The organism is Micromonospora wenchangensis, from assembly GCF_002210435.1.
Classification (GTDB): domain Bacteria; phylum Actinomycetota; class Actinomycetes; order Mycobacteriales; family Micromonosporaceae; genus Micromonospora; species Micromonospora wenchangensis.
This window is the reverse complement of the sequence record NZ_MZMV01000033.1, coordinates 1-56,982: the sequence shown is the minus strand read 5'-3', so window position 1 is coordinate 56,982 and position 56,982 is coordinate 1. Positions and strand designations below refer to the sequence as shown.

General features: G+C 73.1%; 51 protein-coding genes. 29 read left to right on the top strand and 22 right to left on the bottom strand.

What is annotated here, in order from left to right:
* Positions 1-380 precede the first annotated feature (380 nt).
* Both B5D80_RS19635 and B5D80_RS19630 read left to right on the top strand, forming a co-directional pair.
* A complete protein-coding gene (locus tag B5D80_RS19635; RefSeq protein ID WP_088645356.1) occupies positions 381-2,054 on the top strand; it encodes a hypothetical protein in 1,674 nt (557 codons plus the stop codon).
* A 321-nt stretch (positions 2,055-2,375) separates the two neighbouring features.
* Entirely contained in the window at positions 2,376-3,245 is an 870-nt protein-coding gene (locus B5D80_RS19630) for a hypothetical protein (RefSeq protein ID WP_088645355.1), read from the top strand.
* Between the two features lie 549 nt (positions 3,246-3,794).
* Here B5D80_RS19630 and lexA read toward each other — a convergent pair.
* Together lexA and B5D80_RS19620 are read right to left on the bottom strand one after the other, a co-directional pair.
* Positions 3,795-4,421, bottom strand: a complete 627-nt coding sequence (lexA, locus tag B5D80_RS19625; RefSeq protein WP_088645376.1) for a transcriptional repressor LexA — start codon at positions 4,419-4,421, stop codon at positions 3,795-3,797.
* A 523-nt stretch (positions 4,422-4,944) separates the two neighbouring features.
* Positions 4,945-6,849 carry a hypothetical protein gene (locus B5D80_RS19620; protein ID WP_144081712.1) on the bottom strand — a complete coding sequence of 635 codons (1,905 nt, stop codon included), beginning with the start codon at positions 6,847-6,849 and terminating at the stop codon, positions 4,945-4,947.
* A gap of 595 nt (positions 6,850-7,444) precedes the next feature.
* Here B5D80_RS19620 and B5D80_RS19615 point away from each other — a divergent pair.
* The 4 genes from B5D80_RS19615 to B5D80_RS19600 all read left to right on the top strand — a co-directional run bounded on the left by B5D80_RS19615 (position 7,445) and on the right by B5D80_RS19600 (position 12,229).
* Positions 7,445-8,140 carry a TnsA-like heteromeric transposase endonuclease subunit gene (locus B5D80_RS19615; RefSeq protein WP_245854781.1) on the top strand — a complete coding sequence of 232 codons (696 nt, stop codon included), beginning with the start codon at positions 7,445-7,447 and terminating at the stop codon, positions 8,138-8,140.
* 80 nt (positions 8,141-8,220) lie between these two features.
* Positions 8,221-10,227: a Mu transposase C-terminal domain-containing protein gene (locus B5D80_RS19610; protein WP_245854779.1), complete on the top strand. Its 2,007-nt coding sequence runs from the start codon at positions 8,221-8,223 to the stop codon at positions 10,225-10,227.
* Positions 10,215-11,237 carry a TniB family NTP-binding protein gene (locus B5D80_RS19605; protein ID WP_088645352.1) on the top strand — a complete coding sequence of 341 codons (1,023 nt, stop codon included), beginning with the start codon at positions 10,215-10,217 and terminating at the stop codon, positions 11,235-11,237. Before B5D80_RS19610 ends, B5D80_RS19605 begins: the two co-directional genes overlap by 13 nt.
* The gene (locus tag B5D80_RS19600; protein ID WP_088645351.1) at positions 11,234-12,229 is read left to right on the top strand and encodes a TniQ family protein; all 996 of its coding nucleotides are present in this window, start codon (positions 11,234-11,236) and stop codon (positions 12,227-12,229) included. Before B5D80_RS19605 ends, B5D80_RS19600 begins: the two co-directional genes overlap by 4 nt.
* Before the next feature lie 237 nt (positions 12,230-12,466).
* On the opposite strand, the gene B5D80_RS19595 is transcribed toward B5D80_RS19600, so the two are convergent.
* A complete protein-coding gene (locus B5D80_RS19595; protein ID WP_144081711.1) occupies positions 12,467-13,435 on the bottom strand; it encodes a helix-turn-helix domain-containing protein in 969 nt (322 codons plus the stop codon).
* Between the two features lie 510 nt (positions 13,436-13,945).
* Between B5D80_RS19595 and B5D80_RS19590 the strand changes: the two genes are divergently transcribed.
* Together B5D80_RS19590 and B5D80_RS34835 are read left to right on the top strand one after the other, a co-directional pair.
* A complete protein-coding gene (locus B5D80_RS19590) occupies positions 13,946-15,355 on the top strand; it encodes an OFA family MFS transporter (protein WP_088645349.1) in 1,410 nt (469 codons plus the stop codon).
* A complete protein-coding gene (locus tag B5D80_RS34835; protein ID WP_281253477.1) occupies positions 15,352-15,477 on the top strand; it encodes an MFS transporter small subunit in 126 nt (41 codons plus the stop codon). The genes B5D80_RS19590 and B5D80_RS34835 overlap by 4 nt, the downstream gene beginning before the upstream one ends.
* 19 nt (positions 15,478-15,496) lie before the next feature.
* Here the strand turns inward: B5D80_RS34835 and B5D80_RS19585 are convergent, their stop codons facing one another.
* The gene (locus B5D80_RS19585; RefSeq protein ID WP_088645348.1) at positions 15,497-16,225 is read right to left on the bottom strand and encodes an SDR family oxidoreductase; all 729 of its coding nucleotides are present in this window, start codon (positions 16,223-16,225) and stop codon (positions 15,497-15,499) included.
* A 164-nt stretch (positions 16,226-16,389) separates the two neighbouring features.
* Between B5D80_RS19585 and B5D80_RS19580 the strand changes: the two genes are divergently transcribed.
* Together B5D80_RS19580 and B5D80_RS19575 are read left to right on the top strand one after the other, a co-directional pair.
* On the top strand, positions 16,390-16,851 hold the full coding sequence (locus tag B5D80_RS19580; RefSeq protein WP_088645347.1) for a peroxiredoxin: 462 nt from the start codon (positions 16,390-16,392) through the stop codon (positions 16,849-16,851).
* A gap of 67 nt (positions 16,852-16,918) precedes the next feature.
* A complete protein-coding gene (locus tag B5D80_RS19575) occupies positions 16,919-17,620 on the top strand; it encodes a hypothetical protein (protein ID WP_088645374.1) in 702 nt (233 codons plus the stop codon).
* 84 nt (positions 17,621-17,704) lie between these two features.
* Here the strand turns inward: B5D80_RS19575 and B5D80_RS19570 are convergent, their stop codons facing one another.
* From B5D80_RS19570 to B5D80_RS19560, 3 genes are all read right to left on the bottom strand, one after another.
* Positions 17,705-18,907 carry a GNAT family N-acetyltransferase gene (locus tag B5D80_RS19570; RefSeq protein ID WP_088645346.1) on the bottom strand — a complete coding sequence of 401 codons (1,203 nt, stop codon included), beginning with the start codon at positions 18,905-18,907 and terminating at the stop codon, positions 17,705-17,707.
* A gap of 115 nt (positions 18,908-19,022) precedes the next feature.
* Positions 19,023-20,021: a cytochrome d ubiquinol oxidase subunit II gene (gene cydB, locus B5D80_RS19565; RefSeq protein WP_088645345.1), complete on the bottom strand. Its 999-nt coding sequence runs from the start codon at positions 20,019-20,021 to the stop codon at positions 19,023-19,025.
* A gap of 14 nt (positions 20,022-20,035) precedes the next feature.
* Positions 20,036-21,442, bottom strand: coding sequence for a cytochrome ubiquinol oxidase subunit I (locus tag B5D80_RS19560; RefSeq protein WP_088645344.1), 1,407 nt, complete (start codon positions 21,440-21,442; stop codon positions 20,036-20,038).
* Between the two features lie 172 nt (positions 21,443-21,614).
* Between B5D80_RS19560 and B5D80_RS19555 the strand changes: the two genes are divergently transcribed.
* The 5 genes from B5D80_RS19555 (at position 21,615) to B5D80_RS19535 (ending at position 26,303) form a co-directional block, all read left to right on the top strand.
* The gene (locus tag B5D80_RS19555) at positions 21,615-22,436 is read left to right on the top strand and encodes a lysophospholipid acyltransferase family protein (protein ID WP_088645343.1); all 822 of its coding nucleotides are present in this window, start codon (positions 21,615-21,617) and stop codon (positions 22,434-22,436) included.
* Entirely contained in the window at positions 22,433-23,275 is an 843-nt protein-coding gene (locus tag B5D80_RS19550; RefSeq protein ID WP_088645342.1) for an SDR family NAD(P)-dependent oxidoreductase, read from the top strand. The genes B5D80_RS19555 and B5D80_RS19550 overlap by 4 nt, the downstream gene beginning before the upstream one ends.
* An 88-nt stretch (positions 23,276-23,363) precedes the next feature.
* On the top strand, positions 23,364-24,131 hold the full coding sequence (locus tag B5D80_RS19545; RefSeq protein ID WP_088645341.1) for a glycerophosphodiester phosphodiesterase family protein: 768 nt from the start codon (positions 23,364-23,366) through the stop codon (positions 24,129-24,131).
* 15 nt (positions 24,132-24,146) lie between these two features.
* Entirely contained in the window at positions 24,147-25,541 is a 1,395-nt protein-coding gene (locus B5D80_RS19540) for an MFS transporter (RefSeq protein ID WP_088645340.1), read from the top strand.
* Positions 25,542-25,586: 45 nt separating this feature from the next.
* Positions 25,587-26,303, top strand: a complete 717-nt coding sequence (locus B5D80_RS19535) for a thymidine kinase (RefSeq protein ID WP_088645339.1) — start codon at positions 25,587-25,589, stop codon at positions 26,301-26,303.
* A 13-nt stretch (positions 26,304-26,316) separates the two neighbouring features.
* Here the strand turns inward: B5D80_RS19535 and B5D80_RS19530 are convergent, their stop codons facing one another.
* Entirely contained in the window at positions 26,317-26,775 is a 459-nt protein-coding gene (locus B5D80_RS19530; protein ID WP_088645338.1) for an Rv0361 family membrane protein, read from the bottom strand.
* Between the two features lie 111 nt (positions 26,776-26,886).
* Between B5D80_RS19530 and B5D80_RS19525 the strand changes: the two genes are divergently transcribed.
* Positions 26,887-28,593 (top strand): acyl-CoA dehydrogenase family protein, encoded by a 1,707-nt coding sequence (locus B5D80_RS19525; RefSeq protein ID WP_088645337.1) that lies wholly within the window; start codon positions 26,887-26,889, stop codon positions 28,591-28,593.
* Here the strand turns inward: B5D80_RS19525 and B5D80_RS19520 are convergent.
* The 4 genes from B5D80_RS19520 to B5D80_RS19505 all read right to left on the bottom strand — a co-directional run bounded on the left by B5D80_RS19520 (position 28,586) and on the right by B5D80_RS19505 (position 32,193).
* The gene (locus B5D80_RS19520; RefSeq protein WP_211291583.1) at positions 28,586-29,173 is read right to left on the bottom strand and encodes a TetR/AcrR family transcriptional regulator; all 588 of its coding nucleotides are present in this window, start codon (positions 29,171-29,173) and stop codon (positions 28,586-28,588) included. The two genes, B5D80_RS19525 and B5D80_RS19520, sit on opposite strands and share 8 nt — an antisense overlap.
* A gap of 46 nt (positions 29,174-29,219) precedes the next feature.
* Complete coding sequence (locus B5D80_RS19515) at positions 29,220-30,218, bottom strand: tyrosine-type recombinase/integrase (protein WP_088645335.1); 999 nt, start codon at positions 30,216-30,218, stop codon at positions 29,220-29,222.
* A 127-nt stretch (positions 30,219-30,345) separates the two neighbouring features.
* Positions 30,346-30,768, bottom strand: coding sequence for an Hsp20/alpha crystallin family protein (locus tag B5D80_RS19510; protein ID WP_088645334.1), 423 nt, complete (start codon positions 30,766-30,768; stop codon positions 30,346-30,348).
* A gap of 312 nt (positions 30,769-31,080) precedes the next feature.
* The gene (locus B5D80_RS19505) at positions 31,081-32,193 is read right to left on the bottom strand and encodes an FAD-dependent oxidoreductase (RefSeq protein ID WP_088645333.1); all 1,113 of its coding nucleotides are present in this window, start codon (positions 32,191-32,193) and stop codon (positions 31,081-31,083) included.
* A 54-nt stretch (positions 32,194-32,247) separates the two neighbouring features.
* Here B5D80_RS19505 and B5D80_RS19500 point away from each other — a divergent pair, with 54 nt between their 5' ends.
* Complete coding sequence (locus tag B5D80_RS19500; protein WP_088645332.1) at positions 32,248-32,940, top strand: TetR/AcrR family transcriptional regulator; 693 nt, start codon at positions 32,248-32,250, stop codon at positions 32,938-32,940.
* Positions 32,941-33,150: 210 nt separating this feature from the next.
* The gene (locus B5D80_RS19495; RefSeq protein ID WP_211291582.1) at positions 33,151-33,486 is read left to right on the top strand and encodes an endonuclease VII domain-containing protein; all 336 of its coding nucleotides are present in this window, start codon (positions 33,151-33,153) and stop codon (positions 33,484-33,486) included.
* A gap of 411 nt (positions 33,487-33,897) precedes the next feature.
* Here B5D80_RS19495 and B5D80_RS19490 read toward each other — a convergent pair whose 3' ends face one another.
* Genes B5D80_RS19490 through B5D80_RS19480 form a run of 3 tightly spaced genes read right to left on the bottom strand, consistent with a single transcriptional unit; the run spans position 33,898 to position 35,446 of the window.
* A complete protein-coding gene (locus B5D80_RS19490; protein ID WP_088645330.1) occupies positions 33,898-34,386 on the bottom strand; it encodes a DinB family protein in 489 nt (162 codons plus the stop codon).
* Entirely contained in the window at positions 34,386-35,024 is a 639-nt protein-coding gene (locus B5D80_RS19485; protein WP_088645329.1) for a class I SAM-dependent methyltransferase, read from the bottom strand. Before B5D80_RS19485 ends, B5D80_RS19490 begins: the two co-directional genes overlap by 1 nt.
* On the bottom strand, positions 35,021-35,446 hold the full coding sequence (locus B5D80_RS19480) for an alpha/beta fold hydrolase (RefSeq protein WP_211291581.1): 426 nt from the start codon (positions 35,444-35,446) through the stop codon (positions 35,021-35,023). The genes B5D80_RS19485 and B5D80_RS19480 overlap by 4 nt, the downstream gene beginning before the upstream one ends.
* 162 nt (positions 35,447-35,608) lie before the next feature.
* Between B5D80_RS19480 and B5D80_RS19475 the strand changes: the two genes are divergently transcribed.
* Positions 35,609-36,196, top strand: coding sequence for a helix-turn-helix domain-containing protein (locus B5D80_RS19475; protein ID WP_245854777.1), 588 nt, complete (start codon positions 35,609-35,611; stop codon positions 36,194-36,196).
* Positions 36,197-36,213: 17 nt separating this feature from the next.
* Here B5D80_RS19475 and B5D80_RS19470 read toward each other — a convergent pair whose 3' ends face one another.
* Complete coding sequence (locus B5D80_RS19470) at positions 36,214-37,119, bottom strand: alpha/beta fold hydrolase (protein WP_088645328.1); 906 nt, start codon at positions 37,117-37,119, stop codon at positions 36,214-36,216.
* A 145-nt stretch (positions 37,120-37,264) separates the two neighbouring features.
* Here B5D80_RS19470 and B5D80_RS19465 point away from each other — a divergent pair, with 145 nt between their 5' ends.
* Positions 37,265-37,969 carry a hypothetical protein gene (locus B5D80_RS19465; RefSeq protein WP_088645327.1) on the top strand — a complete coding sequence of 235 codons (705 nt, stop codon included), beginning with the start codon at positions 37,265-37,267 and terminating at the stop codon, positions 37,967-37,969.
* Positions 37,970-38,036: 67 nt separating this feature from the next.
* On the opposite strand, the gene B5D80_RS19460 is transcribed toward B5D80_RS19465, so the two are convergent.
* Positions 38,037-38,765 carry a TetR/AcrR family transcriptional regulator gene (locus B5D80_RS19460; protein WP_245854774.1) on the bottom strand — a complete coding sequence of 243 codons (729 nt, stop codon included), beginning with the start codon at positions 38,763-38,765 and terminating at the stop codon, positions 38,037-38,039.
* An 88-nt stretch (positions 38,766-38,853) separates the two neighbouring features.
* On the opposite strand from B5D80_RS19460, the gene B5D80_RS19455 reads away from it, so the two are divergent.
* On the top strand, positions 38,854-39,750 hold the full coding sequence (locus tag B5D80_RS19455; protein ID WP_088645326.1) for an NAD(P)H-binding protein: 897 nt from the start codon (positions 38,854-38,856) through the stop codon (positions 39,748-39,750).
* 47 nt (positions 39,751-39,797) lie between these two features.
* Entirely contained in the window at positions 39,798-40,382 is a 585-nt protein-coding gene (locus B5D80_RS19450; RefSeq protein ID WP_088645325.1) for a maleylpyruvate isomerase N-terminal domain-containing protein, read from the top strand.
* A 9-nt stretch (positions 40,383-40,391) separates the two neighbouring features.
* Here the strand turns inward: B5D80_RS19450 and B5D80_RS19445 are convergent, their stop codons facing one another.
* Both B5D80_RS19445 and B5D80_RS19440 read right to left on the bottom strand, forming a co-directional pair.
* Positions 40,392-40,868: a DnaJ family domain-containing protein gene (locus tag B5D80_RS19445; RefSeq protein WP_088645324.1), complete on the bottom strand. Its 477-nt coding sequence runs from the start codon at positions 40,866-40,868 to the stop codon at positions 40,392-40,394.
* 81 nt (positions 40,869-40,949) lie between these two features.
* A complete protein-coding gene (locus B5D80_RS19440) occupies positions 40,950-41,498 on the bottom strand; it encodes a GNAT family N-acetyltransferase (RefSeq protein WP_088645323.1) in 549 nt (182 codons plus the stop codon).
* Positions 41,499-41,620: 122 nt separating this feature from the next.
* Here B5D80_RS19440 and B5D80_RS19435 point away from each other — a divergent pair, with 122 nt between their 5' ends.
* Positions 41,621-42,271 (top strand): LysE family translocator, encoded by a 651-nt coding sequence (locus B5D80_RS19435; RefSeq protein WP_088645322.1) that lies wholly within the window; start codon positions 41,621-41,623, stop codon positions 42,269-42,271.
* Positions 42,272-42,276: 5 nt separating this feature from the next.
* Here B5D80_RS19435 and B5D80_RS19430 read toward each other — a convergent pair whose 3' ends face one another.
* On the bottom strand, positions 42,277-43,563 hold the full coding sequence (locus tag B5D80_RS19430; protein ID WP_245854773.1) for an O-antigen ligase family protein: 1,287 nt from the start codon (positions 43,561-43,563) through the stop codon (positions 42,277-42,279).
* 10 nt (positions 43,564-43,573) lie between these two features.
* Positions 43,574-45,667, bottom strand: coding sequence for a beta-galactosidase (locus B5D80_RS19425; RefSeq protein WP_088645321.1), 2,094 nt, complete (start codon positions 45,665-45,667; stop codon positions 43,574-43,576).
* Between the two features lie 156 nt (positions 45,668-45,823).
* Here B5D80_RS19425 and B5D80_RS19420 point away from each other — a divergent pair, with 156 nt between their 5' ends.
* The 5 genes from B5D80_RS19420 (at position 45,824) to B5D80_RS19400 (ending at position 55,554) form a co-directional block, all read left to right on the top strand.
* Entirely contained in the window at positions 45,824-48,160 is a 2,337-nt protein-coding gene (locus tag B5D80_RS19420) for a TIM-barrel domain-containing protein (protein WP_088645320.1), read from the top strand.
* A 207-nt stretch (positions 48,161-48,367) separates the two neighbouring features.
* Positions 48,368-49,588, top strand: coding sequence for an ROK family transcriptional regulator (locus tag B5D80_RS19415; protein ID WP_088645319.1), 1,221 nt, complete (start codon positions 48,368-48,370; stop codon positions 49,586-49,588).
* Positions 49,589-49,823: 235 nt separating this feature from the next.
* Entirely contained in the window at positions 49,824-52,298 is a 2,475-nt protein-coding gene (locus B5D80_RS19410) for a beta-glucosidase family protein (protein WP_088645318.1), read from the top strand.
* On the top strand, positions 52,295-53,353 hold the full coding sequence (locus B5D80_RS19405) for a LacI family DNA-binding transcriptional regulator (protein WP_088645317.1): 1,059 nt from the start codon (positions 52,295-52,297) through the stop codon (positions 53,351-53,353). The genes B5D80_RS19410 and B5D80_RS19405 overlap by 4 nt, the downstream gene beginning before the upstream one ends.
* Positions 53,350-55,554 carry a glycosyl hydrolase family 95 catalytic domain-containing protein gene (locus tag B5D80_RS19400; RefSeq protein WP_088645316.1) on the top strand — a complete coding sequence of 735 codons (2,205 nt, stop codon included), beginning with the start codon at positions 53,350-53,352 and terminating at the stop codon, positions 55,552-55,554. Before B5D80_RS19405 ends, B5D80_RS19400 begins: the two co-directional genes overlap by 4 nt.
* Before the next feature lie 9 nt (positions 55,555-55,563).
* On the opposite strand, the gene B5D80_RS19395 is transcribed toward B5D80_RS19400, so the two are convergent.
* Positions 55,564-56,073, bottom strand: coding sequence for an NUDIX hydrolase (locus tag B5D80_RS19395; RefSeq protein ID WP_088645315.1), 510 nt, complete (start codon positions 56,071-56,073; stop codon positions 55,564-55,566).
* Between the two features lie 81 nt (positions 56,074-56,154).
* On the opposite strand from B5D80_RS19395, the gene B5D80_RS19390 reads away from it, so the two are divergent.
* Positions 56,155-56,982, top strand: an 828-nt coding sequence (locus B5D80_RS19390) for a hypothetical protein (RefSeq protein ID WP_144081710.1), incomplete at its 3' end; no start/stop codon positions are given.

The following is a 56,982-nucleotide window of genomic DNA, read 5'->3' as shown; positions in this document are numbered from 1 at the left end:
ACGAGCCAGCCCCTCAAGGTCAGCTGGCAACGACTCACCATATCCAGGATGACGCCGGCACCGCTGGTCTGGGTGCGGCCTCACCGCTGCACACCCCCGTGCGGATGCGCCCAGCACCTGGGGCTAAAACCCGGCCTGCCGTCTGCAACACGGCCCTAACCTGCGCCGGATTTCTGTGAGCGCCGTGATGACCGGTAGCCAGGCGTACCAACCGGACACGGGTCGTCCCTCGGGGCTGCTGCGGGGGATCTGATCCGTGCCCTGCGACGCTGTCCGTCCTGGCTCGCACTGCGGACCCACATCCTTGGGGCGGGTGTCGTCGCGGTGCTCGCGTAGGCGTCGGGCTACGGTGACAGCCGGATGACGTGTGAGGTGTTTTCGTGATCAACTGGACGTCCGCTGCGCGGGATCCGGCGCGGTTTGAGCGCGCGATGAAGATGCTCATCAAGAAGACCGATCCGCGAGCCCAGGGCGTCGATGGCGCCGGGGGCGACGGTGGTCGCGACAGCTACGTCCCCACCCGCTTCGTCTCAGGCGATGGCATGCGGGTGTACGAGGTGAAGTCTTTCACCGGCCGGCTGACCGGTTCGCGGCGCTCGCAGGTCAAGAAGTCGCTGGCGATGGCCGTCAAGGAACACTCGCCGTCGGAGTGGGTCCTGATCATTCCACTTGAGTTCTCGCCAGCGGAGATCGTGTGGTGGGAGAGCCTGGAAGCGCAGTACCCGGACGTCACGCTGGACCGGCGGTGCACCGACTGGCTCGACGAGCAGTTCCGCCAGGACGAGGGACTGCGCCGCTTCCTCGAAGGTGACGAGTACTACGTCAGCCAACGTCTGGCCGAGCTCAATCTGGAGCAGGCCGGAATGGTCGGCGGGGTGCCTGACTTGTTCCACCGACAACGAACTCTGCACGCCCGGGCCACAGAGATGGCGCCTCGGCGGTGGGACTGGACGATCTCGGCTGGCGAGAATTATCAGAAGGTTGAGATCAGGCCCCGCCCCGGCACCGACGCGACCGTCAGCGTGCGCGGCAGGTTCGCGTTCCCAGCCGATGATGCCGAAGCCGCCACCGTTGTGCAGAGGTGGCGTGACGCGCTTGCCTTCGGAGGCGCGGCGACCGTCGAGCAGCGCTTCGTTGAAGACGTGACGATGGTGCTACCGGAGGACCTGCGGGAGGTGTTTCCGCCCAGCTCCGGGCCCGGGACGGTGCAATTCAGCTCACCGCAGGCCGAGCTGACGACGCCGGTGCTGTTGCACCTGGTTGCCGAGGACTGCGACGGCAACCAGGTGAGCCGCCTTCCGATCAGCTTCACCACACGCCTTGCCGGCAGCATGGGCGCGACGATTGTTGGCACCGACGTGTCCCGGACGGTGACAGCTCAGCTGCAGATGACCTACGAGATGCCACCCGCCGAAGAGGCCGAGGACGGCTGGCAGGCTCTGGTCGGGCAGTTGAAGCTGAGCTGGGCCAGTCCGATCGGACATCTGCCCTCGACGTTGCGCCCGATGGCCGAGCTGATCAAGGCATGTGTCGGCGACGGGGCGTCGCTGTATGTCTGGCTCGGCCGGCAGCGCGTAGCGAGACTGCCGACCGCCATGACGGCCGACCTAGCCGAAGACGCCGACCTCGTTCTGCTGCTCGACGACCTGCAGGAACACCTCGGGTTGTCGGAGCCGGTACCGGATGATCTCACCGAATCGGACGTTTCGGCGCTCACGATGGCCTGGGCGGTTCTGTCGACGGGTCAAGGTAGCTGGCCGGACGCGGTCATCGACTTCCATGTGGCCGCCGACGGCGTGAACGCCTTCATGACACACCGGCTCTGGTCCAGCGAGCCCGGCGAGCTTGTGCTCACACATCCCCGCCTGGTGATCAGCAGCGCCGGACTGCAGCTGGACCTCGGCCCCGTGGAGATCCGACTCCCTCGCGTCGCGGTGCAGAATCGAGCTGATATCGAGGATGCGGCCCGCGCTGGCACCTCGGTCATCGCACGATTCGCTGCGTGTGACGGTGCGACGCCATTAGTCACGTCGCTGCCTGCGCAACCAGGCTGAGCACGCCGGCCAGCGCAACCGCACTGTGCTCTATCAGTGCCCACGTGTGACCTGCGCCACGGTGCCGGTGTCTGGTTAGCGCTCGCGTCGACAGCGGAACGTCAGGGGGACAGGGATGGTGTGGTCGTGCCGGACGAGGTGACGCAGTCCCCACGCTGTCAGACAGGCTGCCATGACGAGCCCGAGACGGCACCGTGAGCGCTCAGGCCGGGTCCGCCACTGCGGGCGGACGAGAAGGGCGATGGGGCCCACCCAGGTGTCGGCCGGCGGCCGTAGGGTGCACGAGCCACCCGACCTGCCCACCCCACCGACGGAGACCTCATGCTGACCATCGAGCTCGGCAATGACGATCGGCTGTACATCGAGCCCGACCGCACCCTGCTCAGCCTGTATCCCGCCGTCGCAGGCGCGCACCTGAGCATGCGGTGCCAGGTCAGCCGCCAAGCGGACGCCCCGGACGCCTCCCCGTTTCAGGTGTCGGGGCTGCTGTACGTGTGCCGCCGGCCGGGGCAGGAGCTGCGGCTGTTGGGTCCGCTGCACGGGAGCCACCCGATCAGTCCCGCCGTGCGGTCCGGCGCGTTCGAGATGGCCGGTTTCGTCAGTGATGAGCAGCTGCGCGTCATCGAGGAGCTGCGTCGCGGTGACGAGCTGTGGTTCCACATTGCCATCACTGTCGCGTCCGTGGAGGGCCTGACCCCCAAGCTGATGATGCGCCATGGCAGCGGCAGCTTCCACGTCGGCGCCGGCGAGTGGTCCACGCAGGTGCAGCGCGTCGATGCTGGCGCCTTCATCGAGGTGTTGGTGCCGATGGTCGCCGGCGCCGACTACAGCCTCGCGTGGCAGGACCTGCGGGAGGCACGGACGCTTCTGCACAACAACGAGATCAAACCGGCGCTGATCGCCGCGCGCCGGGCGCTGGAGCTTGTCCGCAAGTCCGAGAAGACCCTCGCGACCGTCAAGGCGGTCCGCAGGCGGGAGGCGGCCGACCCCACCCCCCGCGTCGAGGAGAAGCGGACGGTGGCCGAGCGGTTCGCGTTCATCGCCGAGGCGCTGTTCGCCGCGCAGTCCGGTGCGGCGCATCGCGGCGAGTTGGGCCGCCAGTTCGAGTACAGCCGCGCGGAGGCGACGGCTTTGATCGCCGGCACCGCGGGCATGCTGGCTCGGTTGGCCGAGCAGCGGCGCCGGGCCTGACGCCAGCACAACGCGCACCGTGTTGACCCGCCGGCCCTGGGTCGGAGCAGGGCCGTCGGTCAACCCCTCGTCGCCGTGCCGGCGGTGCCGCCCGCCGCGTTCGGCAGCCGCCTCGCTGCTGCCGCGGCGGCTACAGCGGGTTTCGAGATGCGCCAAGGTGGACTGGGTAAGTGTCGAAGGCAACGGCGGCGTCTCTGATGGTGTCGGTGCCTTTGACGGCCGGCATCTCTCTCCCCCCGACCGGGATGAACCGTGCGGTCCCCCCGGCGCCGCAGATCCGCTCTAGGCGGAAGGACCCGAGGTCGACGACGGTCCGTGCCCGCGCCGCAGGCGACCTGCACCGATTTGGCGGGAACGAGGTCGGTCTCAGCCCACGTCCACGTCGCGCGGGCGGGCGTCTCGCCCGGTCGTCAACCCCTGATCACCCCTGCCACCGCCGGCGGGCCACCGAGCGCGGCGCTGTCACCCCGGCGACTCACGGCCATGCGGGACCGCCCGGGGCGCTGATACGTCCTGCCGCCTGTCGGTGAGACCGGCGTGTGCCCAGGGTCAGCTTCGGCGCAGCACGCAGACCACCTTGCCGAGAATCCGCGCCTGGTCACCGGGGATGACGGGGAACAGCGGATTGCGGGGCACCAGCTCGACGACACCGTCGCGAACCCGGTAGACCTTGACGGTGGCCTCGTCGTCGATCAACGCGGCCACGATGTCGCCGTTGTCGGCCACAGCCTGCTGCCGCACCACGATGACATCAGCGTCGGAGATGCCAGCTTCGATCATCGACTCGCCCCGCACGTGCAGGGCGAACAGCGTTCCGCGGCCGACGAGCGCGGCCGGCAGCGTCAGCATCTCCTCCACGTGCTCTTCGGCCAGGATGGGCACGCCGGCGGCGATGGCGCCGAGCAGCGGGACCCGGACGCCGCGACGGGGCTGAGCGACGCGGTCGTGGCGCGGGCGGGCGTCGACGGCACGAGCCCCGTGGGCGGCCCGGCGCACGAGGCCGTGGCTCTGCAGAACCCTCAGATGGTACGCCACCGAGGACGGAGACCCGAGCCCGACAGCGGCGCCGATCTCCCGCACCGACGGTGGGTAGCCGTGACGCCCGACCCATTCGCGGATCATCGCCAGGATCTGCCGCTGTCGGTCACTGAGCTCAGCACCATCCGACGAGGTCATGCCCGCACCATACCCTGCGCGTTCGATCACGTGTACTAATCGTCGGCGGGTCGCGTAGGTTCGGATGTGGCGCCACTCTGACACGACCGCCGGCGGGGCGGGTGGCAGGTGCGTTGCTGCCTACCTTGCGGCCCTTCGCGGGTGGGCGTCGGCCCGCGCGGTTGTCTGCGTTGTCGTAACGGCGAGGACTCGGCGTTGCCATCGAGGCGATCAGGGCCGGTTCGCTGTTGCGCACCGAGCGATGCGGTGCACGTGTCGCGACCTTCGTCCCTGAGCAGCCTTGACCCGGTGTCCGCGTCGGCGCCGAGGACGCCCGCCCGGTCGGCGCCTCCGCGATCGGGCGAGCCCTGCGGACCACGACGCGGGGGCCCTGTCACGGCGCGCCAGCGCACGACGTCACCGTCCGGGGGTTGCCCGGACGGCGCTGATGGTCTCGCCGACCGGGGCAGCCCCTGTGCGGCGTGTGCGGTGCCGAAGGGGCTGGGCGGGCGGCCTCGATCTCGGGAGGTCCGGGGCCGTGACGTCACCGAGGTGATCGACGGTGCTGGAGCAGGGCCTGCTGATCCTCGTGGGCCCACTGCTGGACGTCGGCCCACGACAGGCGCAGCGCGTTCTGGCTGGTCGTGATCTGCTGCCAGAGCCGGCTGTGCGGGTGGCGGGTGTCCTGCGGCCGGGCGGACAGTTGCTGCACCCAGCTTTCCTGGGCTGCGGCGTCCCACTCGCGCAGCGCGCACCGCACTAGGGCCTGATAGAGGGCGGCCGGGGAGTTGCCGTCGTAGCCGAAGGTGAACCGTGGTTCGTCGCCGGGATTCGGCACGGGTTGCGGAGGTAGTAGCGCACCGTCGGGACCGGGTGTGAGGGCGAACAGCCCGGTCGCCGAGTAGGTCTTGTCCGCGGCGATGACGGTCTGCGCGGTCCATCCGTCCGGGGGCATGCTCGTCGGCCACTCGATCAGCAGCTCGTCGGCGATTTCGGCGGCGCCGGAGGCCAGGTGCGCCACGAGACGACCGTCGGGGTCGCGGTAGAGGCCGATCAGACGCCGGCGGGCCCGGTCGAGCAGCTGGTGGCGGGCGATGACGGTGTCGGTGGCGTCCTCGGTGAGCAGACGGACGAGGCGGCGGGTGGGGTGCGTCGGGTCGCCGTGACGGTCGGCGGGCGCCAGGGCGGTGAGGTGGCGGCGGTACTCCTCGCAGATCGACCCGTGGGCGTCGGGCCAGCTGTAGGTGACGGGGAAGGTGTAGACCGTCTCGGGGTCGGTGGCGGCGAGCTGGCCGCGCAGCATCAGGATTGCCTCGCGCAGCGCCGCGCCGTACGGGTCGTCGGGCTGCCACAGCAGGTTGGCCTCGACCTCAGCGAGTCGGGCGAGCTCAGCGCCCGCGGCGTCCGGGTCGAAGGTCCGGCCGGCGGCGACGGCGGCGCGCTGTTCGGCCACGGCCGGCCACGTCGGCGGCGTGGGCGCGGCAGCGATATACCAGCCGTCCCCGGTCGTGGGGTGGGTCAGAGTGGCGACCACGTCCTGATGCACGGCGCGGGTCTCGCGGGCGAGCAGCGCGAAAGCCTGCGGGTGGGTGGTGTGCAGGCTGTGCTCGAGCGCGGCGCTGAGTCGGCTAATGGCGGCGGGCCAGTCGGTGACGGTGTCGGGGATTGGTAGGGGCCTCGGCTGGTCCAACAGGCGCACGGTGCGCACGATCTCAGGGGTGACGGTGCCCGCCCACCACAGGGGCACGGGTCGGCCGAGCAGCCGGGCGGCCTCGGACGCCCACACGGAACCGGCGTACTCCGGTGCGTCCGGCCGGCGCTGCCGACCCAGGACCAGCGGCGGCGGCGTCGTGGTCGTGGTGGTGGTGGCCGGCGCGCGGGCCGGCAGCAGGCGGCGCAGGAAACCGGGCAGCGGGTCCGGTGCGACATGCGCCGGCGGTTCGGCCTGTTCGGGCATCCGCCACAGCTCGAGATGGGGATGCGGGCCGTCGGGTCGGGGATCGAGCAGGAACGGCTGCACGACGACGGCGCCGGGACGGCGGTCCGGGTCCAGTTGGGCGATGGCGGCCTCGGCGATGGTGTCGCGGCTGACGTCCTGGCCGGTGTAACCGACGGCGTAGACGACGGGCTGACCGGCCGCGTCGAAGATCGTGACCGCCGCGGCGTGGCCGCGGGGCAGGGTGATGTCACCGGACCAGATGACCTCGGCGGGTTCGGTCGCGTCGGGCCACCCGAATGGCCACACCGCATCTGCGGGCACCGGCCGGCCAGTGGCCCGCAGCCACCTGTCGATGGTGGCGGTGAACCACACATGGTGCCCGTCGGCGTCGACGGCGTCCGGGTCCGGAAGCCTACGCTCACCCTGCAGCACGCGCAGCCGCTGGGCGCTCATCCGTGCCCGACGGGCGAACTGCGCGAGGGTGTGCGGACGAGAACGATCCACTGCCATACCTGCACCTTCCTGTTGCGGAAAAGGTAACAGTCGATTGAGGACTGAGCAACGCACGCAGGAGCGCGGCGGCGGATTTGCGCTCGCTCAGGTGTGCTCAGATGCGCCGCGCCCGGGGACCCGAGGCTCTGGTGCGCCCCGTGGGTAGCCTTCGCCCGAAGGTTGGCCACTGCGGCGGCAGCCGTGCCGAGCCCGAACGCGCCCTGTCAGGTGGGGGCTGGCGCCGAGTCCGGCGGCCGTAGTGCGCGACGTGGTGGTGACGGGGCTGGCGCCTACTCGCGGCCGCAGCGCACGCCACGCCGCGATGGTGACAGGCGCCTGGCTCAGTGGTTACGGTGAGCTTCCCGCAGGCGGGAGGTCAGCCGATGGCCACACGTGGTTCCTGTCCGGTGCTCGGCGATAGGGTCGGCGTCGCGCTTTTCGTGTCTCGTGCGCCCCTGCGGGCCGCGGCCGCATCGGGTTCCACATCCCTGCGGCCGTTGGTGCGGCAGGGCCGGCCGGCGGCTCGGGGCGCGGCGCCGACCAGGGCCTGCCCGTGATAGCCCGGTTGTCCCCCGCGCTCGCACGTTCACGGAGCGCCGAGCGGCATATCGAGGTGAGCTTCACCGGCACGGACGGACAGGAGCACACGGAATTCCTGGATCGATGTTGGATGCAGCCGTTCGAGTCCCTGAAGCCGGTCCGCCCGTTGTCGCCGGCGCACGGCAGGCGCGGCTTCGTCGGGTTGTGGTGGTTCGCCACGACGGGCGATCACGTCGGCTACCAGTCGTGGCGGGAGCGCGATCATGTCATGGGCTGGGATTTCGACCTCGAAGTCGTGCGGCTGGCCTCACGGCCGTTGCGTTTCGCGTGGCAGTCCGAGCGAGGGGTGCTCACGCACACGCCGGCCTTCTTCGCGCGCCTGCACGATGGGACGGCGATGGTGGCCGATGTGCTGCCGGGGCGTGCGGTCGATGACGAGGACGCGACGGCGCCGGGTGTTGTCGAGCAGGCATGCGCGGCGGTCGGCTGGGGGTTTCGCCGCGTCGCGGGCATGAGCGAGGCGCGGACGGCGAACCTGCGGTGGCTGTCGGGGTACCGGCATCCCCGATGCCTGCACCCTGCTCGCGCGGCTGACCTGGTGCGGGTGTTCGCCGGCGGCGCTGAGCTGATGGAGGGCGTGCGGCGGGTGGGGGATCCGATCGCGGTGCTGCCCACGGTGTTTCATCTGCTCTGGCGGCAGGTGCTGCGCACGGACCTGGACGCGGCGCCGCTGGGGGCGGGGTCGCTGGTTCGCGGGGGCGGTGAGTGACGGTGGGGGTGTCTCGACCGCGGATGCTGCGGGCCGGTGACGAGGTCCGCTTGCGCGGCGCCCGGTGGGTAGTGGCGGCCGTGACGGGCAGCGGCGTGCGGCTGGAGGATGTCGTCGGCGCCGAGAGCGTGATACCGCTGAGCCAGGTGTTCACCAGCGGTGATCTGGAGTGGGTGTCCACACCGCGAGGCGCCGCTCCGCTGCCACCGGCTGGCATGCTCGAGGTGCTGCCCGAGGCCGCGGTGACCAGGGCGCGCTGGTGGGAGGGGCACCTCATCGAGGTGCTGACCGGCGTGGCCCCGGACGCCGCGCCCGCCTCGGCGCCCCGGCCGCAATACGATCCGAGCCGGCACACGCTGCGTCAGCGTGAGCTTGCCAAACTCGCCGAGTTACAGGCGGCAGGGCACACGGTCAGCTTCGCCACGCTCAAGCGGCGGCGCGCCGCCTACGAGCAGCGGGGCCTGTGGGGGCTGATCGACCAGCGCCTGGCGCGGGTATCCGGTCCGACCGGCAGAACCGATGAACGGGTCGTGGCCGCGACGGTGCGGGCGATCGAGGAGGAGACCGACCGTTCGACGGGCACGGTGGACAGGCTGCGGTGGCGGGTCACGCAGATCCTGGCCGCCGAGCACGGGGCGGCGGCTCCGAGCCTGCCGTCGCAGGCGACGTTCTATCGTCTGGTCCGCCGGCTGGCGCGCAGCAAGCACACCTTTGGTTCGGCGGCGACCCGACGCTCGCGGGCGCACGCCCCGCCAGGCCCCTTCGGGTCGGTGACGGCGGTGCGGCCGGGCCAGTGGGTGCAGATCGACTCCACACCGATCGACGTGCGGGTGGTGTTGGACAACGGGGTCGTGGACCGGGCGGAACTGACCTGGATGGTGGACCTGGCCACCCGCAGCATCCCGGCGGCGGTGCTGCGGCCCACGACGAAGGCCGCTGACGCGGCGGTGCTGCTGGCGCGGGCGCTGACCCCGGAGCCGATGCGTCCGGGGTGGGCCGACGCGCTGCGCATGTCCCGGTCGGTGCTGCCGCACCGTCGTCTGACCGCCGTGGACCAGCGGCTGGCGCACGCCGCGTGCCGGCCGGTGATCGTGCCGGAGACGATCGTCTGCGATCACGGCAAGGCGTACGTGTCGCAGACGTTCCGCACGGCCTGCCGGGCGATGGGCATCAATTTCCAGCCCACCCACCGCGGCTCACCGTGGGAGAAGGGCGTGGTCGAACGCAGCTTCGCATCGATGAACACCCTGTTCGCGCAGTACGTCGCCGGCTACGTCGGGCGGGGTGTGGAGCACCGCGGCGCCCGCGCCGGGCAGGACGCGGTGTGGTCCCTGGTGGAGTTGCAGGCGCTGCTGGACGAGTGGATCGTGACGGTCTGGCAGAACCGGCCCCACGAGGGGCTGCGGGATCCGCTGACCCCGGACCTGGCGTTGACGCCCAACGAGCAGTACGCCGCGCTCGTCGAGGTCGCCGGGTACGTGCCGGTGGCGCTCAGCGCGTCAGACTACGTGGAGCTGCTGCCGGTGTCCTGGAACGCCATCACCCGGTCCGGGATCCGGCTGCACCGGCGCACCTACGACGACCGGGCGCTCAACGACTACCGCGGTGAGCACTCCGGGATCACCGCGAAGAAGGGCCTGTGGGAGGTGCACTTCGACCCCTACGACGTCACCCGGATCTGGGTGCGGGACCACCGCCGTAGCGGCTGGATCACCGTCGGGTGGACGCATCTGCGCGCCAGCCCCGCCCCGTTCGGCGAGTTGGCCTGGCAGCACGCCCGCGACGTGCTGCGTCACCGGGGCCAGGACCAGGCCACCGAAGCCGACATCGCCGACGCGGCGGCGCAGCTGCTGCAGCGCGCTGAACGCGGTCCCGCGTCGCAGCCCGAAGGGGCCGCCGCGACCAGCAGGGATCGGCGGGTGGCCGGGCGAACCCGGGTCACGAACACCCCGTCGGGTCCCCGACCTGAACCCGCCCCGCCCGCCGAGGACGACCAGAGCTCGTACGACACCGCCGAAGCGCTGGCGCCGGTGATCCCGCTGCCGGTGTTCGACGCGCGGGAGGAGGCGAAGAAGTGGCGATTCTGATTGACGCCGGTCAACTGCAGGACCGTCTGCAGCCCACCACGACGGTCGACGGCTGGCAGCGGTTCGTCGACGCCGATCCGGTCGACTTCCCGCTGCTGGCCGAGGACCAGTGGTCGGCGCTGAGCAGTCCGCAGCGGCTGCGCTACGACGAGGCGCGCATCGCCCATCACGCCGAACTCGTCGTGGTCACCACCTCCGCCATCCGGGAGATCAACCACGAGGGGAGGCTGCTGGCTTTGATGAACCAGCGGGAGAAGGGCGCCCGCCGGGGGCTGATCGTTTCCGGCGCTGCGGCGACCGGTAAGACCACCGCGATCAAACAGCTGGGCCGGTTGCACGAACTGCGGGTGCGGGCCCGCTATCCCGGCGGCGGCGACCGGATCCCCGTCGTCTACGTCACCGCCCCGCCGAAAGGCTCACCCCGAAAGATGGCAATGGAGTTCGCCCGGTTCCTCGGCCTGCCCGCGTCCTCGCGGGCGAACGCCACCGACATCGCCGACGCCGTCTGCCAGCTGCTGATCGATGTGCGATGCGAACTGGTCATCGTCGACGAGCTGCATAACATCAACATGGCGACGTCGGCCGGTGAGGATCACTCCGACCACATGAAGTACCTCACCGAGCACCTGCCCGCCACGTTCATCTACGCCGGCATCGACATCGAGCGCACCGGCATGTTCACCGGCGTGCGAGGCCGGCAACTCGCCGGACGCTGCGTCCTCGTGGCCACCGGCCCGTTCCCCTACCACGACGAGTGGCGGCAGCTGGTCGCCGGCATGGAAAGCGCGCTGCGGTTGCACCGTCACGAGCCCGGCTCCCTGGCGGCGCTCGCCCAGTACCTGCACCACCGCACCGGCGGCATGATCGGCAGCCTGTCCCATCTGATCCGCGCCGCCGCGATCCGCGCGATCCTTGACGGCACCGAGGCGCTCACCCAAGCCGCGATGGACGCGGTGCGCATCGACCACGCCGCCGAGTCCGCGTCCCGCCGCGTCAGCTCCCGACGATGACCCCCGCCGCCGGCGGCGGGCCGAGGCTTCGGCGGCTGCCCTGTCGCGTCGCCCCTGTGCCCGATGAGACGCTGGAGTCCTACCTGTGCCGGCTCGCGGTCGGCAACCACCTGGCCCGCGACCTGCTCGTCGAACATCTCAGCACGACCGGCCGCCGCGGCCGCCGACGCCTGCACCTGATCCCGCTGCAAGCCCTCGCCGCGGTCACCGGATTCACCGAAACGCGTCTGGCGCACGCGCTGCCCGAGGTGCGCCAGCACGAGCCGCACCTCCGGACGCGTACACTGATCGGGCGGGTGCTGCCCGTGCATCCGAACCAGCAACGCCCGTGGTGCCGGCGGTGCGCGGCCGGCCGAGGCATCACCGGACCAGTGACGATCTGGGCCCGCTGCGACTACGCCGTCTGCCTACGCCACCGGCTGTGGGTCGGCCGCGGCGTGCACCACGGCGACGACCAACTCGGCATCGCCGACTTTCCCGATATCACCCACGCGCAGGTGCGGCTGCGGCGGCTGATCCGCCGGCACGGCTACCCGCGGGTGCGCCACCACTTCCTCAACGCCTACGACATACAACACGAGCTGTCCCGCAACCCGTTCGCGATGACCCCCGCCAACGACCGGCTGCGGCGTCTGCACGCCCGCGAACACACCCAGTTCCTGCCGTGGGCCTACGTGTACGCGGCGCAGTTCCCCGAGGTCGTCACCGTGCTGGCCGTGATCTCCTCACCGTTCTGGCGCCGCGCGGCGATCTCACTCGATGGCGCCGAGCGGGAGCGCTTCTTCGACGAAATGTCCCGCAGGACCGAGCCACATCCGGTGGGACACACCCGCGCCCTGCACTCGTGGATCTACCATCAGCGGCGCCCTCCGCTGCCCGACGACCCGGACGGCGAACGGCTCCTGCGACCCCGGTATATCGGCGCCACGGGCGTGATCCCCCCGCCCGAACCCTCCGCCGAGGCCCGCGCCGCCGACCACGCGCGGCAGTGACCGAACCGGGCGGCCGGGGTCCGCCGGGTTCCGTGACATGCAAACCGACAGCACGACCGCCCGGCTCAACGCTCGAATCCAAAGGCACCGACCCGACAGGCGGCCCGAACCCGCCATGGCCGCCAGTCCTCCAACAGCGACATGCCATGTTCCCGCCGCGGCGCCGCTGGCTGAGCTGCGCGGCACGCTGCCTGCCAGCCCAGGTCGCCGCCGCCCTTGCTCGACGAGCACAACGTGCTACCAGCCGATGCGCTCGAGCGCCTCCCTCTCCCGTGCCTCCTTCTCCTCGTCGGACAGCCTGGCGTAGTCGAGGGAGGACTGGCACCGCTCCTGCAGGTCGTCACGGTCGAACCAGCGCAGCGGGTGGCGTGGGTCGGAGACGTCGTAAATGCCTTGGCCGTGCATCTCTAGGACGAGGAGGTCGTGGCGCCGATAGTCGTGAGCCTCCTCTGGAGGCAGGAGCGCGCCGAGCATACGATCACGCCAGTCCACGACGAGTTCGTGTCCGTCCTCGTCCTCCCAGTAGCGCGGCGCCAAATGCTCACGGTCGTGCAGACCCGGATACATGTGGAGCACGTCGCCGACGCTGGGTGGATCGGTGTTCATGATGACGATGGAGAGGGCGTACTCGTCGGCGAGGCACACGGCACGGGGAACTCGGCCTTCGCCCAGCAGGCCGCCCACGCGCATGATGCGTTCACCCATCCGAACCAGCCAGTGGTTGTTCACCTGTGTGAGCGCCAGCTCGGGAAGGTCGCGCAGGAGATCCACCTCTCTGATGGAGGCCTCTCCTTTGAGGAATGCGGGGAAGCCGCACCCGAGGGCGTGCTCCACCCCGAACCGCTTGCTGTTCATCGGGGCGAAGTCGGAGAACGCGACCGTGCTGTGCAGCGCCATCGCGTCGGCCGCGGTGATCGGGTCACCAGTGAAGGACGCATTGAAGAACCGCACCAGGTCGCCGCTCTCCTGGTCGACCTCGTCCACCTCGTCGGAGCCCATGAGCCGGTGGAACTCGGCCATTCCGAGGCGCAGCGCTCGGGCGAAGCCTCTGACGTTGTCGGCCTTGAACCCGTCCAGCCCGCTGGCGGCTTCTAGACGGCGCCAAGTGGCGACGGAGACCTCGGCGCGTCTGGCGGCTTCCTGTTGGGTGAGCGCGAGCTCGATGCGACGCTGCCGCACCGGGTTGGTGGTTCGCTGCGGGGACATGGCAACCTCCAGTGAGCGCCCGCCGAGTACTCACAGCATATTAGCGCTCAGCGAGCGCTCGACCGAGCGACGGCGACGGCGGTCTGGATGGCGACAGGACAGTGCCGTACGAGTGCAGGCTTCTCATGGTGGGTCGGCCGTATGTGAGCAAGCAGCTCGTCGTCGACAGCCCGGCCATCGCGGCGCAGCCCACCGCTGGTTCAAATCCGGTCCGGTAGCGGGCCCTCAATGATGCTGCTGGCCGGATCGCTTGTAGCAGTTTCCCGGAGGGTGCTTCCGGTATCGAGGCTGCGCTGCTGGCTTGCATCAAGCACAAGTTGGCTCAAGATAATGAGAGGTACGCTTCCGCGCTGATTCTCACTATCTTGAGCCAGTGCAGCTCAGGCGCTACGCCGCTGGCTCAGGTCAAGTGAGACGCGACAGCTGGGCGCGGCACCGGTTTGCCCGCCGTGGGCGGCGGGGGCATGTGACGGGAGCACGTCACCGCGATGTTCCGGAGAGGAAGCACCGATGCTGTCCGCACTCGACCGTCGGCACACCGTCGCGCCGCCCGGGTACAGCCGCTGGCTGATCCCCCCGGCGGCGCTGGCGATCCACCTCTGCATCGGCCAGGTCTACGCGACCAGCGTCTACAAGAACTCCCTGATCGCGCACTTCGACGCGAGCCAGACGGCGATCGGGGTGATCTTCAGCATCGCGATCGTGATGCTGGGGTTGTCGGCGGCGGTCGCCGGCACCTGGGTCGAGGCGAACGGGCCGCGTAAGGCGATGTTCGTCGCGGCGTGTTTCTGGGCGGCCGGGTTCGGCGTCGGCGCGCTGGGCATCGCCACCGGGCAGTTGTGGCTGCTGTACGTCGGGTACGGGCTGCTGGGCGGGATCGGGCTGGGAATCGGCTACATCTCCCCCGTGTCCACGTTGATCAAGTGGTTCCCGGACCGGCCGGGGCTGGCCACCGGTCTGGCGATCATGGGGTTCGGTGGTGGGGCGATGGTGGCCGCTCCCCTGTCGCGTCAGCTGCTGTCGTTGTACGACTCCGGGTACGACCCGGCGGATGCCGGATCGACGGCCTCGGGGTCGGCGCTGGTCTGGTTGTTCGTCACGCTGGGTGCCGGCTACTTCGTGATCATGATGTTCGGAGTGGTCAACGTGCGGGTGCCGGCGGCGCACTGGCGGCCGGACGGGTTCGATCCGGCGGCGGTGGCGGCGAAGCCGCTGGTGACCACGGCGAACGTGTCGGCGGCGAACGCGGTGCGGACCCGGGCGTTCTGGCTGCTGTGGGTGGTGTTGTTCTGCAACGTGACCGCCGGGATCGGGATCCTGGAGCAGGCCAGCCCGATGATCCAGGACTTCTTCCGCGACGGGGGCGGCTCGGCGGTGTCGGTGGCCGCGGCGGGCGGGTTCGTGGGCCTGTTGTCGTTGTTCAACATGGCCGGCCGGTTCGTCTGGTCGTCGACGTCGGACGTGCTCGGCCGCAAGCCGATCTACCTGGTGTACCTGGGTGTGGGGATGGTGCTGTACGCGGCGCTGGCCCTGGTGGGGCAGACGGCGACGGCGCTGTTCGTGCTGCTGGCCTGCGTCATCCTGTCGTTCTACGGCGGTGGGTTCGCGACCGTGCCGGCGTACCTGCGGGACCTGTTCGGCACGGTCGAGGTGGGGGCGATCCACGGCCGGTTGCTGACGGCGTGGTCGGCGGCGGGGGTGGCCGGGCCGTTGATCGTCAACGCGTTCCTGGACGCGCAGGGTGAGCCGGGGACGTTGACGGCGTCGGCGTACCGGCCGGCGTTGTTCACGATGGTCGGGGTGCTGGCAGTGGGGTTCGTGGCGAACCTGCTGGTGCGTCCGGTGCCGCAGCGGTACCACGAGCCGACCGGCGGGCGGGACACGGACGTGGTGACGACGCAAAGGGGTGGCGCGCGATGAACGAGGACGGTTCCCGGGGGCAGCGGGTCCGGTTGTGGGTTTCCTGGTCGGTGGTGTCGGTGCTGCTGAGTTACGGGGTGGTGCAGACGGTGCTGACGGCGGCGAAGCTGTTCACCGGGTGAGAGGGTGTGGCGCTGGCGGTCAGAGGCCGCCGGCGACGCGCAGCACCGCGCCGGTGGTGTAGGTGGCGTCGGGTCCGAGCAGCCAGGCGACGGCGCCGGCGACCTCGTCGGGTTCGCCGGCGCGGCCGAGGGGGATGCGGCCGGCGGCGGTGTCGGCGCGGTCGGGTACGCCGGAGTCGGTGTGGATGTCGGTGCGGATGATGCCGGGGGCGACGGCGTTGACCCGGATGCCGCGGGGGGCGAGTTCTTTGGCCAGGCCGATGGTGAGGGTGTCGGTGGCGGCTTTGACGGCGGCGTAGTGGATGTACTCCCCCGGGCTGCCGAGGGTGGCGGCGGCGGAGGAGATGTTGACGATGGCGCCGCCGCGGGTGAGCCGGTGGGCGGCCTGTTGGGCGCAGAGGACGTAGCCGATGAGGTTGACGTCGACGACGCGGCGCAGGTCGTCGGGGCGTAGTGCGGTGAAGGGGCCGATGGGGCTGGTGACGCCGGCGTTGTTGACCAGGGCGGTGAGGGGGCCGAGGTCGGCGGCGGCGGTGAAGAGGCGGTCGATCTGGGTGGGGTCGGTGGTGTCGGCGGGGACGGCGACGGCGCGGCGGCCGAGGCGGTGGATGTCGGCGACGACGGCGGCTGCGGCGGCGTCGTCGCGGTGGTAGCCGATGGCGAGGTGGTGGCCGGCGGCGGCGAGCCGTCGGGCGGTGGCGGCGCCGATGCCTCGGCTGCCGCCGGTGATGACGGTGACCGCGGTCATTGCCCCCTGCTCCTCTGCCGGTGCGGTGTGCGCTTATGTGACGGTACCGTCCGCGCCGGTGGGTGGGCAGGGTGTGGGTGCTCACGTGGCGCGGTGGCGCGGTGGTGGGTGGGGTGATCGCTTACGCTCACCGCGTTTCGGACGGATCGGATCGGTGGAGGTGTGTGGTGGGTGTGAGTGTCGGTGATCTGGTGGAGGATTTCGTGCTGCCGGATCAGACGGGTGCGCCGCGGCGGTTGTCGGAGTTGTTGGCGGCGGGGCCGGTGGTGTTGTTCTTCTATCCGGCGGCGATGACCCGTGGGTGTACGGCGGAGAGTTGTCATTTCCGGGATCTGGCGGCGGAGTTCGCGGCGGTGGGGGCGCAGCGGGTGGGGATCAGTCGGGATCCGGTGGAGAAGCAGGCGGAGTTCTCCCGGATGCACGGGTTCGACTATCCGTTGTTGTCGGATGTCGACGGTGTGGTGGCGCAGGCGTTCGGGGTGCGGCGGCGGTTGCCGTTGGGGCCGTTGAGTACGCGGCGGATGACGTTCGTGATCGGTCAGGACCGGCGGGTGCTGGCGGTGGTGCACAGCGAGTTGGGGATGAACGAGCACGCGGATGAGGCGTTGCGGGTGCTGGGGGGTTGATTGTCCGGGTGTCGCAGTCGGCTGGTATCAAGGCAGGAATAAAACACGTGTACGAAAGAGGGCTGTGATGGCGGGCCAGGGTTTGTCCGATGACGAGGTGCGGGGTATCCGGGAGGCGTTGGCGGCGGGGCGGAAGCCGAAGGTGGTGTTCACCGCGTCGGCGGGGCAGATCGCCGGGCAGGTGGGGCAGGTGGTGGAGGTGACCGATCCGGCGGTGTCGGACGAGTTCGTGGTGGTGCGGTTCGGGCGCGACGAGTTGCCCTTCTCCCCCGCCGATCTGGCGGTGGCGCCGCGGGGTGCGGGTCGTCGGGTGGTGGAGGCGAAGCCGGAGCCGGCGGTGGAGCCGGTGGAGCCGACGGCGAAGGTGGAGCCGGAGTTCGTGTTGGACACGCCCCGGGTGCCGGTGCAGAGGCGGGAGGAGTCGCGGGTGGAGCAGCAGCCGGTGCCGGTGGAGAAGCCGGCGGCGCGTCGGCCGGTGAAGGTGGCGAAGCCGAAGGGGCCGGCGGGGTTGACGGTGACGTTGGCGTATGCCGACGGTGAGTGGACGGTGGCGGCGCAGCAGGGGGCGAAGGCGTTGGCGAAGCCGTACGTGGTGAAGCCGGCGGAGGCGTTGCGGATGGTGGCGTTGGTGGATGTGCCGGGGGTGCAGGAGGCGGTGGAGCAGATCCTGTCGGCGGAGCGGTCGGAGGCGGAGCAGCAGGCGGAGAAGTTGCGGGCGGAGTTGGCGGAGATCGAGGCGCGGTTGGCGGAGTTGCGCGAGGCGCGGTGAGGTCGGGCCGGTGACGGCTGTGGTGGGGGCCGGTCGGGGGCGGTGGGCGGGGGCATCCTGGTCGGTTGCCCCCGCCGGGGTGGGTCAGAAGTAGTCGCCGAGTTGGGCGGGGCCGGGGGCGGCGAGCAGGTCGAGGGGGGTGGGGTCGGTGCCGGTGGGGTGGTGCAGCAGGCCGGCCTGGGCGACGGTGCGGGCGGTGGCGGCGCCGGTGTAGAGCAGGGCGAAGCCGCGGACGGTCAGGTGCAGTTCGGCGGGGGCGGTGGTGCGGCGCAGGTCGGCGTGGCCGTCGGTGATCTCCAGGTGCCAGGTGCCGGTGTTCCAGTCGGCGAGGGGGTCGTCGAGGGTGAAGGTGGCGGTGCCGTGCAGGTGTGTCGGCCAGCCCCGGTCGCGGATGGCGCGGGTGACGTCGACGGGGCGGTGCATCCAGGTGTCCTGTTCGTGTTCGCGGGCCTTCTCCACGGGCAGGTGGGGGGTGAGGGGGTCGCCGGGGAGCAGGGTGAGGCGCAGGGTGGGGGCGACGCTGTGCCAGCTGGCGAGGATGCCGACGAGTTCGCGGGCGGCGTCGGCGGTGGTGGCGGCGAGGTCTTCGACGGTGATGGTGCCGTCGTGGCCGTAGTGGTTGCGGCGGTCCCAGCCGGCGTAGCCGACGAGGTGGCCGTGGTGTTCGACGAGGGTGAGGCCGTCGTAGGGCAGGGTGTTGTCGGTGGTGTGGCGGGTGCGGTGGTGTTGGTGCAGGGGGCCGCTGCGGGCGAGTAGGCCGCGGCGGTGGCGGACGGTGTGGGTGTGCAGTTCGTCGACGGCGGTGAGGTCGGCGGGGGTGCCGGGGCGGACGGTGAGGTGTGGGCTGGGGTGGTGGCGGGTGAGCAGGGCGGTGGGGAGGTTGACGGTGCGTAGGGTGCCGGCGGTTTCCCAGCCGCAGGCGCGGTAGGGGGCGGCGACGGTGGGGAACAGTGCGCTGACGGCGGCGCCCCGGTCGTGTGCGCCGCGCAGGAGGGTGGTGAGCAGGGCGCGGGCGACGCCGCGGCCGCGGGCTTCGGGGCTGACGGCGACGCCGGCGATGTCGGCGGCGGCGACGGTGTGGCCGTCCCACCATTGGTGGTGGTGCAGGTCGATGGCTTTGCCGATGAGGCGGCCGGTGTGGTCGAACGCGCCGTAGCGGGTGGTGCCGGGGGTGGTGGTGGGTGGTGGTGCGGGTTGCGGGTCGGAGCCGAAGGCGGTGCGGCCGAGGTGCCAGGCGGCGGCGTGGTCGTCGGCGGTGAGTTCCCGGACGTGGGGGTCGTGCGGCATGCGGCGACGATAGCGGCGGGTGGGTGGGGTGGCGACGGGTTTGTGGTGGACGCGTTGCGGGGCCGGTGCGACCCCCTCGCTCCGGCCCCGCGTCCCCGCGCCCCTCGCGCGTCTTTCAGTGTTGCGGGATGTTCTGTACCCCGATTCGCTTGCGGAACACCCAGTAGGTCCAACTTTGGTAGGCGAGGACGATCGGGGTGAAGACGACGGCCACCCAGGTCATGATTTTCAGCGTGTAGGGGGTGGAGGCGGCGTTGGTGGCGGTGAGGGTGCCGGCGGGGTCGCCGGTGGAGGGCATGACGTTGGGGAACAGGGCGGTGAAGAGGGTGGCGACGGCGAGGGCGATGGCCAGGGCGGTGCCGGTGAAGGCCCAGCCTTCGCGGCGTACCCGGGCGGCGGCGAGCGCGCCGAGCAGGGCGAGGGCGGCGCCGGCGGCGAGGACGACGGCGGCGGGGTTGGCGCGGATGGTGAGGGTCCAGGTGAGGAAGGCGACGGCGGCGACGGCGGTGCCGGCGCCGAGGGTGACGGCGAGGGTGCCGGCGCGGTGGCGGATGTCGCCTGTGGTCTTGAGGGCGAGGAAGACCGCGCCGTGGGTGAGGAAGAGGCCGAGGGTGGTCAGGCCGCCGAGCAGGGCGTAGGGGTTGAGCAGGTCGACCAGGCCGCCGACGTATTCGTGGTCGGCGTCGAGTGGTACGCCGCGGAAGATGTTGGCGAAGGCGACGCCCCAGAGTAGGGCGGGGATGGCGGAGCCCCAGAAGATGGCGTGGTCCCAGCGGCGTTTCCAGGTGGCTTCGGGGCGCTTGTGGCGGTATTCGAAGGCGACGCCGCGGGCGATGAGGGCGAGCAGGATGAGCAGCAGGGGCAGGTAGAAGCCGGAGAAGAGGGTGGCGTACCACTCGGGGAAGGCGGCGAACATGGCGCCGCCGGCGGTGATGAGCCAGACCTCGTTGCCGTCCCAGACGGGGCCGATGGTGTTGATGAGGACGCGGCGTTGCCGGTCGTCGCGGCCGAGGAGGGGTAGGAGCATGCCGACGCCGAAGTCGAAGCCTTCGAGGATGAAGTAGCCGGTGAAGAGCACGGCGACGAGGAGAAACCAGATGGTGGTGAGTTCCACGGTGGGGCTCCGGGTCAGTAGGCGAAGGCGAGCGGGCGCTCGGCGTCGTCGGTGTCGTCGGGGGTGGGGGTGATGTCGGGTACGCCGGCGCGGGCGTAGCGCAGGAGGAGTTTGAGTTCGATGACGGCGAGGACGGCGTAGATGAGGGTGAAGGCGGTGAAGGAGGTGAGGACTTCGGTGAGGGAGACGCTGCGGGAGACGCCGTCGCGGGTGAGCATCTCGCCGAAGACGATCCAGGGTTGGCGGCCCATCTCGGTGAAGATCCAGCCGAAGGAGTTGGCGAGCAGTGGGAGCACCGGCATGATCAGGCCGGCGCGTAGCAGCCACCTGTTGGTGGGGGTGCGGCCCTTGCGTTGGCTCCAGAGGACGAGCAGGGCGATGGCGGCGGCGGCGAGCCCGAAGCCGATCATGAAGCGGAAACTCCAGTAGGTGACCGGGATGATCGGGGTGTAGCTGCCGGGGCCGTACTGGCTGGCGTACTGGGCCTGGAGGTCGTTGATGCCGTGGACGGTGCCGTTGGGGTCGCCGGTGCCGAGGTAGGACAGCAGGTGGGGGATCTTGAGGGCAAAGATCTCGCGGCTGCCGTCGAGGCTGCCGACGGTGAGTACGGAGAACGAGGCGGGGCTCTCGGTGGTGTAGAGGCCTTCGGCGGCGGCCATCTTCATGGGCTGCACCTGGGTCATGATCTTGCCTTGGATGTCGCCGGTGAGGACGACGAGGGTGGCGGAGACGAGGACCACCCAGGCGCCGAAGCGGGTGGCGTGTCGGTAGGCGTCGGTGTCGGGGCTGTCGCGGCGGCGCATGACGTGCCAGAGGCCGACGGTGGTGACGAGGGCGCCGGCGACGAGGAACGCGCCGGCGAGGGTGTGCGGGAAGGTGATGAGGGCGACCTTGTTGGTGAGGACGGCGACGAAGTCGGTGAGTTCGGCGCGTCCGGTGTCGGGGTTGAAGCGGTAGCCGACGGGGTTCTGCATGAACGAGTTGGCGGCGAGGATGAAGTAGGCGGACAGGTTGGTGCCGATGGCGGCGGCCCAGATGCTGGCGAGGTGCAGGCGTTTGGGGAGCCGGTCCCAGCCGAAGATCCACAGGCCGATGAAGGTGGATTCGAGGAAGAAGGCGACGAGGGCTTCGATGGCCAGGGGTGCGCCGAAGATGTCGCCGACGAAGCGGGAGTAGTCGGACCAGTTCATGCCGAACTGGAATTCCTGCACGATGCCGGTGACGACGCCCATGGCGAAGTTGATCAGGAAGAGTTTGCCGTAGAACTTGGTGAGTTTGAGGTATTTCTCGTCGCCGGTGCGGTGCCAGCGGGTCTGGAGGATGGCGACCAGGACGGACAGTCCGATGGTCAGTGGTACGAAGAGAAAGTGGTAGACGGTGGTGACACCGAACTGCCAGCGGGCGACGTCCAACGCGTCCACCGGGATCCCCCTGCCGTTGATACTACGAGACGTAGTAGATACTACCGCGCGTCGTAGTTCGTCGGGCAGGGCCGGGGGTCCCGACCCGGCCCGGGACCAATGACCCTGATCACCACGGGCCGCACGACCCGGCTCCGGTCCTCCCCCACCCCCGTGCGACCATCGGCGACTGATGGACACCCCGCGCCCCGGCTGGCAGCCACCACGGTTCTGGCGTGCCGCCCAACTGCTCGCCCGGCTGGTCGTCGCCCTGTTCGCCCGACTGGAGGTCAGCGGGGACGTCCCCGCGCACCTGCGCCGGGGGCCGCTGATCCTGGCCGCCAACCACATCAGCCCCTTCGACCCCATCGTGCTCGGCGCGGCCTGCCGGGCCCGGGGCGTGTCGCCCCGCTTCATGGCCACCGGTGGGCTGTTCCGCACCCCGGGGCTCGGCGCGCTGATGCGCCACGCCGGGCACCTGCGCGTCGACCGGGGCAGCAGCGCCGTACGCCGGGCGCTCGACGACGCCGCCGCGGCGGTCACCGCGGGGTCGGTGGTGCTGGTCTACCCGGAGGGACGCATCGGCCTGGACCCCGGCATGTGGCCCGAACGCGGCAAGACCGGCACGGCCCGCCTCGCCATGGCCTGCGACGCCCCGGTGGTGCCCGTCGCCCAGTGGGGGTCGCACGAGGTGCTGCCCTACCGGGCGCCCCGGGGGATGCTGCGCGCACTGGGCCGGGCGCTGGTGCGCCGCCCGGTGATCCGGGTCCGCTTCGGCGCGCCGCTGCACCTGGCCGACCTCTCCCCCGCCGCGTCCGGCGCGGCCCGTCGGGGCACCGACCGGATCATCGACGCGATCACCGACACCCTGGCGCCGCTGCGTCCCGACGAACCGGACCGGCCCCGGCACGTCGACCCGGGGCGTCCCGTCGACACCAGCCGGGTCCACCGCCGCGCGTCGTCGACCGGGGCGGCACCGGCGGACCGTCGCCCCACGGAAGAAGGTCAGGGATGAGTGAACCGACCGTACTGATCACCGGCACCTCCAGCGGCATCGGGCTGGAGGTCGCTCTGGGCTGCGCGCGGGCCGGCTGGCGGACCGTGGCGACCATGCGCGACGTGTCCCGCGCCGCGCGGCTGCGGGCCGCCGTCACCGCCGCCGACCTGGCCGACCTGGTCGACGTCCGGCAGCTCGACGTGGTCGACCCGGCGTCGGTCGCCGCCGCCGTCGCCGGTGTCGTCGACAGGTACGGGCGGCTCGACGCGGTCGTCAACAACGCCGGCGCCGGTCACCTGGGCACCCTGGAACAGGAGGGCGTCGACGCGGTCCGCGCCGTCATGGAGGTCAACTTCTTCGGGGTGCTGCACGTCAGCCGGGCCGCCCTGCCGCACCTGCGGGCCAGCGGCGGCCGGTTGGTGACCGTCAGCAGCGTCGGCGGGGTGGTCGGGCAGCCGTTCAACGAGGCGTACTGCGCGGCGAAGTTCGCCGTCGAGGGGTTCATGGAGTCCCTCACCCCGGTCGCCGCCACCGTCGGGGTGGCCGTCACCGTGGTCGAGCCGGGGGCGGTGGCCAGCGAGTTCGTCACCAATGTCGGTCTCGACCGGGACGCCGCGGTGGCCGCCGCCGGGGCGTACGGGCCGGGGCTGCGGGCGTACCTGCGGCGGACCGCCGACGCGTTCGCCGCCGCGCAGTCCCCCGCCGACGCCGCGGCGACGGTGGTCGCGGCGGTCACCGGCCCCACCCCGCCGCCGCGGATGCAGACGTCGACGACGGCCCGGCAGTTCGTCGGGGTGAAACTCGCCGACCCCGACGGCACGGCGGTCACCGCGCTGACCGGGGCGTGGATCGACTGACCCGCCCGGCCGGCCGGGCCCGCCACCGTCAGGCGACAGCCACCGGTCGATCATCCACCGGCCACCGGGGGCGGGCATACTGCGCTGCGTGTCGACCCGACCCGGCTACCTGGACGCCCCCACCCCGCTGGCCTTCGCGCACCGCGGCGGCGCCGCCGACGGCGACGAGAACACCGTCGCCGCGTTCGCCCGGGCCGTCGACCTGGGCTACCGGTACGTGGAGACCGACGTGCACGCCACCGCCGACGGGGTGTGCGTGGTCTTCCACGACGCCACCCTGCGCCGGGTCACCGGGGAACGGGGCCGCCTGGCCGACCTGCGCTGGGCCGACCTGGCGACGGTGCGGGTCGGCGGCGCGGCGGTCGTGCCCCGGCTCGACGAGGTGCTGGCCGCCTGGCCGCAGATCCGGTTCAACATCGACGTGAAGGCCGACGCCGGCGTCACCCCGACCGTCGAGGCGGTCACCCGGGCCGGCGCGGCCGACCGGGTGCTGCTGGCGTCGTTCAGCGACGCCCGGCTGGACCGGCTGCGCGCGGCCACCGGCGGCCGGGTCGCCACCGGCCTGGGCATGCGCGGGGTGGCCCGGCTGTGGCTGGCGTCGCGGCACGGCCGGCCGGTGCGGTTGCCGCCGTCGGTGGTGGCCGCGCAGGTGCCGCCCCGCTACGCCGGGGTGCCGGTGGTCGACCGCCGGTTCCTGGCCTACTGCCGCCGGCTGGGGGTGCACGTGCACGTCTGGACGATCGACGAACCTGCCCGGATGCACGACTTACTGGATCGTGGTGTGGATGGCATCATGACCGATCACGTCGGCGTGCTGCGCGACGTCTACCGCAGCCGCGGCCTCTGGGCCGCCTGAGCCCCGAGGACCCCGATGGCCGACCCGGTCACCACCACCCCCACCACCGTCGACACCCCGGCGGGCCTGCGCCGGGAGCGGCGCGGCTGGTACCTGTACGACTGGGCCAACTCGGCCTTCCAGACCACGGTCATCACGGTGTTCCTCGGCCCGTTCCTCACCACCGTCACCGAACTGGCCGCCGGCTGCGAGTTGGGCGCGGACACCTGCGACGGGTACGTGCACCCGCTGGGCGTCCGGGTCGCCGCCGGCTCCTACTACCCGTACCTGATCTCGCTGTCGGTGCTGTTGACCGTGTTCGTGCTGCCGGTGGTCGGGGCGATCGCCGACCGGACGGTGCACAAGAAGCGGCTGCTGGCCGGGGCGGCGTTCACCGGCGCCGGGGCGACCATCGCGATGGCGCTGGTGACCGGCGACCGGTACCTGCTCGGCGGGGCGTTGTTCCTGGTCGCCAACATCGCCTTCGGCGCGGCGGTGGTGGTGTACAACTCGTTCCTGCCGCAGCTGGCCGGCCCGGACGAACGCGACGCGGTGTCCAGTCGCGGCTGGGCCATCGGCTACCTCGGCGGTGGCCTGCTGCTGGCGTTGAACCTGGTGGCGGTGACCCTGCTCAGCGAGGACGACAACCCGCAGCGCACCCTGGACCTGGCCCGCTGGTCGATCGTGTCGGCCGGGGTGTGGTGGGCGGTGTTCACCCTGGTGCCGCTGCGGTGGCTACGGGAGCACCCCACCACCGAGGCGTTGCGCGGGGCGGGCCGCAACGTGGTAACCGACGGGTTCCGGCAGCTCGGCCGGACCCTGCGGGAGATCAAGGCGTACCCGTTGACGCTGTTCTTCCTGCTGGCGTTCCTGGTCTACAACGACGGCATCCAGACGGTGATCACCCTGGCCAGCCAGTACGGCACCGAGGAGCTGCGGCTGGGGCAGAGCACGCTGATCGTGACGATCCTGCTGGTGCAGTTCCTAGCCTTCGGCGGGGCGTTGGCGTTGGGGGCGTTGGCCCGGCGCATCGGCGCGTGGAAGACGGTGCTGCTGTCGCTGGTGCTGTGGACCGGGGTGATCATCGGGGCGTTCCGGTTGCCCGCCGAGGCCCCGCTGCCGTTCATGATCCTCGGTGGGGCGATCGGTCTGGTCCTCGGCGGCAGCCAGGCGTTGAGCCGGTCGCTGTTCAGCCAGCTCATCCCCGCCGGCAAGGAGGGCGAGTACTACGGGTTCTACGAGATCAGCGACAAGGGCACCAGTTGGCTCGGCCCGCTGGCGTTCGGCCTGGTCTTCCAGCTCACCTCCTCCTACCGGGTTGGTCTGGTCTCCCTGCTGATCTTCTTTGTGGTGGGGTTCGCGTTGCTGGCCGCGGTGCCGATCCGCCGGGCCATCGTCGCCGCCGGCAACACCCCGCCCCGGGTGCTCTGACCATCGGCCCGATCCACCCGCACCGATGGGCTAGGCTGCCCCGACGTGACCGACGACGCCGCTGCCACCCCCACCTGCCTGGCCCGTCCCCTGCCCGGCCCCGACGACGGGGGGACCGGCTGCGCCGCCGCGCGGGGCGTCGACGGCCGCCCGTTGCACGCCGCCGCGTTGAAGTTCTTCTGGGGTCCGATGGACTGCGGCAAGTCGACGATGGCGTTGCAGATGAACTACAACCACGCCCGGCAGGGCCGTCGGGGGCTGGTCACCACCCGCATCGACAGGTCGTTGGGGCCGCGGGTCACCACCCGCATCGGGCTGGCCCACACGGCGGTGGAGGTGACCGACGAGCTGGACCTGCGGGCCCTGGTCCGCGACACCTGGGCCGAGGGGGTCCGCATCGACTACCTGATCTGCGACGAGGCGTCGTTCTACGACGTGGCGCACGTCGAGCAGATGGCCGAACTGGTCGACGGCTACGACGTCGACGTGTACGCCTTCGGACTCGCCACCGACTTCCGGTCCTGCCTGTTCCCGGCCGCCCGGCGGCTGTTCGAGCTGGCCGACGAGGTGGCCCGCATCCAGGTGGAGGTGCTGTGCTGGTGCGGGCGGGAGGGGCTGCTCAACGCCCGCGTCGTGGACGGGCGGGTGGTCCGCGAGGGCGCGCAGGTCGTCATCGGGGACACCGTCGACACCGCCGACGTGCGCTACCAGGTGCTGTGCCGGCGGCACTACCGCTCCGGCGACCTGGGTCCGCGCGCCTGACCGGGCCGGCGGGTCAGTACGGGTCGCCGCAGATCCGCCACTTCCCGTCCTCCTTCACCACCGGCAGCCGGCGCTGCTCGGCGGCCCCACCGTCGCGGGTGACCCGCACCGCCACCTCCCCGGCCGGCCGGCCCCCCTTGGTGCGGACCGACACGTCGAGGATCTCGTAGCCGGTGACCACCGGCGGGGTGCGGACCCAGCCGGCGAACCCGACCTCGCTCCACCGGCCGCGGGTCGGCGCGCACAACCGCTGGTACGCCTGCTCCACCTCACCGGCGGACAACTCCCGGAGGAACCCGTCGGCGGTCTCCCGCACCGGGCCGGTGGCGCCCGCCACCACCTGCACGTTCCACAGCCCCAGCCCGGCCACCCCGACCAGGCACAGGCCGACGGCGAGACCACCCAGGAACAGGCCGGTGCGCACCGGGCGACGCCGCCGCGTTGGTCGGGTCCACGCCTGCTGCACGCTCATCACCTGCGACGGTAGGCGGGCGGGCCGGGCCCGCGCAGGCGGTTCGCCCCCTGTCGCGCGGCCGGGGCGATCGTCTACCGTCGGCGCACACCCCTGGTGAAGGAGCGACGGATGAGCCGCTACGTGCAGCCGGTGCCGGACATCGACGACCCGTACGCCGGTGACCGGCTGCTGCGGTCGTGGCTGACCCGGCAGCTCGGCGCGGACGGGCACACCGCCGCCCGGGACCGGCTGACCGCGCTGGCCGCCGACGTCGCCGGGCCGCTGCGCGCCGCGCACGCCGACGCCGAGGCCCACCCGCCGACGCTGGTCCGCTACGACCCGTGGGGGGCGCGCGTCGACCGGATCGCCACCAGCGCCGGCTGGCAGGCGCAGCGGGCCGCCGCCGCCCGGCACGCCGTGGTCGCCCTGCCCTACCTGGATTCGGCGCGCGGCACGTGGGGGGCCGCCGCCCGCGTCGTCCAGCACGCCCTGCTGCACCTGTACGGGCCGGAGTCGGCGACGTTCTCCTGCCCGGTGGCGATGGCCGACGGGGCCGCCGCCCTGCTGAGCAGCCCCGACGTCGACGCGCAGGTCCGGGATGCGTGGCTGCCCCGGCTGGTCGCCACCGACCCGGACACGGCGATCGTCAGCGGGCAGTGGATGACCGAGTCGCAGGGCGGCTCCGACCTGTCCGGCACCGGCACCCTCGGCCGGCCCGCCGCCGACGGGTCGTGGCGGTTGACCGGGGAGAAGTGGTTCTGCTCGGCCGCCGACGCGGCGATGGCGGTGGCGTTGGCACGGCCGGAGGGTGCCGGGCGGGGCAGCCGGGTCCTCGCCCCGTTCCTGGTGCCCCGCTACGCGGCCGACTCGCCGTTGGCCGGTGCCACCGCCGCGCCGGACGGCCCCGCCCCCGGGGTGGTGGTGCGGCGGCTCAAGGACAAGCTGGGCACCCGGGCGTTGCCGACCGCCGAGATCGGGTTGCGGGACGCGTACGCGCTGCCGTTGGGTGACCCGGCGGTGCCGGGGCTGGTGCGGGCGATGACCCTGGTGGTGGTGACCCGGGTGCACAACGCGTCGGCCGCCGCGTCGGGGATGCGCCGGGGCCTGTCCTACGCGCTGGCGTACGCGCGCACCCGGCGGGTGGCCGGTGGGTTGCTGGCCGACAATCCGCTGCACCGGGCCACCCTCGGCGCGTTGGCGGTCGACGCGGCGGGCGCGTTCGCGCTGGCCGGGCACGCGTTCGCGTTGCTCGGCCGGGTCGAGGTCGGCGGCGACCCGCAGGCCGCCGCGGAGCTGCGGGTGGTCGCGCCGCTGGCGAAGCTGGCCACCGGCCGGCTGGCGGTGTCGTCCGCCGCCGAGTACGTGGAGGCGTTCGGTGGGGCCGGCTACGTCGAGGACACCGGCGTGCCCCGGCTGCTGCGTGACGCGCAGGTCCTGCCGATCTGGGAGGGCACCACCAACGTGCTGGCGGTGGACGTGCTGCGCGCGGTCACCCGGGAGGACGCGGCCGGCCCGCTGCTGGCGCGGCTCACCGCCGCCGCCGACGTTGCCCGCCCGTTGTCCCCTACCCTGGCCGACACCCTCGCCACGGTGGCCGCAGAACTGCGGGCCACCCTCGGTGAGGTCACCGCCGACCCGACGTCGGCGACGGTCCTGGCCGGCGCGCGTGGCCTGGCCCTGCGGATGGCGCACGCGTTGGCGGCGGCGCTGCTGGTGGAGCACGCCGCGTGGGGTGACGGGCAGGCCGAGGTGGCCGCCCGGTTGTGGGCGCGGCGGTGGCTGCGGCACGAGGACGTCTGCGCCGACGCCCACCACCACCTCGACCTGCTCACCTGACCCGGGTCAGCACGCCATGCAGGAACAGGTCGACCAGTTCGGTGGTGGACGGCGTCGTGGTGGCCAGCGGACCCGGCGGGGACAGCAGGCCGAGGAACAGGTCGGCGAGCTGGTCGGGCGGCAGCCGTAGCCGGTCGGCGTCGGGGGTGAACAGGGCGGCGACCGCCGAGCGGACCGCCGTCGCCGCCGCGCGGGCCGGTGGCGGGTCGGGGCGGGCCCGGCCGGCGGCGTGCAGGGCGCCGAGCACCGCGCCCAACCGGGCCAGGTGGGTGTGGACCGCCGTGGCGGCCTCGGCGAGCCGGTCGGTGAGGGGCTGGCACCTGTCGATGCGGGTCAACCGGTCGAGCAGCGGGTCGGGGCGCAGCACCTCGGCCACGCAGGCGTCGAGCAGCGCCTGCTTGTCGGCGAAGGCGCGGAACACGGTCGCCTCGCCGATCCCGGCGGCGCGTGCCACCTCGGCCGTGGTGAGGGTGGTGCCCCGGCGGGTCAGCAGGGGCAGGGCGGTCTGCACGATCATGGCGCGACGGCGGTCGGCGGTCATGGCCGGCGCGCGTCGTCGGCGTCCCCCGGGTGCCGTCATGGCACCACCCTCGGGAGTGAGCGCTCACTCCGTCAACCGGTTTTCCTCAGCCGCGCCGCCGGGCCCGCGCCGCCCAGATGACGTACGCCGGGTCCCGGTCGAGGTTGTGCCGGTCCCGGTCGTAGCGGCGGGTGGTCCGCGGGTCGGCGTGCCCCATCGCGTCCTGCACGTCCTCCAACGGCACCCCCTCCTCGCGGGCGGTGGTGGCGAAGGCGTGCCGCAGCGAGTGCGGGGACAGTTTCGCCGCCGCGGCGATGCCCGCCGTGGCGGCCAGCCGGCGCACCAGCCGGAACACCGAGTGCCGGTCGAGTCGGCCGCCGGTGGTGGTGGCCAACAGCGGGCCGGTCAACTCCGCCACGGACACCCCGGCCGTCGCCGCCCGTTCGGTCAGGTAGGCGTCGAGGGCGTACGCGGTGCCCGGGGTGAGCGCCCGGCGGCGGGACTTGCCGCCCTTGCCGACGAACCGGACGCTGCGGTGTCCGCGTTCCGCGCCGAGGTCGGCCAGGTCGAGGGAGACCAGTTCGCCGACCCGCAGGCCGAGGTCGGCCAGCAGGGCGACGGCGGCCCGGTTGCGGGCGGCCGTCGGTCCGGTGTCGGCGTCGGCGGCGGCGAGCAGCGCGTCGACCTCCTGCGGGGTGAGGCCGACGGTGGCCGAATGGTCCCGGTCGATGCGTGGCCGGTCGGCCCCGGAGACCGGGTTGGTGTCCACCGCCCGCAGCTTGAGGAGGAACTCGTACCAGCTGGACAGGGCGGACAGTTTCCGGGCGACGGTGGCGGGGGTCAGCGGCCGGCCGCTGCGCGCCGCCGGGGTGGCCTCCAGTTGCCGGGCGTAGGCGTTGACGTCGAGGAAGGTGGCCCGCAACGGGTCCAGGTCGACGCCGGCGCACCAGGTGAGCCAGCCGGCGATGTCGCGGCGGTAGGCGTCGCGGGTGTGTGCGGACAGTCGACGGTTGCGCAGCCACGCCTCGGTGAAGTCGACCGGTGTGCCGGTCAACGCCGGGCGGGTCGGGGTGCGGGGCAGGACGGGGCCGTCGGGACGCAGCATGCGAGAAAGACTCTCAGCCCCGGTCGGTAATCACGGTGAGGCGCGCCCGAGCGGATTGCCCGACGCCCGGGCGCGACGGTGTTCGGCCCGGTGGGGGCCGGTGCGGCCCCCACCGTGGGCGTGGCGGTCAGGCGGTGATCTGCCGGCGTCCGTTACCGGCGGTGACCGGGACCCGACGCGGCTTGGCCCGCTCGGCGATCGGGATGCGCAGCGTCAGCACCCCGTGCTCGTAGGCGGCCTCCAGCCGGTCGGTGTCGAGGGTGTCGCCGAGGAACAGCTGGCGGGAGAAGCTGCCCATCGGCCGCTCGGCGGCGACCAGTTCGACGGTGTCGGAGGTGGGACGGCGGCGCTGCGCGCGGACGGTCAGCACGTTGCGTTCCACCGTGCAGTCGATGCTGTCGGGGTCCACCCCGGGCAGGTCGAACGCGGCGTGGAAGTGGTCGCCGTCGCGCCAGGCGTCCAGGTGCATCACCGCGGGGCGGCTGGTGGTGCCGAAGAGCTGCTCGGCGAGCCGGTCGATCTCACGGAAGGGGTCGGTACGCATCAGCATTGTCGTGCCTCCTCGGTTTCCTCGGGCCGAAGGTTTCCAGTCGAGTTGAGTCGGGGCGACTCAACCTGTACTTCAGTATTTACCTCGTCCCGGCGCGCCCGTCAACCCACCCGTGCCCCCGCCGTCGCTCACGGCCCGGTACGCCAGTAGACCCCCTGGTCACGGGCCAGCAGGGCCTCGCCCGCGCGCTCCGGGTAGCGGCGTGCCTCGTCGGCGAGCGCCGGTGCCGTCATGCCGGTCACCCTGCCAGCCGGTCGGCGCGTGCCGCCAGACGTTTACCGCACCGGCCGGGGCGGGTTCGGCGCACGGCGGTCAGGAGGACTGGACCTCGTCGAAGAGGGCGAGGGCCGTGGCCGGGTCCGGGCCGACCAGGCGTTCCAGGCCGGCCGTGGTGATCGCCGCCCACCTGCCGGCCCGCGCCCACATCCGTTCCTCCCAGGCGCGCACCACCGCGTCCAGGTCGTCCGGGTCGGCGGCGACGGACTCCGCAAGCTCGGCACCGTCGAGCATCGCCAGGTTCGCCCCCGCCCCCAACGGCGGCATCAGGTGCGCGGCGTCACCCAGCAGCGTCACCCCACGCACGTGGGTCCAGCTGTGGGCCACGGGAAGGACGTGGATCGGGCGGTGGACGAACGCGGTGCCCCGGCCGACCAGGTCGCGCACCGGCTGCGCCCACCCGTCGAACAGGGCGAGCAGGGCCGACCGCGCCGCCTCCACGTCGGTCAGGTCCAGCCCTGCGTGCCAGTCCAGCGGCGCGCGGAGCTGTACGTACACCTTGACGTGGCCGCCGCTGTTGCGTTGGGCGACGATCCCGCGGTTCACCCCGTACACGGCGACCGCGCCGTCGCCGATCAGCTCGGCCAGGTCCGGGTGGCGGGTGTCGACGTCGTCGAGGGAGGTCTCGACCGCGGTGACGCCGGTGTACCGCGGGGTCACCGGTGACACCGCGGGCCGCACCCGCGACCACGCTCCGTCCGCGCCGACCACGAGGTCGAACGGCTCCTGCCGGCCGTCGGCGAAATGCACGAGCGCGTCGTCCCCGGGCACCACCCGGGTCACCTCGCGGCCCCACCGCACGTCGAGCGGGCCGAGCAGCAGGTCACGCAGTTGTCCACGGTCGATCTCCGGATTGGCCCGCTCGTCCGGCCGGGGTCGCCAGTCCCGCAGTACGGTCCCCGCCGGGTCGAGGATGCGCATGGCCTGCCCCTCGGGACGCGACAGTTCGCGGAACCGTGCCAGTAGCCCCGCCTTCTCCAGTGCCAGTTGGCCCAGCCCCTCGTGCAGGTCGAGGGTGCCTCCCGGGGGACGGGAGTCAGGCCCGCGATCGCCTTCCAGGACGGTGACAGGATGGCCGAGGTGGTGCAGGACCCGGGCGAGGGTGAGGCCACCGGGGCCGGCGCCCACCACCGCGATACGATGTCTCATAGCGATACACTGTATCGACCCCGACCGTGCCGTCGCCAGCAGCCGGAGGTGACCATGACCGTGTGGGACCGGCCGGAACCGCCGCCTCCCCCGGTGCCGCTCGACCGGGAGCGGATCGTCGCCGCCGCGGTCGCGCTGGCCGACGAGGGCGGCCTGACGGCGGTGTCGTTGCGTAAGGTCGCCGCCCGCCTGAACGCCGGCCCCATGCGGCTGTACGGGCACCTCTCCACCAAGGACGAGCTGTTCGACCTGATGGTGGACGCCGTCCAGGCCGAGATCCTCCCCGACACCCAGCCCGGCGACTGGCGGGAGACGCTGCGGGTCGTCGCCCACCGCACCCGGCGGACCGTGCTGCGGCACGAGTGGCTGGCCGACCTGCTCGGCGGCCGACCCACCCTGGGGCCGAACGGCCTCGCCGTCACCGAGACCCAACTGGCCGCCCTCGACGGGCTGGCCGACACCGACACCGTCCTGCGCGCCGTGGAGACCGTCGGCGCGTACGTCATCGGCGCGCTGCGGCGGGAGGTCGCCAACCTGCGGGCGGAACGCGCCACGGGCCTGTCCAAACGCGACTGGCAGCGCGCCCACGGCCCGCACGTGACGAGGATGCTGGCCACCGGCCGCTTCCCGGCGCTGGCCCGGGCCGTGCACGACGGCACCGAGGTGGACGCCGAGACGTCCTTCACCACCGGCCTGGACTGGGTCCTCGACGCGGTGGCCACCCGACTGCCCCGACCACCCGCGTGACCCGGCGGAAGGAGCGGTGTCACAGCCTGGCGCTACGGTGCGCACGTGTCACAGAGCAGGGTGTGCAAGAGGTGCCGGAAGCTGCGGAGCGTGGACGCCTTCGTCGGAGCGTCGGGACGTCCGACCCTCTGCTGCTCGTCCTGCCTGGAGCGGGGTCGGGCCGTCAACCGTGCGATGCGCCAGAGGATGGGCCCGTCGGCGGTGAGGGCGATGAACCTCCGCACCAAGTACGGCATCACCGAGCAGGAGTACGACGCACGGCGTGCCGCCCAGCAGTACCGCTGCGCCATCTGTGGCACTCATGAGCGTGACATGCCCTCCCACCCCGTCGGCCGCCCCCGACTCGACGGCACACCCACAGCCGACGCGGTGCGCCTGGTGGTGGATCACTGCCACGAGAGCAGAAGGGTGCGCGGGCTGCTCTGCGTGAGCTGCAACGCCGCCCTCGGCCACTTCAAGGACTCCCCCCGCGCCCTGCGCGCCGCTGTGCGTTACCTGGAACAGGCGCACCCGCCGGCGCTCCGAGGGGTGGAAGGCCCGGTGTGACGTCCGCCCGGTGAACGTCGGGTGGTGGGGACCGCCGGGCGGGCCCTTCCAGTGCGTGCCGCCCTGTCGGCGTCTCGGCAGGGACCAGGCCGGAATGGCCGCTGCTTTCTGCCCTGCGCCGGTCGACGTTCCAACGGCGACGCGGCCCCTCGGTGGGCCACAGGGGCCGACGACACAGCCAATTCCTACACGCAGGTAGGAAAATAACAGAACAGACATTATGGTGCTACACCATTATGGCCCGTTTTGGGCGCACTGATTATCGTATTGCAGTTACCGGTAATACGGTAATTAGAGCGGCATGATCGGTCGGCTGTCGAAGCAGTCCCCGCATCCGCCCTTCAGGGGTGGGCACGCCACCGCGCCGCCGGCGGTGGACGAGCCGCACCACACCGACGGCTGCGGTGGCGGTCAGCGGCCGGTGGCACCGTCGATCCTCTCGCGGATGATGTCCGCGTGCCCCGCGTGGCGTCCGATCTCCTCGATCATGTGGACCAGCACCCACCGCTGCGACGGTGGCAGGGCGCGGCCGGGCGGCCGGGGTGCCGGCCGGGTCAGATCGGTCCAGGTGTCGATGACCTGGTTCGCCTGGGCGATCGTCGCCCGATACCCGGCGAGCAGGCCGTCGACGGTGTCGTCACGGGTGGGCTGGAAGGTGCGGCGCATGTCGGTGATCGGTTCTTCGAGGAAGTAGAACCTCTCGACGGCGGTCACGTGTTTGATCAGCCCGAGGAGGTTGGTGCCGGAGGGCACGCCGGCGGTGCGGACCTCCGGTTCCGGCACGTCGGCGACCTTGTCCACGATCGCGTTGCGGAGGTAGTCGAGGAAGCCGACCAGGGTGTCCTTCTCCCCGGGGGCGGTCCACGCGGGCCCGGTGTCCCTGCGTTTCCTGGGCGGCATCAGCTCGTCCGATCATGTCGTCGGACGAGCAGGACGTTGTCGGTGACGGTGGCGCGCTGGCCTCCCGGTCCGGTGGCCCGGCGGTGCGGCGTGTCGGCGCGTACGACCGACCACCGGGTCGGGTCGAGGGCGAGCTCGGCCGCGGTCGCGCCGGGTGAGGGGTGACGCGTGTCGGGATCCTTGTTCCACGACCAGGGTGCGGTCGAGCCGTGGTCGACGATCAGGAGATGACCGCCGGGGCGCAGGGCGTGCGCCGCGGTACGCAGGACCCGCGCGCGGTCCAGCGCGAAGGGGGTGTGCAGGTACTGCGCGGAGATCAGGTCGAACTGCCCGTCGGGGAAGCTCCGGGCCAGATCGTGCTGTTCGCCGTTCACCAGGTGGTCGATGCCGAGTTGCCGGGAGTGGGCACGTACCCGTTCGACGGCGGCGTTGGAGATGTCGACAGCGGTGACCTGCCAGCCGTGTCGGGCGAGCCAGATGGTGTCGCCGCCGGCGCCGCATCCCAGGTCGAGGGCGTCGCCGGGAGGCAGTGTCCCGGCTGTCTGCGTCAACACCGGGTTGGGGTGCCCGGGGCCGGCGTCGCGCCGGGCGCGGTGGTGCTGTTCCCAGAACGACTCGGCAGTGGGTGCATCGGTCATCGGTCCGCCCCCTGCGCGAGGAATTCCACCAGCTCGGTGGTGACGAATTCGGGGTTCTCCGCGATCAGCCCGTGCCCGGCCCTGGGCACCTGGACGGCGCGGGTGATGCCGGACATGAGGGGCTGGACCGTCGAACGGGTGAAGTCGGGTGTGCCTTCGGCCGTCAGCAGCAGCGTCGGCATGCTGATCGGCTTCGCCGCCCTGTTGTCCCGCTCGTCCTGGTCCAGGGTGCGGTAGAGCTCGAATCCACCGGTCAGCACCTGCGGGCGCTGGTAGGTGCGGGCGTACTCGTCGATCTGCTGCGCGGTGAAGGGAGCCTTCGCGCCGAGGGCGGGGCCGGGCGTCGGGTAGTCGAGGTGGGCGTACCTGACGGGCGGCGCGCCCTCGCTGTCGCCGGGTCCCGGCAGGTCAAGCGCATACACGGTGTGTTTCTCGGCGAGGACGGCTGCGCCGGTGCGCGACCGCCGGGCCGCCGGTCTCGAAGCTACTGCTGATGTGGGCATCGGTTGTCTACCTCCGCCACCAGCATGACCAGCAGCGTTGCCCACTTGCGAGAGATGTTGCGGATCCGCATCATGGGGCCCGTGAACGTCACGTCAGACGACGTCCTTGCGAGCGTCGGCCCGCGGCTGCGCGCACTACGCCAGGCCCGGAACATCTCGCTGGCCGCCCTGGCGGCGGAGACCGGCCTGACCGCAAGCACGCTGTCGCGTCTCGAGAACGGGAAGCTGCGCCCGACACTGGAGCAACTGCTGCCGCTGGCCCGGGCGCACGGCGTCCCGCTCGACGAACTGGTCGCGGCCCCGCCCACCGGTGATCCCCGTATCCACCTGCGGCCGGTACGGCGCTCCGGCTTCACCGTCGTGCCGCTGACCAGACGTCCCGGCGGCATCCAGGCGTACAAGGTGATCTACCCACCGGCCGGGAGATCGGCCACGACGACCCCGCAGACCCACGAGGGGTACGAGTGGTTCTACGTACTCAACGGACAGGTCAGGCTCGTCCTCGGTGACCAGGAGTACCAACTGGGCCCCGGGGAGGCCGCAGAGTTCGACACCCGCGTCCCGCACCAGATCGGCAGCGCCGGCCCTCAGGCCGCGGAACTGCTCACGCTCTTCAGCGCCCAGGGCGAACGCGCCCACCTTTCGCCCTCCCCGACCTCGCCCACCTGAACGCACCGCCCGCAGGATCAGGTCGTGTGGCTGATGATCGAGCCGGCGATCCGCTCGGTGAGCCCGGGGGCGAAGAACGGGTGGTGGCCCATGCCGGGCACGATCTCCAACCGCGCCGTGGGGATCTGCGCCGCGAGCGCCTCACCGTGTGCCGGCGGGAACAGCGGATCGTCGCTGCCGTGCAGGACCAACGTCGCGGCCGCGATGCCGGACAGCGACGCCCGCCGGTCGTCGTCCCAGCGCCGGCCGGCCAGATCGTGGTTCGCCGCGGCGGCGAGGTTGCCGGCCCGGTCGTGGCACTGTTCGACGAACCGCCGCGCGGCCGGCTCGTCGAAGGGCAGCACGTCACCGTTGAGCACCCGCCAGGTCCGCACGTCGGCGTCGACCCGTTGCCGGGCCGTCGCGCGGGGCGCCCTCGCCGCGTCCACCAGGTGGTCGAGGAACCGCGCCGTCGGGGGCGGGAGTTCGCCCGCCGCAGCCGGTTGGCCCGCCAGCGCCCGCGCCCACGCCGGACCGGGGTTGTTCCCCATCGGGGAGGAGGCCATGGCCGTCAGCGTGCGGACCCGGGCCGGCCGGTGCACGGCGAGCCACTGCCCGATCGCCGCCCCCAGCGACGTCCCCACGACGTGCGCGGCGGCGACACCGTGCGCGTCCAGGACGGCGACCGCGTCCGTGGCCAGGTCGGCGAGCGCGTAGGGGTGCGCCGTGAAGTCGACGGAGTCGGAACGGCCGGTGTCCCGGTGATCGAAGCGGATCACCTGCCGGCCGCTGTCCACCAGGGCTTCTACCAGCTCGTCGGGCCAACCGATGCCCTGGGTGGACGTGCCCATGACCAACAGGACGGTGGGGTCGTCCGGGTGGCCGAAACGCTCGGTCCACAACCGGACGGGCCCGCGAACGAACTTCTCCTCGCCGGTAAGCATGGCGGCACGGTAACGGTCACCGGTTCACACCTAGGCAACTACCCGTTGTAGTGAGAAAACGGGCCCGTGAGATAATAGAGGGGCAGGAGGGGGCCTGCGGCGAGCCGCACCGTGGTCGCCGGTCCGCCGGCCCGAGAATCGACCGATGGCGACGGCTCTGCGCTTCCACACGGCTCTGCACTACTACGTGGTCCACGACGGTGCCGGCGAGCCGGAGGGGTTGCTGGCCGAGGAGTTCCTTTTCGCGGTGGACCACTCCTGCGTCGGGCTGGTGGGTGGCGGCTGGAGCCGCGCGGAGGGCCGGTGGTCCGACGCGTCGGCCACCAGCAGGCGGCTGCGCGTCGATCCCGCGCTGCGGGCCCGGGTGACGCCGGTCAGCCGGGACCGGGCGGCGACGCTCTACCGGGAGTTCTGCGGCGCCACCCTGCCGGACGAGGCCACGCTGCGGACGTGCTTCGGTGCGCCTCCCGCGCCGCCGTCGCCGCCCTTGCCGCTGCATCGGCCCGAGGCCACACCGGGGTTCCGCGAGACGCGCACCTACCGCATCCTGTTCGCCGGCACGCTGACCCCTGGTGGTCTCACGGCGCTCGGCGAGGCGTGGCAGATGCCGCTCACCGACGACCTCGCGGATCCCGGCGTACGCGTCCTGGGCACGGTGCGCCGTCAGGTCGGCCGCGACGCCTTCCGCTGGGAACTGCGCCGGATCGCCGCAGGTGCCGCGTGGGGGCTGGACGTGACGTGCGACCTGACGGGCGGCCGTGACGAGGCGGTGGGTGTGCTCCTGCGCGGCCTGACGGCGCAGGTGCGGCTCCAGGGTCTGTTCCCCGTCACCGTCGACCGGTTCCGCTAGGGCCGGACGCGGATCGCGCCGTCGCCAGGCAGGGTGGCCCGCGTGGCGGGGACGCGACGACGTCGGGCTACGGCTGCGGGTGGCGCAGCCCGGCCAGTGACCGGTTGAGCCACTCGGTCAACAGCTTGCGTTCGGCGTCGGTGAGGCCGGGCAGGTCCGGCGTCAACGCCGCGAGGGTCACCGCGACCGTGCGCAGGGTCGGGTCGGGGGTCACCGGGGCGGCGGCGAGGATGCCGCCGAGCACGGCGTCGAACACGGCGTCGCCCAGCCCGGGGTCGCGTTGCGGCGCGGGGGTTCCCAGCAGGGTGAGGATGACGCCGGTCCCGGCGGCGTGGATCATCATGGTGGCCCGCTGCTCGTCGACCCGGAGCAGGCCGGCGGCGGCGAGCCGGCGCACCCGGGAACGCAGCACCGCGAGGCCCGCCACCGACGCCGGGGACGGGTCGCCGGGCCCGCGCGTGCCGAGTAGCCGGAACAACTCGGGGTTGGCCAGGCCGAACTCCAGGTGCGTACGCCATCCGGCGCGCAGGTCGGCCACCGGGTCGCCCGACGCGCCGTCCGTGGCCTCCGCCTTGGCGGCGACGTAGCCGGCCAGCACGTGTTCGGCGACGGCGTCGACGAGGCCGTTCTTGTCACCGAACAGCCGGTAGATGGTGGGTGCCTGGACGCCTGCGGCCTGGGCGACGGCGCGGGTGGTCACCGCGTGCGCCCCGTGCTCGCGGAGCAGGCGGGCGGCTGCCGCGACGATGCCGGACCGCACGTCGTCGCGGGGCGGGGTGTCGGGCGTCACGGTCACGAATCAACGATAACAGTGATCTGTTAGCGCCGGAGTATCGGTGTTAACGTCTGCGGCGTAACGATGGTTCGTCGAAGGGATCACCCTCGTGTTCGTCATCACCGGTGCCACCGGGCAGCTCGGCTCCCGGATCGTCGACCAACTGCTGGCCCGGGTGCCCGCCGCCACCGTCGGGGTGAGCGTGCGCGACGTCGACAGGGCCGCCCACCTGGCCGGACGCGGCGTGCGGGTCCGTCGGGGGGACTTCACCGACCCCGCCACCCTGGAGCACGCCTTCGCCGGAGTCGACCGGGTGCTGATCGTGTCCGCCGCCATCCGGGGCGGCGACGCGGTGACCGCGAACCGGGCCGCCGTCGACGCCGCCCGCGCCGCGGGAGCCGCCCACATCCTCTACACCAGTCACCAGGCAGCCTCCCGCGACTCCCTCTTCCCGGCCCAGGTCACCCACGCCGCCACCGAGGAGCACCTCGCGGCGACCGGGGTGCCGTTCACCGCCCTGCGCAACGGCTTCTACGCCAGCGCCCTCGGGTTCGTCATCGGCGACGCCCTGACCACCGGCCGCCTGGTCGCGCCGGCCGACGGCCCGGTGTCCTGGACCGCGCACGACGACCTGGCCGAAGCCGCCGCCATCGCGCTGGCCGGTCAGGGCGTGCCCGACGGCGTCACCCCCGCGTTGACCGCCGGGGAGGCTCTCGACCTGGCGGACGTCGCCGGCATCCTCACCGACCTCACCGGGCGCACCGTCACCCGGCTCGTCCTCGACGACGACGAGTGGCGGGCCGCCGCCGTCGCCCGGGGCATGCCGGGGGACGCCGCCGACTTCACCCTCGGCATGTACCGGGCTGCCCGGCGGGGCGAGTTCGCCGTCACCGACCCGACCCTGGAGGCCCTCCTCGGCCGGCGTCCGACGCCCGCCCGGCAGGTGGTCGAAACCCTCGTGGCCGCCGCGTCCCCCACCGGCCCGCAGCCCGCCCGTCGGGCCTGAACCGCACGACCCGGCGCGCGGGGCACGGCGGTGCGAGGATCGGTCGCATGCCCACCGAGGAACGGCTGACCGGTCGCGGGGTCCGGGACGCCGTCGACGAACTGACCCGCACGCTCGGCCCGTACACCGACCGGGACTGGACCGGCCCCGCCGAGGACCTGGACTGGTCGTGCTGGACCACCGCCGCGCACATCGCCCACGACCTGCTCGGCTACGCCACCCAGCTCACCGGCCGGCCCGACACCGGGTACCTCCCGCTCGACCTGCGGGTACACCCCGACGCCACCCCGGCACAGGTGCTGGTCGTGGTGGCCGCCTGCGGGGGGCTGCTCGCCGCCGCGCTCGACACCGTCCCCGCACACACCCGTGCCTGGCACTGGGGGCCCTGCGACCCGGCCGGCTTCGCCGCCATGGGCATCGCCGAGACGCTGCTGCACACGTACGACATCACCCGGGGGCTCGGCGTGCCGTGGCGGCCGCCGACGACGCCCAGCGCGGCGGTGCTGGGGCGGCTGTTCCCCGACGCACCCGCCGGTGATCCGGCCGACGTGCTGCTCTGGATGACCGGGCGGGCCACCCTGGGTGAGCGGCCCCGGCGCACCACGTGGACCTGGCGGGCCGCCGTCGACTGACCCCGGCGGCTACCCCGGCGGTCGCCGCCACGGCCAGCGGAACCGGGGGCGTCGTGCCGGCGGCGCGGGCGTCGGAGCGGACGCAGCGGGGACGGCACGGGTGGCGCGGTGGGCCCGCCACTGGCGCAGCACCGCCTCGGTGTCGACCGGGCGGACCGCCACCCGGGGCCCCGCGGGATACCGCAGCCACGCCACGATCTCCTGGTTGAGCAGCCCGACGAACTCCCGGACCGACTCCTCGGTGGGCAGGTCACGGACCTCGTCGGGCACCTGCTCGACCCGGCGGCGCAACTGCAACGGGGTGGGCAGCAGCAGGTCGGTGGGCAGCGCCTCCCGTTCCAGGAAACTCGTGATCCACCAGGACTCGTCGTAGGGGACGTCGCGGCCGGGGATCGGCTTGCCCATGCCGGGCAGGTTGTCGAACTCGCCCCGTTCCTGGGCGCTGCGGATCTGCGCCTCGACCGAGGCCTCCCACGCGTCCACCATCCTCAGGACACCTCCCCCGCCACCGTATCCGCCCGGCCGTCACCGGTGCAGCGCCCGCGGGGCGGGCGGCATTCCCCGGGTTCAGCGGTGGTGCCGCACGTGGCGGTGCCCGTCGAGGGGGAACGGCGGCCGGGCGGGCAGCACCTCGACGAACGGGAAACCGCTCTTCTCCGCCACCCGGCAGGACGCCGGGTTGTCCAGCTGGTGCAGCAACTCCAGGCGGGCGAGCCCGGTCGCGGCGAACCGGGTGAACGCCCACCGGCTCACCGCGTCCACCGCCCGGGGCGCCACCTGACGGCCGCGCGCCGGTCCGGCCGTCCAGTAGCCGACCTCCGCGTCGGCGCGGCCCGGCACCACGTCCTTGAGCAGCACGCAGCCGACCACCCGGTCGCCGTCGGAGGTGGGTTCGCAGACGGCGAAGCTGAACCGGCGGCCCGCCGCCCAGCCCTGCCGGTTGCCGTCGACCCAGCGTCTGGCCTGTGCCGGGGTGGTCAGCGGGTTACGGGTCCGGGCCCGCAGCTCCGGGTCCCGGTGCGCCTCGACCAACGCGTCGACGTCGTCGTCGCGCCAGCAGCGCAGGAGCAGTCCGGGTGCGGTGACGGTGGGGGCGGCCCGCAGGGTCACAGACATCTGAGCAGTGTGGCCGCTGCCCCGCCCGTCCGGAAGCCCCGCCGGGGTCGGGCACCACGGGGCGTCGCCGGACGGCGGCGCGGCGTAGGGTGCGGGGCGGGGACGACGGGACGGGGGCGGCGATGGTCACGGTCGGTGCGGTGGCGGGAATCGCCCTGGTGGCGCTCGGTCTGGTGCTCACCCCGGGGCCGAACATGGTCTACCTGGTGTCCCGGTCGGTCAGCCAGGGCCGCCGGGCCGGGCTGGTGTCGCTGCTCGGGGTGGCCGCCGGGTTCGGCGTCTACCTGGCCGCCGCCGTCGCCGGCATCGCCACGGTCTTCGTGCTGGTGCCGCCGCTGTACACGGTGGTGAAGCTGGCCGGGGCGGCGTACCTGCTGTGGTTGGCGTGGCGGACGCTGCGCCCGGGTGGGCGCTCGGCGTTCACGCCGCAGGAGCTGCCGGTGGACCGAACGCGCCGGCTGTTCGCCATGGGCCTGCTCACCAACCTGCTCAACCCCAAGATCGCCATCCTGTACGTGTCGTTGCTGCCGCAGTTCGTCGACCCGGCCCGGGGTGACGTGGCGGTGCAGAGCCTGCTGCTCGGCGGCACCCAGATCACCGTCGCGTTGACGGTGAACACGCTGATCGTGCTGACCGCCGGCTCCGTGTCGGCGTTCCTGGTGCGCCGGCCGGGTTGGGCGCGGGTCCAGCGGTGGGTGACCGGCAGCGTGCTCGCCGCGATGGCGGTGCGGATCGCGGCGGACCGGTCCCGGGCCGCGGTGGCGACCGGCTGACCCGCTCAGACCGGTGACGGCCGGGGTGCCGCCGTCGGTAGTTCCCGGTTCACCGGGCCGTCGACCGCGGCCACGGCCAGCCCGATCGCGTAGAACATCACCGACAGGTTCATGTCGGTGAAGCCGTAGAACGGGGCGAGGGCGAGGGCGACCACCGGCACCACGCTCAGCCACCTGCCGGCCGCGGACACCGCGACGGCGGTGCTGCGGACCAGCACCACGAGCAGGGCCAGCAGCGTCAGCAGGGCGGGGATGCCGTGGCTGTACATGGTCAACCAGACCTGGCCCTGGGTACCGAGGGGTTCCGCGCCGGTGGTGGTGTCGGCGCTGCGCGGGGCGCCGTAGCCGAGCAGCGGCGAGTGCAGGACGGCGTCGAGGGTCTGCCGGTACAGGTCGGCGCGGTCGCGGGTCGAGTCGGTGTTCTCTACCCGGTTCATGATCATGTCGCCGACCGGGACGACCAGGGTGACCACCCAGGCCACGGCCACCCCGGCGGTGATCGTGCCGATCAGCCGGACGTCGCCGCGCACCAGGGCGCGCAGGCCGAGGTAGACCAGGCCCACCCCGAGGCCGACGAACATGCCCCGGTTGAGGGTGAGGAACGCCGGCACCAGCGCCAACGGCAGGGACACCAGCAGCACCCGGCGCAGCGGCCCGGTGCGCACCGCCGACAGGTACGCCAGCACGCACGGCACCAGCAACGCGAACCCGGTACCCCAGTTGTTGGTGTACGGGTACGGGGCGGCCGTCCGGTAGTACGGGTTGCGGCCGGTGGGGTTGAACTCGGTGGAGTGCACGTGGGTGACCGCCCGGATCATCCGCTGCCCGGCCAGCCCGTCGGGCAGCAGCACCTCCACCGGGGTGGTCAGCGCCAGCCGGGGGGCCAGCACGCCGACCCAGCCGAGCGCCACCATCGCCAGCCAGAAGAACAGCACGGGCTGGAACAGCCGGTCCCAGCGGGCCCCCTGCCGGGCGGCGGTGTAGACGTACAGGTAGACCACGAGGGCGGTGAGGACGAAGCCCAGCCGCAGGCCGTAGACGAGCAGGCTGCTGGCCTTCTCCAGCCGGGTGGCGCTGACCACGATGAGACCGACGAGGACGAACCACAGCGCGGAGCCGGGTGGCCACGCCACCCGGCCGTGGGTGAGCAGGACCACCGCCAGCAGCGTCCCGAACAGCGTCCAGCCGAGGTAGAGGCCGCCGAGCAGCCACCACAGCGGCATCGCCGCGAACATCAGGTACAGCGGCCAGAGCGGCAGCGCGGGCGGTGCCGCCGTGTTCCTCGTTCCCACCGGGGCAAGGTTAGGCGGGCGGGGTCCGGTCGGTCATCGGCGGAGTGGCTGTGACGGACGCCATCGGGGCCGATTGCTCGCGGATCACCGCGACGCCGCCGGCCGGCAGGACCACCGTGCCGTCGGCGGGGGCGTCGGTGAGCAGGTCGATGCCGGTGGCGGGCACCCGCTGCGGCCGGTCGGTGTGGTTGAGCAGGAACAGCCAGCTCGCCTGCGGGCCGGCGCGGCGCACCGCCTCCACGCCGGGTGGGGCGTCCGGGCAGACGGGGGCGATGCCGGCGGTCCGGGCCACCTCGGTGAGCAGCCGGCGGTAGGTGCGGTCGTCGGGCCGGGTCGACAGGTACCAGGCGGTGCCGTCGCCGATGCGGTGCCGGGTCACCGCCGGTCGGCCGTCGAGCACGCCGCCGACGTACGTGCCGACCGGTTCGGCGCCGCACAGGTGGACGGTCTCCGACCAGACCCGGCCGGTCCCGCCGCCGGAGAGCAGCACCTGTTCGTCGGCGGCGAGCGGGTGGAACTCCTCCACCCGCAGGCCGAGCAGGTCCCGGTACGCGCCGGGGTAGCCGCCGAGGTGCACCCGGCCGTGCTGGTCGGCGACCCCGCTGAGGTAGCCGACCAGCAGGTGCCCGCCCGCCTCGACGTGGGCGCGGACCCAGCCGGCGGTGGCGTCGTCGGCCAGGTAGACGGCGGGCAGGACGAGCAGCCGGTGCCGGTCGAGCGGGTCGCCGGGCACGACGACGTCGCAGCCGTACCCGGCCCGCCACAGCGCCCGGTGCGCGGCGGCCAGTTCGGCGTGCCCGTCGAGCAGGGTCGAGGGCATCCCTGGGTGGCGCAGCGCCCAGCCGCTGGCGGCGTCGAAGGCCAACGCGACCGACGCGGTCACCTCGCCGGCGGTGACCTCGGCGAGCCGGTCGAGGTGCTCGCCGAGACGGACCGTTTCGCGGAAGACCCGGGTGTCGGGGCCGGTGTGCGGCACCAGCGCGGAGTGGAAGCGTTCCGCGCCGCCGGCCGGGGCGCGCCACTGGAAGAACATCGCCCCCCGGGAGCCCCGGGCGACGTGGGACAGGCTGTGCCGGGCCATCCGGCCGGGTTCCTTGGTGTGCGAGCGGCCGGTGGTGTGGATCTGGCTGGCGGCGCTCTCCATCAGCAGCCAGGTGGCCGGCCCGGCGGCGGGGGCCGCGCCGCGTCGGGTGGCGGCCCGGCGGCGGCCGTGTCGCGCCCAGCCGCGCGCCAGGTCGGCGGCGAGGGCCGTCTGTTCCTCGGCGCCGCCGTCGACGGCCGACGGGTAGTGGTCGACGGCGACCAGGTCCACCTCGGCCGCCCAGCGGGCGTGGTCGACCGGCACCCAGTCGCCGAGGACGTAGTTGGTGGTGACCGGCAGCGCCGGGTTGGCCGCGGTGAGCAGGTCGCGTTGTTCGACGTACGCGGCGAGCAGGGTGTCGGACCAGAACCGCCGGAAGTCCAGCAGTTGGCCGGGGTTGCCGAGGTACTGGGTGGCCCGGGGGGTGCTCACGTACGCCCAGTCGGTGTAGTGCTGGCTCCAGAAGCTGGTGGCCCAGGCGGCGTTGAGGGTGTCCAGGTCGCCGTGGCGTTCGACGAGCCAGCGGCGGAACGCGGCCTCGGCGTGCGGGCAGTGGCAGGTGGTGCCGTACTCGTTGTGCACGTGCCACAGCGCGACGGCCGGGTGGTGGGCGTAGCGGGCGGCGAGGGTGGCGGCGATGCCCCGGGCGGCGGCCCGGTAGGCGGGGGCGGCGGCGCAGTACGTGTCGCGGCTGCCGTGGTGCAGCCGGACGCCGTCGGCGGTGACCGGCAGCGCGTCGGGGTGCGCGAGGGAGAACCAGGGCGGCGGGGAGGCGGTGGGGGTGGCCAGGGCGACCCGGATGCCGCCGTCGTGCAGCAGGTCCAGCACCTCGTCGAGCCAGCCGAAGTCGTAGCGGCCGGGGGCCGGTTCGAGCCGGGACCAGGCGAACACGCCGACGGTGACCAGGTTGATCCGGGCCCGGCGCATCAGGGCGACGTCCTCGCGCCAGGTGGCGGCGGGCCACTGCTCGGGGTTGTAGTCACCGCCGTGGCAGAGCCGCCCGTCGTCCCACATACCCACCATCCCGTCGACTTTGTTTGATAGGCGTCCAAACTATGGAGACGATTTACCCATGTCAATCGGGTTGATCGCTGGTCAATCGAAGTCGCTCGTTGACAGTTCGTTGGGAAAGCAAAGAAACTGTCGGTACCGCCGGAAAACGCTCCCGAGGAGACGCCGATGCCGTACCGACCGCCACTGGTCCCGTACGAGACGTTCGTGGCCGACCCGCCCGACCTGCCCGTACGGGAACCGGGCGAGGACGGGGTCGCCACCGTCGGCCGGGCCGAGGTCGTCGCCACCGACGAGCACGGGGTCACCGTCAAGGCCGCCCTGTCCGACGGCGGCAGCCTGGTGGTCCGCGTCGACACCGCCGGACACGGCGTGATCCGGGTCCGGCTCGCCGAGGACCCGCAGGCCCGCAGCCGCTCGGCCCGCGCGTTGCCCCTGGTCCACCCCCGGCCCCACCCCGCCGCGATCACCGTGGACGACACCCACGTGCTCATCGACGCCGGAGCGGTCGTCGCCGAGATCCGCCTCGACCCCTGGCACCTGCGGTTCCTCACCCCCGACGGGCGGGTGCTGCTCGACCAGGACCCGGGCACCCGGGACATCAGCGGCCGACGCCGCACCCTGCCGTTCGGCCGCAGCAGCGTCGACGGCGCGCCCGTCGCCTGGCACGAGAGCTTCGTGGCGTTCGGCGACGAACGGTTCGTCGGCTTCGGGGAGAAGTTCACCCCGCTGGACAAGCGCGGCCAACGGGTCCTGATGTGGAACTACGACGCCTTCGGCGGGGAGTCCGACCGGTCCCACAAGAACGTGCCGTTCTACCTGTCCGACCGGGGCTACGGGGTGCTCGTCGACAGCGGCATGCCGGTGCAGTTCGACGTCTGCCAGTCCACCCACAGCGCCGTGCAGATCCTCGTCCCCGACGACCTGCTCGACTACTACGTGCTCGCCGGCCCCACCCCCGTCGAGGTGCTGGACCGGTTCGACGAGCTGACCAGCCGGCCGTACCTGCCGCCGAAGTGGGCCTTCGGGGCGTGGATCTCCTCCGGGTTCTACCCCGACAGCCAGCAGCGGGTGCTGGAGCGGGCCCGCCGCATCCGGGACCGCGACATCCCCTGCGACGTGCTGCACCTGGACTGCTACTGGCAGGTCGCCGGCCGCTGGTCGGAGCTGCGCTGGGACGACGAGGCGTTCCCCGACCCGGCCGGGATGCTGGCCACCCTCACCGGGCAGGGCTTCCGGGTGTGCCTGTGGATGAACCCGTACCTGATGACCGACAGCCCGCTCTACGCCGACGCGGCGCGCGCCGGCTACTTCCTGCACCGCGCCGACGGCAGCACGTACGTGGCGGACGTGTGGCACGGCAGCTACCCGGCCAGCGCCATCGTCGACTTCACCAACCCCGACGCCGTCGCCTGGTTCCGGGCACTGCTGCGCCCCCTGCTGGAACAGGGGGTGGCGGTGTTCAAGACCGACTTCGCCGAGGCGGTGCCGGCCGACGCGGTGGCGCACAACGGCACGACCGGCGTCGAACTGCACAACGTCTACACCCTGCTGTTCAACGACATCGTCGCCGACCTCACCGAGGAGGTCGCCGGGCACCGCACGGTGTGGGCCCGCTCGTCGTACCTGGGCGGGCAGCGGCACAGCGCGCAGTGGAGCGGCGACGTCAACGCCACCTGGCCCGGCCTGGCCAGCACCCTGCGCGGCGGCCTGTCGCACGGGCTGTCCGGGGTGCCGTTCTGGAGTCACGACACCGGCGGCTTCCACGGCACCCCCGAGGCGGACCTGTACGTGCGGTGGACCCAGTTCGGGGCGCTGTCGCCGCTGGTCCGGCTGCACGGCACCACCAGCCGGCTGCCCTGGGACTTCCCCGCCGAGGCCGAACGCGACGCGGTCGCCGCGCTGCGGCTGCGCTACCGGCTGATGCCGTACCTGTGGTCGGCGGCGGTGGAGGCGGCACGCACCGGCGCGCCGATGATGCGGGCGCTGCTCGTCGACACCCCCGAGGACCCGACCGCGTGGACCACCGACCTGCAGTACCGGCTCGGCACCGACCTGCTCGTCGCCCCGGTCACCGACCCGTCCGGGCGGCGGGCCGTCTACCTGCCCACCGGCGACGACTGGATCGACGTCGGCACCGGCGAACGGCACGGCGGCGGCCGGCACCTGCGGGTGGTGGTGCCGCTGCACCGGCTGCCGCTGTTCGTCAGGCACGGCGCGCTGGTACCGCTCGTCGCGGCCTCAGGCACCGTCGGCGACGGCCCGTTCGACGACGTCACCCTGGTCAGCTGGGGCGGTGTGGACGCCCGTACGGTGCTGCACGACGTCGACGGCGACACCGTGGTGGAGGCGTTGCGCGACGGCGACACCCTGCGGGTCCGCACCGACGGGCCGCTGCGGGTCCGCCGGCTGGGTGTGGTCGGCGACGACGCCCCGCGCCGGCTGCTGCTCAACGGCGAACCGGTCACCGCGACGCCGTTCACACCGTGGTTCCCGCCGGACTGACCCCCACCGGGCCGGGTGGCTGTCCGGGCTCCGGACGTGCCGCTAGAGTTAGTTGAGTTTCCAGCCGAACAGACGTACCGACGGCGCACCGGCCCGCCGACGGCGTCGCCCACCGGCCGACCCGGCGTGCCCGTGCGGGGTCGGCCGGTGGGCGGTGACGCACCGGCACGGCACCACCCACCGTCGGGCGCAGGGAGCGGACAGACCGTGATCAGCATCCACAACGAACCGCAGCCGACCGACCTGGGCGACGTCCGGGTGGCCAACCGGGCCGTGGTCCTGCGGCACGTCCGCCTGCACGCCCCCTGCTCCCGGGCCGACATCGCCGCCGCCACCGGGCTCAACAAGGCCACCGTGTCCAGCCTGGTCACCGAGCTGCTCGACAGGCGGCTGGTCCGCGAGACCGGGCTGACCGGCAACCGGGTCGGCCGGCCGGCCACCATGCTCGTCCTCGACGGCGCCCCGTACGCGGCGCTGGGCCTGCAGATCGGCGCGGACGACCTGGTGGTGGTCGCCGTGGACCCGGGCGGCAACCGGCTGCTCACCTGGCGGCGGGCGTTCCCCGCCCCCACCGTCTCCCCCGCCGACACCGTCCGGGCGCTGGTCACCCTGGCCCGCCGCGCGATCGGCCGGGTCACCGGGCAGGGCCGCACCGTGCTCGGCCTCACCGTCGGGGTACCCGGCCTGGTCGACACCGCCGGCGGGGTGCCCCTGGCCAGCGGCCTCGGCTGGCGGGACGTGCCACTCGCCGCCGACCTGCGGGCCGCGCTGCGCGAGACCGGGTTCACCGTCACGGTGGACACCGACGCCAACCTCGCCGTGCTGGCCGAGCAGCGGCACGGCGCGTACGCCGGCGCCACCGACCTGGTCCACGTCACCGGCGGGCTCTCCGTCGGCGCGGGGGTGCTCGCCGGCGGCCGGCTGCTGCGCGGCGGCCGGGGCCACGCCGGTGAACTCGGCCACCTCTGCCTCGACCCGGCCGGGCCACCGTGCCCGTGCGGTCGACGCGGCTGCCTGGCCGCGTCGACCGCGCTGCCGGCCGTGGTGGCCCGCCTGCTGCCCGACGCCACCCGGGACGGCCCGGTCACCGACTACCTGCCGGAACTCGACCGGATCGTGGCGTCGGCCCGGCAGGAGGAGCCGGCCGTGCTGGCGGGGCTCGCCGAGATCGGTCGACAGCTCGGGCACGGGGCGTCGGTCCTGGCGAACCTGCTCAACCCGGAGGCGATCGTGGTCGGCGGGCACTTCGCCACCCTCGCGCCGTGGCTGCTGCCGACGGCCCGCGCGGAACTGGTCGCCCGGACCCTCGCCCCGCAGGCCGGGGGCTGCCGCCTCGACGCCTCCACGCTGGATTCCGCCGCCACCGCGCTGGGCGGCGCCACCGCCGCGTTGGCCACCATCGAGGCCGGTCGACTCCCCGCCGGCTGATCCGGGGGCCGGTCCCCTCTTGACCGGCCGACGCGCAGGTGCCAACCTCGAACCGCCGCCCCGTCGTTCGGGCACCCGGGGCGGCACGTTTTCCGCAGTCGTCGAAGCGCTTCGCCGCTCCGGGCCGACGACCGCCATCACCCTCACTCCGCGATGCCGCACGTCACCACGGCCGTCGAAACGCTTCGACCGGCGGCCGGACGCCTCACCGCGAGCCACCGGAAGGTAACCGCAGATGAACGACCCCACCGACCGCGCCACCGGACCGTCCCCCGAAGCGCACGCCGACGACCTGCTGGCCCGGCTCACCCTGCCGGAGAAGATCGGCCTGCTGCACCAGTGGCAGGCCCCCGTGCCCCGGCTGGGCCTGCCCGGCTTCCGCACCGGCACCGAGGCGCTGCACGGGGTCGCCTGGCTCGGCCCGGCCACCGTCTTCCCGCAGGTCGTCGGCCTGGCCAGCAGCTGGAACCCCGACCTGGTCCGGGCCGTCGGCGACGCCGTCGGCACCGAGGTGCGGGTCAAACACCAGGCCGACCCGGCCGGCGTCGGACTCAACGTGTGGGCGCCGGTGGTCAACCCGCTGCGCGACCCCCGCTGGGGCCGCAACGAGGAAGGCTGGTCGGAGGACCCGTGGCTCACCGGCCGGCTCGCCACCGCCTACGCGACCGGGCTGCGCGGCGACCACCCCCACCGGCTGCGCACCGCCCCGACGGTGAAGCACTTCCTCGGCTACAACAACGAGACCGACCGGGCCACCACCTCCAGCGACCTGCCACCCCGGGTCCTGCACGAATACGAACTGCCCGCGTTCCGCGCCCCCCTCGCCGCCGGCGCGGCGGTCGCCGTGATGGCCTCCTACAACCTGGTCGACGGGGTACCCGCGCACCTGAGCCCGCTGCTGAACGACGAACTGCGCCGGTGGACCACCGACGAGGTGATGGTCGTCGGCGACGCCGGGGCGGTCACCAACATCGCCGGCGTGCAGGGCCACCTGCCCGACCACGTCACCGGCTTCGCCGCCGCCCTGCGCGCCGGCATCGACAACTTCACCGAGGACGACACCGACAGCGCACCCACCGTCCGACGCATCACCGAAGCCCTCCAGCGGGGACTCGTCGACGAATCCGACGTGGACCGGGCGGTCCGCCGCATCCTCACCGTCCGCATCCGCCTCGGCGACCTGGACCCACCCGGGCAGGACCCGTTCGCCGGCGTCTCCCCCGACGCGCTCGACAGCCCCGCCCACCGGGACCTGGCCCGCGAGGCCGCCCGCCAGTCGATCGTGCTGCTCGACAACGACGGGCTGCTGCCACTGCCCACCCGCACCCCACCCCGGGTCGCGGTCCTCGGCCCGCTCGCCGACACCGTCCACGAGGACTGGTACAGCGGCACCCTGCCGTACGCGGTCACCGTCCGGGAGGGCCTGGCCCGGGAACTGCCCACCGTCACCCACCACTGCGGGGCCGACCGGATCGCGTTGCGCGTCGGCGACCGGTACGTCCGCTGCCCCCGCTCCTCCGAGGGTGGACCGCTGACCGCCGACGACGGCCGCGACGGCACCTGGTTCGACGTGTTCGACTGGGGGCAGGACGTGGTGGCGCTGCGCGCCGTCGCCAACGGCCGGCACGTCGGCGCCGCCGACGACGGGGCACTGGCCAACGACCGCCCCGGACCGGGCGGCTGGATCGTGCGGGAAACCTTCCGCTTCCGGCACCGCCCCGACGGCACCGCCCTGCTGCACCACCTCGCCACCGACGCGTACGTGCGGGTCGACGAGGGTGGGCGGCTGCGCGCCGACGCCACCGACCCGGACACCGCCACCGCGTTCACCGTCGAACTCGTCGCCGACGGGGCCGCCGAGGCCGCCGCGCTGGCCGACTCCGCCGACGTGGCCGTCGTCGTCCTCGGCAACCACCCGATGGTCAACGGCCGGGAGACCGAGGACCGCGTCGACCTGGCCCTGCCTGCCGGGCAGGAGCGGCTGCTGCGCGCCGTGCACGCCGCGAACCCGCAGACCGTGCTGGTGCTCACCAGCAGCTACCCGTACGCGGTGGGTTGGGCGCACGAGCACCTGCCGGCGGTGCTGTGGTCGGCGCACGGCGGGCAGGAACACGGCACCGCCCTGGCGCAGGTGCTGCTCGGCGTCGCCGACCCCGGCGGCCGGCTCACCCAGACCTGGTACCCCGACGCCGCCGACCTGCCCGACCTGCTCGACTACGACGTGATCGGCGCGGACAGCACCTACCTCTACTACCGGGGCGAGCCGCTGTACCCGTTCGGCCACGGTCTCAGCTACGCCCGGTTCGACTACGCTGACCTGCGGGTGGACTCGCCGACGGTCAGCGCCGGCGACGAGGTCGAGGTGAGCGTCGAGGTCACCAACACCGGCGACCGGGAGGGCGAGGAGATCGTGCAGCTCTACACCCGGCAGCGCCGCTCCCGGGTCAAGCAGCCGCTGCGGCAGCTCCGCGACTTCACCCGGGTCACCCTCGCCCCCGGCCAGCGGCGCACGGTCACCCTGCGGCTGCGCGCCGACGACCTGACCTGGTGGGACGAGCAGCGCGGCGGACCGGTGCTGGAGGACGCCACCCACACCCTGCTGGTCGGCCGCTCCGCCCGCGACATCCGCGCCGTCGGCGCGGTGACCGTGCGCACCCGCGCCGCCGCGCCGCGGCCCCGCCCGGCGGTGGCCGCCGGCGGTACCCGGTGACCGGCGGACCCGGGCGCAGCCGCAAGTCGCCCGACCAGGTCACCATCGTCGACGTCGCCCGGCACGCCGGGGTGGCGGTCAGCACCGTGTCGTACGTGCTCAGCGGCAAACGGGCCATCTCCGAGGTGACCCGCACCCGGGTGCTGGCCAGCATCCGGGAACTGGGCTACCACCCCAACGCGGGGGCGCGGGCGCTGGCCAGCCGACGCGCCAACACCATCGCCCTGGTCCTGCCGCTGCGCGCCGGCATGCAGGTGCCGGTGGTGATGCAGTTCGCCATCGCGGTGGTCACCACGGCCCGCCGGTTCGACCACGACGTCCTGCTCGTCACCTCCGACGAGGGACCGTCGGGGCTGCGCCGCATCGCCGGCAGCGCCATGGTCGACGGGATGCTGGTGATGGACGTCGAACTGGACGACTCGCGGGTGCCGCTGCTGCGGGACCTGACCCGCCCCAGCGTCCTGATCGGCGTCCCCGCCGACCCGACCGGCCTGACCTGTGTGGACCTGGACTTCCACCGCGCCGGTCAGGTGTGCGTGGAACACCTGGCCCGGCTCGGGCACCACCGGGTGGCGCTGCTCGGCGCCCCCGCCGCCGTCTACGACCGGGGCACCGGCTTCGCCCACCGCACCCGCGCCGGGGTGGCCGCCGCCGCCGACCGGCACGGCGTCACCGTCGTCACCCAACCCTTCGAGGAGGGGCCCGCCGCGATCCGTCAGGAACTCGCCGACCTGCTCGACCGGCATCCCGACCTGTCGGCGCTGGTGGTGCAGAACGAGGCGGCCGTCGGGCCGGTCCTGGCCTGCCTGCCGACCCTGGGACGGCGGGTGCCGCAGGACATGTCGGTGGTGGCGATCTGCCCCGACCAGTTCGCCGAACAGGCCGCACCCCGGATCACCTCGGTGCCGGTGCCCGCCGAGGAGATCGGCCGGCAGGCGGTGGCGTTGCTGATGCGCAAACTGCACGACGAGGCGGTGCCGGAGGTGACCCTGCTGCCACCCCGGTTGACCATCCGGGACAGCACCGCCGCGCCGACGGCCCGGACCCCCAGGTGACCGGCGGGCCACCCCCGTCGGCACACCGGATCTGGGACGACGCACCGGCCGTCGACTGGACCGACGCCTTCCTCACCGGCAACGGCGAGTACGGCCTGATGGTCCCCGGCGACCCGCACGCCGAACGGCTGGTGGTCAACCACCACCGGTTCGTGCTGCCCAACGGCACCCACGACGCGCGGGCCCCGCAACTGGCCGCACTGCTGCCCCGGATCCGGGAACTGGTCCTCGCCGGCCGCCGCGCCGAGGCCGGTGAACTGCTCACCGGCGGCCGGGACCTGGCGTGGACCCAGTCCTACCATCCGGGGTTCGCGCTGACCGTCGACGCCCCCGCGGCGACGGTGCACGACTACCGGCGGCACACCGACTTCACCACCGGCGAGGTGGTGGTGCGGTGGTCCGGGCGGCGGCGACGCAGTTTCGTCTCCCGCGCCGACCGGCTGGTCGTCACCCACCTCGACCAGGGCGACTGTGTCGTCGGGGCGACAGGTGACCTGCCCGGCCGCCCCGACACGGTGCACTACGACACCACCGCCTACCGCCACGACGGGCTGGTGTTCCTGCGGATGCGGGGCCGCTACCCCGACGTCGGCGGCGCGTACGGCTTCGAGGCGGTGACCCTGGTCCGGGGCGACGCCGAACCCGCAGGTGACCGGGTGCTGGTACGCGGGCCGGCGCTGCTGACCACCGCCCTGGAACGCACCGCCACCGCGGCGTGGCCCACCGCCGCGCAGCAGCGGCGACTCGCCGACGGCCCGGCCGACTACCCGACGCTGCTGGCCCGGCACGCCACCCGGCACACCGGCCCCTACCGGCGGGTCGACCTGGATCTGGCGGTGCCGGCGGCGGACCGGGACCTGCCCGTGGGTGCGCTGCTCGCCCGGCAGGCCACCGCCGGTGACCGGTTGGACCCGGCGCTGCTGGAACGGCTGTTCCACGCCGGCCGGTACCTGCTGTTCAGCGCCAGCGGGGTGCTGCCGCCCCGGCTGACCGGCATCTGGACGGGTTCCTGGGACGCGGCCTGGGCGGGGGACTTCACCACCGACGCGAACCTCAACCTGCAACTGGCCGGCGCGAACGTCGGCGCGTTGCCGGAGGTGACCGCCGCGCACGCCCGGCTGGTCCGCGCCCAGGTCGGGCACTGGCGGGACAACGCCCACGCCGTCTACGGGGCGCGGGGCCTGCTGGCGCCCAGCCGCACCGACGGTGAACACGGACACCTGTTCCACGTCCACCCGCACTGGCCGTTCACCGCGTGGCTGGCCGGCGCGCACTGGCTGCTGCACCCGCTGTACGAACACCACCAGGTGACCGGGGAACCGCTGGGGGAGGTGGCGGGGTGGCTGGCCGAGGTGGCGGACTTCTTCACCGACGTGCTCACCGACGTCGACGGGCAGCCGGCGCTGGTGCCGTCGTACTCGCCGGAGACCGGTCCCCTCGACGGCACCGGCTGGCCGGTGCCGGTCGCCGTGAACGCCACCATGGACGTCGCCGCCGCCCGGCACGCGATGGCCGTCGCCGCCGAGGTGACCGGGTCGCAGCGGTGGGCGGCGGTCCGGGACCGGCTGCCCGGCTACCGGGTCGACGCGCGGGGCGCGCTGGCCGAGTGGGCGTGGCCCGGCTACCGCCCCGACGACGACCACCGGCACGTCAGCCACCTCTACCCGGTGTGGCCGACCGGGGAGATCGACCCCGACGACACCCCGGAGCTGGCGGCGGCGGCGCACCGGGCGTTGACCGTCCGCGGCGACGAGGACGGCTCCGCCCACGGCACCCTGCACCGGGCCCTGGTGGCCGCCCGGCTCGGCGACGGGCCGCTGGTCGGGACGTACCTGCGGCGGATCGTCGCGGCGGACATGTTCTTCCGGTCGTTGATGAGCGCCCACAACCCGGGCCGGGTGACCTACAACGCCGACGCGGCGCACACCCTGCCGGCGGTGCTGATCGAGGCGCTGGTGCAGTCCCGACCGGGCCTGCTGCGGCTGCTGCCGGCACTGCCGCCGGGCCTGCCACGGGGGGTGCTGCGTGGGGTGACCTGCCGGGGCCGGCTCACCGTCGACGAGCTGACCTGGGACGACGCTCGGGTCACCGCCCGGCTGGTCGCCGCGACCAGCCAACGGATCCGGGTCCGCAGCCCCTACGGCGACACCGGCTGCGACCTGCCGGCGGGCATCCCGGTGCGGGTGACCCACCGCCGGTGACCCGCCGGGTCACAGCGCGTCGGGCCGGCACAGGGCGGGATGCCGCTGCCCGGGGCGCGCGTACCAGGGGGCGTCGTCGGGGGCGGCGGCGGTGTCCAACCGCAGCCGCGCCCACTCGTCCAGCTCCGGTAGCGCGTCGGGGGCGAACCAGGCGACCTCGGTGGACTCGTCGCCGTCGGCGCGGGGCCGCCCACCGACCGGCCGGCACCGGAACCACACGTTGAGGTATTCGCAGGCGTCGCCGTTGGGGTAGACCACCGGGTGGGTGGCGACCCCGGCGATCCGGTCGACGACGACCCGGACCCCGGTCTCCTCCCACACCTCCCGCACGACCGCGTCGGCGGGCTGCTCACCCGGGTCCACGACGCCGGCCGGCAGCGACCAGCGGCCGTTGTCGCTACGGCGGGCCAGCAGCACCCGACCGGCGTCGTCGTGGACCACCCCGGTCACCCCGGGTAGCAGCAGCAGGTCGTGTCCGACGTGGGCGCGCAACTTCACGATGTACGGGGAGACGGCCACCGACCCACCGTAACGGTCCCGGCGGCGCGGGTCGTACCGGTGGTGGGGGCGCGCCCGGGCAGCCTCTAGACTTCCCCGTCGATGGACCCGCAGCCCACCACCCCCGCCGACCTGCGTCCCTGCGCGCACTGTGGACGTGACGTGCCGCAACGTGCCGGCGCGGGACGCCCGTTCCGGTACTGCCGGGACAACGACGGTGCCTGCCAGCGGGCGTCGCGCAACTCGCGGATGCGTCACCGCAACGCCCCCGGCCTGCCCGGTCAGGTGGCCCGCACCTGGGAGGTCGTCGACCGGCTCGACCAGGTGGTGGAAACCCTCACCGAGGCGTTGCACGCCGAGTTGTCCCCGGCGGGGGTGCAGCGGCAGCTCGCCCAGGCCCGCGCCGACGCCGCCGCCGAGGTCGCCGCCGCGCACACCGCCCGCGACGAGGCCCGCGAGGCCGCCGAGACGGCCGCCGCCGACACCGCCCGCGCCCGGCAGGAGACCCGGGCCGCGCTCGCCTCAGCCGACGCGGCGCACCACCGCGCCGAGCAGGCCGACGCCCGCGCCGCCGCCGCCCAGGAGCAGGCCGACCAGGCGCTCACCGCCGCCGATACGGCCCGCCGGGACTCGGCCGCCGCCCAGGCGCTGCGGGTGCAGGCCGAACGGGACCGCGACGCCGCCCGCCACGAGCTGCGGACCCTGCGCGCCGAACGGGACACCGCCCGGCAGCTCGCCGCCGACCTGACCGTCGACCGGGACGCCGCCCGCGTCGACGCCGCCCGGCACGCCGCCGACGCGCAGCGGGCCGTCGCCGATGCCACCGCCGCCCGCCAGGAGACCCGGCAGGCGCACGCCGACGCCGCGGCGGCCCGCGCCGACGCCACCGCCGCCGCCGACCAGGCCCGGCAGGCCGAGGCCGCGGCGCAG

Coding starts and splice junctions, on each gene's coding strand:
- B5D80_RS19530 (WP_088645338.1), bottom strand. CDS start 26,775: ATGAGCGTGCAGCAGGCGTGGACCCGACCAACGCGGCGGCGTCGCCCG.
- B5D80_RS19440 (WP_088645323.1), bottom strand. CDS start 41,498: ATGTCTGTGACCCTGCGGGCCGCCCCCACCGTCACCGCACCCGGACTG.
- B5D80_RS19555 (WP_088645343.1), top strand. CDS start 21,615: ATGGACACCCCGCGCCCCGGCTGGCAGCCACCACGGTTCTGGCGTGCC.
- B5D80_RS34835 (WP_281253477.1), top strand. CDS start 15,352: ATGAACGAGGACGGTTCCCGGGGGCAGCGGGTCCGGTTGTGGGTTTCC.
- B5D80_RS19445 (WP_088645324.1), bottom strand. CDS start 40,868: ATGGTGGACGCGTGGGAGGCCTCGGTCGAGGCGCAGATCCGCAGCGCC.
- B5D80_RS19570 (WP_088645346.1), bottom strand. CDS start 18,907: ATGCCGCACGACCCCCACGTCCGGGAACTCACCGCCGACGACCACGCC.
- B5D80_RS19515 (WP_088645335.1), bottom strand. CDS start 30,218: ATGCTGCGTCCCGACGGCCCCGTCCTGCCCCGCACCCCGACCCGCCCG.
- B5D80_RS19500 (WP_088645332.1), top strand. CDS start 32,248: ATGACCGTGTGGGACCGGCCGGAACCGCCGCCTCCCCCGGTGCCGCTC.
- B5D80_RS19630 (WP_088645355.1), top strand. CDS start 2,376: ATGCTGACCATCGAGCTCGGCAATGACGATCGGCTGTACATCGAGCCC.
- B5D80_RS19510 (WP_088645334.1), bottom strand. CDS start 30,768: ATGCTGATGCGTACCGACCCCTTCCGTGAGATCGACCGGCTCGCCGAG.
- B5D80_RS19425 (WP_088645321.1), bottom strand. CDS start 45,667: ATGGTGGGTATGTGGGACGACGGGCGGCTCTGCCACGGCGGTGACTAC.
- B5D80_RS19485 (WP_088645329.1), bottom strand. CDS start 35,024: ATGACCGATGCACCCACTGCCGAGTCGTTCTGGGAACAGCACCACCGC.
- lexA (WP_088645376.1), bottom strand. CDS start 4,421: ATGACCTCGTCGGATGGTGCTGAGCTCAGTGACCGACAGCGGCAGATC.
- B5D80_RS19420 (WP_088645320.1), top strand. CDS start 45,824: ATGCCGTACCGACCGCCACTGGTCCCGTACGAGACGTTCGTGGCCGAC.
- B5D80_RS19540 (WP_088645340.1), top strand. CDS start 24,147: ATGGCCGACCCGGTCACCACCACCCCCACCACCGTCGACACCCCGGCG.
- B5D80_RS19520 (WP_211291583.1), bottom strand. CDS start 29,173: ATGACGGCACCCGGGGGACGCCGACGACGCGCGCCGGCCATGACCGCC.
- B5D80_RS19585 (WP_088645348.1), bottom strand. CDS start 16,225: ATGACCGCGGTCACCGTCATCACCGGCGGCAGCCGAGGCATCGGCGCC.
- B5D80_RS19595 (WP_144081711.1), bottom strand. CDS start 13,435: ATGTCCCCGCAGCGAACCACCAACCCGGTGCGGCAGCGTCGCATCGAG.
- B5D80_RS19465 (WP_088645327.1), top strand. CDS start 37,265: ATGGCGACGGCTCTGCGCTTCCACACGGCTCTGCACTACTACGTGGTC.
- B5D80_RS19505 (WP_088645333.1), bottom strand. CDS start 32,193: ATGAGACATCGTATCGCGGTGGTGGGCGCCGGCCCCGGTGGCCTCACC.
- B5D80_RS19435 (WP_088645322.1), top strand. CDS start 41,621: ATGGTCACGGTCGGTGCGGTGGCGGGAATCGCCCTGGTGGCGCTCGGT.
- B5D80_RS19590 (WP_088645349.1), top strand. CDS start 13,946: ATGCTGTCCGCACTCGACCGTCGGCACACCGTCGCGCCGCCCGGGTAC.
- B5D80_RS19550 (WP_088645342.1), top strand. CDS start 22,433: ATGAGTGAACCGACCGTACTGATCACCGGCACCTCCAGCGGCATCGGG.
- B5D80_RS19600 (WP_088645351.1), top strand. CDS start 11,234: ATGACCCCCGCCGCCGGCGGCGGGCCGAGGCTTCGGCGGCTGCCCTGT.
- B5D80_RS19620 (WP_144081712.1), bottom strand. CDS start 6,849: ATGGCAGTGGATCGTTCTCGTCCGCACACCCTCGCGCAGTTCGCCCGT.
- B5D80_RS19450 (WP_088645325.1), top strand. CDS start 39,798: ATGCCCACCGAGGAACGGCTGACCGGTCGCGGGGTCCGGGACGCCGTC.
- B5D80_RS19495 (WP_211291582.1), top strand. CDS start 33,151: ATGAACCTCCGCACCAAGTACGGCATCACCGAGCAGGAGTACGACGCA.
- B5D80_RS19410 (WP_088645318.1), top strand. CDS start 49,824: ATGAACGACCCCACCGACCGCGCCACCGGACCGTCCCCCGAAGCGCAC.
- B5D80_RS19470 (WP_088645328.1), bottom strand. CDS start 37,119: ATGCTTACCGGCGAGGAGAAGTTCGTTCGCGGGCCCGTCCGGTTGTGG.
- B5D80_RS19490 (WP_088645330.1), bottom strand. CDS start 34,386: ATGCCGCCCAGGAAACGCAGGGACACCGGGCCCGCGTGGACCGCCCCC.
- B5D80_RS19525 (WP_088645337.1), top strand. CDS start 26,887: ATGAGCCGCTACGTGCAGCCGGTGCCGGACATCGACGACCCGTACGCC.
- B5D80_RS19575 (WP_088645374.1), top strand. CDS start 16,919: ATGGCGGGCCAGGGTTTGTCCGATGACGAGGTGCGGGGTATCCGGGAG.